Genomic DNA, 57,671 nt, shown 5'->3' with positions numbered 1-57,671 from the left:
GTCGTGCGCGTCCAGCAGGGCGCGCTTGGCGGCCGGGGTCAGCGAGAGCGAGGTCGGCGGGGGCGCGTCGCCCGGGACGTGCTGGACCGGCCCGGACCGCTCGTCGATCTGCGACGCCAGCGCATCTGGATCCGCGCCCGCCCGGCTGAGCAGACTCCGCGTCGGCTCGCTGGCCAGCGCCGCGCGCAGCAGGTGCTCGGTGTCGAGATCGCGGCTGCCGTGCTCGGCGGCGTACTTGGCGGCGCCGCGCACCAGCTCCCGGGCCGGCTGGCTGAGCAGCCGGCCGATATCGATCTGGCGGGGGCGGGGGCCGCCGAAGAAGCGGGCGAGGAATTCTGCGAAGGGGTCCGAGCCGAAGCCTTCGGGGCTGTAGCCGCTGGTCATGGCCTTCCGTTCCCGGCGTCCCGGACGGGGATCCCCTCGCCGCCCGAACTGGCCCGAGCGCTCGGGGGAGGGCCGGGACGCCCTCGCTGATCGACGTGCCGGGGTCGGGTAACCGGGTGGGGGTCGGTCACACCTGGGGCGCATGCTCGTAGACCACCTTGGCACGATCGTCGGCGCAGGGCACCTTCAGGGCGGCTGTGGCCACCGGGACCTCAGCCGTCGCGGAGCAGGGCCGGCTCGGCTCGCGTCTCGCGTCTCGCGCCCTGCGGACGCCGGTCCACAGGGCGCAGCTCGTGGTGGGCGGCGTTCGGCGGGTCGTAGGGGTCAGCGGGTCGTAGGGCTCAGCGGGTCGTAGGGGTCAGTCAGCGGGCCGTCAGGATCCGCGGGCCCGCCTCCGTGATCGCCACCGTGTGCTCCGCGTGGGCCGCGCGTGAGCCGTCGTTCGTGCGCAGGGTCCAGCCGTCCGGGGCCGCGTGGAAGCCGTCCGTGCCGCCGGCGATGAGCATGGGCTCGATCGCCAGGACCATGCCGTGCCGGAGCACAAGCCCCCGGCCTGGCCGTCCCTCGTTCGGCACCGACGGGTCCTCGTGCATGCGGCGGCCGATGCCGTGGCCGCCGAAACCGTCCGGGATGCCGTAGCCCGCCGCGCGGCACACCGAGCCGATCGCGTGGGCGATGTCGCCGATGCGGTTGCCGACGACGGCCGCCTCGATGGCCGCCGCGAGGGCCCGCTCGGCGGTCTCGATCAGGCGCAGGTCCGCCACGCGCGGGGTGCCCACGACGAAGCTGATCGCCGAGTCACCGACCCAGCCGCCCAGTTCGGCGCCGAAGTCGATCGAGACGAGGTCGCCGTCGCGCAGCCGGTACCGGGTGGGGATGCCGTGCACGATCGCGTCGTTGACGGAGGCGCAGATCACGGCCGGGAAGGGGGTGGGCGCGAAGGAGGGCTTGTAGCCGAGGAACGGTGAGGTCGCGCCCGCCTCGCGCAGCACGTCGTGCGCCAGCTCGTCCAGCTCCAGCAGGGAAACCCCCACGTCCGCGGCCTGCCGTACGGCCGTCATGGCCCGGGCGACGACCTGGCCCGCCTCGTACATGGCGTCGATCGATGTGTCCGTCTTCAGCTCCACCATGCCAATTACTATACCGGTATTAGAATGGGTGGCATGGTGCGCACCCCTCTCACCCCGGAAGAGCGCGAACGCGGCGAGCGTCTCGGGCGGCTGCTGCGCGAGGCGCGTGGCGGCCGCAGCATGGCGGAGGTCGCGGCGAGCGCCGGTATCTCCGCCGAGACCCTGCGGAAGATCGAGACCGGGCGGGCCCCGACTCCGGCCTTCTTCACGGTGGCCGCGCTGGTCGGCACGCTCGGGCTGTCGATGGACGAGCTGGCCGGGCGGTGCGCGCTCGCGGGCGTGTGAGGCCGGTGAGGTCACCGTCGCCCTCCCGGTGAACGGAGGCTCCTGCGTCCACTTGGAAAACTCCTTGTAGCCGCGCTGTAACACGACTGGTGTTCGCTACGGACCGGAGTGATCCAATCTGGCGGGAGTTGCGCGATGGCAGTGGATCAGCTCCCGGCCGGCGTCCGGGAGTTCACGAACTACCTGGACGGCCTGCTGGCACGTCTGGACCAGGGCGCCGGCTGGTGCGCGGTGTTCTGGCAGCGCGACGCCGATGGGATGCAGGCCTGTCTCGACGGGCGTGAGGTGCCGCCCTGGGACGTGGTGGAGGCGCTGCTGCAGGATCTCGCCGCGGCGTACGGCCCCGACGTCGCCCGGCCGGAGAAGGAACGGGCCCGCGGCCTGCACGCCGCCGCCCTCGCCGCGTACGACGCCCGGCCCGGCGGCCGGGACGCCCTCGGGGACCGGCTCGACGTCATGCTGCGCGAGCAGAAGTACGCGGCCGAACGGCAGGCGGAACTGGGCCGGTTGCTGGCCTCCGCCACCACCCGTGAGGAGGCCGACGCCCTCCGCCTCGACCTGGCCTGGGCCCGCGACGACCACGAACGCGCGACCGCCCGCTGCGCGGAACTCCGGGCCCGCTTGGCCGACCTGGACCGCCGAGCACACGAAGCACAGCGGATCCGCCGCACACAGCACGAGCCCGGCCCGGTCGGCCCCACCCTGCGGGACGACGGTGGATTCCCGGCGCAGCGTACGCGGCCGGACGCCGGCCGTGGTCCGTACGGAGGGGAGTCGGCGGGGGCGGTGGGGGAGGAATCGCGTGTGTACGGCGGGGAGAGCCCGGAGCGGGGCACGCGCGCGTACGGCGGAGAAACCCCGGTGGGCGGGACGGGGTCGTCGTACGGCGGAGGGTCGGGGGCCGCGGGCGCGCGCTCGCATGGGGGAGAAGGCCCGGCGGGCGGCACGCGCGCGTACGGCGAAGCCGGTCCGGCGGGCGGAGTGGACCCCTACGGCGGGGGAGCCGGGGCGCAGGGCACGCGCGAGTACCGCGGGGAGAGCCCGGCGAACGGCACGCGCGCGTCCCGCGGAGAAACCCCGGCGGGCCGGCCGGGCTCGTACGGGGCAGGCTCCGGGGCGGTGGCCCCGAACTCCTACGGCGGAGACAGCCCGGCGAACGGCACGCGCGCGTACGGCGGAGAAACCCCGGCGCGCGGGTCGTACGGAGCCGGGTCCGGGGCGGCGGCCCCGAACTCCTACGGCGGAGACAAGCCAGCGGACGCCACGCGCGCGTACGGCGACGAGCACGGCTGGTTCGCGGAGCGGTCCGTGCCGGAAGCGGCCTCCACCGGCTCGGCCGACGAGGCCTCCGCTTCCCGGCCCGCCGCCCCTGCCCCGGCCCCGAAGCAGCGCAAACGCCGACGCGGCAGCGCCCGCTTCGCCGGGATGGCGGAGGAGGACGCCGGGCCCGTCGTCGTACCCCCGGCCGCCGTACCCACCCTGCCCGCACCCGCACCCGCCAAAGGACGCACTCCGCGCGGGGCCCGGTTCGCCGGGGCCGCCGAGACGGTGGAGCGGGAGGAGCCGCCGCCGGTCGAGGGGGCCGATGCGGGGGACCGGCGGGAGGTCGTCCAGGCCGTCGAGACGCTCGCGCGGCTGCGCGGCGAGGGGCGCAGCGGGGAGGCGCACGCCCTGCTCGTCGAGGCGGCGTACTGGCCCGCCGCCCGGTTCCCGCTGCTCGCGGCCGAGATGCAGCGCGCCGGACTCGGCGCCGACTGGGTGACTCTGCTGTGGGAGGCCGCCTCGCTGCCCGCCGGCCGGCTGGTCGCCGCGGCCGACGCGCTGGACGCGGCGGGGCGTCCGGCGGACGGGCAGCAGATCCTGCGGCAGGGCGTGGCGCGTCCCGCCCGGGAGATCGGCGAGGCCGTGCTCGGGCTGGTCGCCGAGGGCCGCCGCCGCGAGGTGCGCGCGCTGCTCGACGCGTACGTCCGGGTCCGCACCCCGGAGGAGGCGGCCCGCAGCGCCGAGCCGGATCCGCAGCAGCTGGTGCCGCTGCTGGTGGAGGCCGCGCAGGGAGTGTCGGACGAGCGACACTGGGACCTGGTGCACGCCCTCCGGGTCGCCGGATTCACCGCCTGAGTCACCCGCCCCCATCCTCACCCGCCCCCACGACTCACCCACCGGAGTGTGAAACGCGAACGACTCCGCGGGTTGACGACGATGGTCTTGGCAAGCCCGTCGCGGAGGCTTACGTTCATCCCTCTACGGCCTGCTTCTACGGGCGTAGAGACGCTGACGTCGCGTCGAAGGAGCAGCTCATGGCCAACGTCGTACGTGCCGCTCTGGTCCAGGCCACCTGGACCGGCGACACCGAGTCCATGGTGGCGAAACACGAGGAGCACGCCCGCGAGGCGGCCCGGCGGGGCGCGAGGATCATCGGGTTCCAGGAGGTCTTCAACAGCCCCTACTTCTGTCAGGTCGAGGAGCCGGAGCACTACCGCTGGGCCGAGCATGTGCCCGACGGGCCGACTGTCGATCGTATGCGGGCGCTCGCGCGCGAGACCGGCATGGTGATCGTCGCGCCGGTGTTCGAGGTGGAGCAGCCGGGCTTCTACTACAACACCGCCGCCGTGATCGACGCCGACGGCACCTACCTCGGCAAGTACCGCAAGCACCACATCCCGCAGATCAGGGGCTTCCGCGAGAAGTACTACTTCAAGCCCGGCAACCTCGGCTGGCCCGTCTTCGACACCGCCGCCGGAAAGGTCGGCGTCTACATCTGCTACGACCGCCACTTCCCGGAGGGCTGGCGGCAACTGGGCCTGAACGGCGCCCAGGTGGTCTACAACCCGTCCGCCACCCACCGGGGCCTGTCCTCGCACCTGTGGCGGCTGGAGCAGCCCGCGGCCGCCGTCGCCAACGCCTACTACGTCGCCGCGATCAACCGGGTCGGCGTCGAGGAGTACGGCGACAACGACTTCTACGGGACGAGCTACTTCGTCGACCCGCGTGGGCAGTTCGTGGGTGACGTGGCCAGTGACAGCAAGGAGGAACTCGTGGTCCGGGACCTGGACTTCGACCTCATCGAAGAAGTGCGGCAGACGTGGGCCTTCTACCGCGACCGCCGCCCCGACGCCTACGAAGGGCTGGTGCAGCCGTGACCACCGACCTCCTGGGCCGCCACCGGGCCGTGCTCCCCGACTGGCTCGCCCTGTACTACGAGGAGCCGATCGAGATCACCCACGGCGAGGGCCGCCACGTCTGGGACGCGGAGGGCAACCGGTACCTCGACTTCTTCGGCGGCATCCTCACCACCATGACCGCGCACGCGCTGCCCGAGATCACCAAGGCGGTCAGCGAGCAGGCCGGGCGGATCATCCACTCGTCGACCCTGTACCTCAACCGGCCCATGGTCGAACTCGCCGAGCGCGTCGCCCAGTTGAGCGGTATCCCGGACGCGCGGGTCTTCTTCACGACCTCCGGCACCGAGGCCAACGACACCGCCCTGCTGCTGGCCACCACGTACCGGCGCAGCAACACGATCCTGGCCATGCGCAACAGCTACCACGGCCGCTCCTTCAGCTCGGTCGGCATCACCGGAAACCGCGGCTGGTCCCCGACCTCGCTGTCCCCGCTGCAGACCCTGTACGTCCACGGCGGGGTGCGCACACGCGGCCCGTACGCCTCGCTCAGCGACGAGGACTTCATCGCGGCCTGCGTCGACGACCTGAAGGACCTGCTCGGCCACACCCGCCCGCCGGCCGCGCTGATCGCCGAACCGATCCAGGGCGTCGGCGGTTTCACCTCGCCGCCGGACGGACTGTACGCGGCATTCCGCGAGGTGCTGAAGGAACACGGGATCCTGTGGATCGCCGACGAGGTGCAGACCGGCTGGGGCCGCACCGGCGACCACTTCTGGGGCTGGCAGGCGCACGGCCGCAACGGGCCGCCGGACATCATGACCTTCGCCAAGGGCATCGGCAACGGCATGTCCATCGGCGGCGTCGTCGCCCGCGCCGAGATCATGAACTGCCTCGACGCCAACAGCATCTCCACCTTCGGCGGCACGCAGATCACCATGGCGGCGGGCCTCGCCAACCTCACGTACCTGCTGGAGCACGACCTCCAGGGCAACGCCCGGCGCGTCGGCGGCATGCTCATCGAGCGGGTACGGGCCGCCGCCGCGCAGGTGCCGCACGTCCGGGAGGTGCGCGGGCGCGGGCTGATGATCGGCATCGAGCTGACCAAGCCGGGCACGGACGAGGCCGACCCGCAGGCCGCGGCCGCCGTGCTGGAGGCGGCCCGCGCCGGCGGGCTGCTCATCGGCAAGGGCGGCGGCCACAACACCAGCGCCCTGCGCATCGCCCCGCCGCTGTCCCTCAACGTCGCGGAGGCCGAGGAGGGCGCCGCGATCCTCGAGAGCGCTCTGAGGAGCATCCAGTAAGAACCCGAGCAAGGGAAGACCGCCATGACCACCGCCTTGGATCCCCTCGAGCCCGCGCTGTCGGTCCGCCAGGTGCTCGGCCTGGAACGCGTGCTCGCCGGAGAGCCCGAGGTGGTGGCCGGGGCCGGTCAGCTGGACCGGCCGGTGCGCTGGGTGCATGTCGCCGAGGCCGCCGACGTCGGGGTGATGCTCAGCGGCGGAGAGATGGTCCTCACCACCGGCGTGCTGCTCGCCGGCGACGAGGACAAGCAGGCCGAGTACATCCGTTCCCTGCACCGCGCGGAGGCCGCGGCCGTCGTCCTCGGACTCGGTCGTGCCTTCCCCGCCGCGCCGGACGTGATGCGCCGGGTGGCCGAGCGGTGCGGTCTGCCCATGGTCGTCCTGCACCGGCCGTTCCCATTCGCCCAGCTGACCGAGGAGGTCCAGTCGCGGCTGGTGCGGCGGAAGTTCGCCGCCGTCAGCCTCTCCGAGTCCGTCCGCACCGAACTCACCGCGCTCATCACCGCCGGCGCCCCGCTGCAACGCCTGCTCGACGAGGTCGCCCGGCACAGCGGCTGCCCCGTCGTCGTCACCAACCTCGCCCACCGCGTCCTCGGCACGGCGGGGGAGCGGCCCGCCGTGGACGACGTCCTGCGCGACTGGGAGCGCATCGCACGGCAGGCCGGTGGCAGCGAGGGAGACGGCTGGATCCGCGCCGAGCTCGGCGGGCGCGGGGAGCGGTGGGGCCGGATCGTGCTGTGCGGCTACCGCGGCGACACCGCGACCGGGCGGCTGCTCGCCGCCCGCGCCGCCGAGGCCCTCGTCCTGCACCGCATGCTCGGCGGTGGCACGGCGTGCTCCTGGGAGGAGCAGTCCGCGCAGAGCCTGCTGACCGACCTGGTCTCCGGGGTCGTACCGGCCCGGCAGCTGCTGCCCCGGGCGCGGGCGGCCGGGCTGCCGGTGGGCCGGCGCACCTTCGTGCCCCTGGTCGTCCGCGGCCGGGAAACGGACCGGCTCGATCGCGTCCTGCGTCTGCTGGGGCTGCCGGGCATCGTCGCCGAACTGGCGGACGGGGCCACCGCCGTGCTGCTCAGCCTCGCCCGCGACCAGGACGCCGAGGCGCTCACCGCCCACTTCGCGGCCCGGCTGCGGTCAAAGGGCGCGGCCCGTACGGTCGTCGCCGCCGCGGACGCCCGTACCGCCTGGGAGGACGTCCCCGCCGGGCTGCGCGAGGCCCAGCACGTCGCGGACGCCGTCGCCGACTCCCCGGCCGCGCTGGACCTCCCGGCCGTCGTACGCCTGAAGGACGTACACCTGCGGGGACTGATCAGGCTGCTGCGGGACGACCCGCACGTGCAGTCCTTCGCGGAGCGGGAGCTGGACGGGCTGCTGCGCGCGGCCGACGAGGACCTGCTGTCCGTGCTGCGCACCTATCTCGCGACCGGCCGCAACAAGTCCCGCACCGCCCAGCTCCACCACGTCTCCCGGCCCGCGCTCTACCGCCGCCTGGAGGCCATACAGACCCGGCTCGGGGTGGACCTCGACGACTTCGAGCAGGCCGCCTCGGTGCACATCGCGCTCCTCGCGCACGACGCGCAACAGACCTGAGACATTCGCCGCGCAACAGGAGTGAAACATGGGACCACCTGCGAAAACGGCGGTGAAACATGGGCCCACGCCAGGGTGACACGGTGGCACGCCGCACGCCCGCAGACGTGACACCGTGCCACTCAAACAGGCCTCGCGGACTTCCTAGGCTCGCCGCACACCGAGCGACCGGAGGTCCCGATGAGCAGAGTGATCCGTGCCGCCGTCTTCCAGACCGCCTGGACAGGCGACAAGGAATCGATGATCCAGGTACACGAGCAGGCGGTGCGCGACGCGGCCGCGCAGGGCGCCCAGGTCCTGTGCTTCCAGGAGCTGTTCTACGGACCGTACTTCTGCCAGGTCCAGGACCCCGCCTTCTACGAGTACGCGGAGAAGATCCCCGACGGGCCGATCGTCAAGCGCTTCCAGGCACTGGCGAAGGAGCACGGCATCGTCCTCGTCCTGCCGATGTACGAGGAGGAGCAGCCCGGCGTCCTCTACAACACCGCCGCCGTGATCGACGCGGACGGCTCCTACCTCGGCAAGTACCGCAAGACGCACATCCCGCAGGTCAAGGGCTTCTGGGAGAAGTTCTACTTCCGCCCGGGCAACTCCGGCTGGCCCGTCTTCGACACGGCCGTCGGGAAGATCGGCGTCTACATCTGCTACGACCGGCACTTCCCGGAGGGGTGGCGGGCCCTCGGCCTCGCGGGCGCCGAGCTCGTCTTCAACCCGTCGGCCACCCACCGCGGGCTCTCCTCCTACCTGTGGCAGCTGGAGCAGCCGGCGGCGGCCGTCGCCAACGAGTACTTCGTCGGCGCGATCAACCGGGTCGGCGTGGAGGAGCTGGGCGACAACGACTTCTACGGGACCTCGTACTTCGTGGACCCGGAGGCCAAGTTCGTGGGCGAGGTGGCGAGCGACAAGGAGAGCGAACTCGTCGTGCGGGACCTGGACATGGCCAAGCTGCGCGAGGTCCGCGACCGCTGGCAGTTCTACCGCGACCGCGCGCCGGGCACGTACACGCCGCTGACCGCGCCCTGACCGTCGCCCCGGCGTCCGCCGGACCCGTGGGCGCCGGGCCCGTCCGTACCTCATCAGCACCGACCACGGCAGGAGCAGGAGAGGGAGCATGAGCAGCCGTACCGTCATCCGCGGTGGCCTCGTCATCACCGCGTCCGACGAGATCCACGCCGACGTCCTGATCGAGGACGGCCGCATCGCCGCCCTCGCAGCCTCCGGCACCCCCGCCGCCGAGGCCTTCACCGCCGAGCGGGTCATCGACGCCACCGGCAAGTACGTGATTCCGGGCGGGGTCGACGCCCACACCCACATGGAGCTGCCGTTCGGCGGCACCTCCGCCTCCGACACCTTCGAGACCGGCACCCGGGCCGCCGCCTGGGGCGGTACGACGACGATCATCGATTTCGCGGTGCAGAGCGTCGGGCACGGCCTGCGCGAGGGCCTGGACGCCTGGCACGCCAAAGCCGAGGGCAACTGTGCGATCGACTACGGCTTCCACATGATCGTCTCCGACGTGAACCAGGAGACGCTGAAGGAGATGGACCTCCTCGTCGAGGAGGGGGTGACGTCCTTCAAGCAGTTCATGGCCTACCCAGGGGTCTTCTACTCCGACGACGGCCAGATCCTGCGCGCCATGCAGCGCTCCGCCGAGAACGGCGGCCTGATCATGATGCACGCCGAGAACGGCATCGCCATCGACGTGCTGGTGGAGCAGGCGCTGGCCCGCGGTGAGACCGACCCGCGCTACCACGGGGAGGTCCGCAAGGCGCTGCTGGAGGCCGAGGCCACCCACCGCGCCATCAGGCTCGCCCAGGTCGCGGGCGCTCCCCTGTACGTCGTGCACGTCTCGGCGATGGAGGCAGTCGCCGAGCTGGCCCGGGCGCGCGACGAGGGGCTGAACGTCTTCGGCGAGACCTGCCCGCAGTACCTGTTCCTGTCGACCGACAACCTCGCCGAACCCGACTTCGAGGGCGCCAAGTACGTGTGCTCGACGCCCCTGCGCCCGAAGGAACACCAGGCGCAGCTGTGGAAGGGCCTGCGGACCAACGACCTCCAGGTCGTCTCCACCGACCACTGCCCCTTCTGCTTCAAGGGCCAGAAGGAACTCGGCCGCGGCGACTTCTCCAAGATCCCCAACGGCCTGCCGGGCGTGGAGAACCGCATGGACCTGCTGCACCAGGCCGTCCTCGACGGGCACATCTCCCGCCGCCGCTGGATCGAGATCGCCTGTGCCACCCCGGCCCGCATGTTCGGCCTGTACCCGAAGAAGGGCACGATCGCGCCGGGCGCCGACGCCGACGTCGTCATCTACGACCCGCACGCCGAGCAGGTCATGTCCGCCGAGACGCACCACATGAACGTCGACTACTCGGCGTACGAGGGCAAGCGCGTCACCGGCCGCGTCGAGACCGTGCTCTCGCGCGGCGAGATGGTCATCACCGAGCGGGAGTACACCGGACACAAGGGTCACGGCGTCTACACCCCGCGCTCCACCTGTCAGTACCTCACCTAGGAGCGGCCCCGATGGACTTCGGACTCGTCCTGCAGACCGACCCGCCGGCCTCACGGGTCGTCAGCCTGATGAAGCGCGCCGAGCGCAACGGCTTCACCCACGGCTGGACCTTCGACTCCGCCGTGCTGTGGCAGGAGCCGTTCGTGATCTACAGCCAGATCCTGGCGAACACGACCAAGCTGAAGGTCGGCCCGATGGTGACCAACCCGGGCACCCGCACCTGGGAGGTCACCGCCTCCACCTTCGCCACCCTCAACGACATGTTCGGCAACCGCACGATCTGCGGCATCGGCCGCGGCGACTCCGCGATGCGCGTGGCGGGCCGCAAGCCCAACACGCTCGCCCGCATCAGCGAGGCCATGAAGGTCATCCGGGCGCTCGGGCGGGGGGACGAGGCCGACCTCGGCGGCGGTACGGTCGTGAAGTTCCCGTGGATCAAGCCGGGCGCCGAACTCCCCGTCTGGATGGCGGCGTACGGCCCCAAGGCCCTGAAGATGACCGGTGAGGAGGCCGACGGGTTCATCCTCCAGCTCGCCGACCTGTACCTGACCGAGTACATGGTCAAGGCCGTGAAGGACGCGGCCGTCGCCGCCGGGCGCGACCCGTCCGAGGTGACGATCTGCGTGGCCGCCCCGGCCTACGTCACCGAGGACGACTCGCCCGAGGCTCTCGCCCACGCGCGCGACCAGTGCCGGTGGTTCGGCGGGATGGTCGGCAACCACGTGGCCGACCTCGTCGCCAAGTACGGCGAGCACTCCGGTGCCGTACCGGACGAACTCACCGAATACATCAAGGCGCGAGAGGGCTACGACTACGCCCACCACGGGCGCAGCGGCAACCCCGACACCCAGTTCGTCCCGGACGAGATCGTCGACCGGTTCTGTGTCATCGGGCCGGCCGAGAAGCACGTGGCGAAGCTGAACGCGCTGCGCGAGCTGGGCGTCGACCAGTTCGCCGTCTACGACATGCACGACGCGCAGGAAGCCGTGATCGACGCGTACGGGTCGCAGGTGATCCCGGCCGTCAACGGCTGAGCCACCCTGTGGCTCCTCTGTAGTTCCTCTTTGGTTCCTCCGATCTCCCCCTTCCCGCGGCCCCGGGGAGGGGGCCCAGGACGCTCCCCACAGCGCACCCCCCATCGGCGCCGCCACCCGCACGGCCTTTCCCGTCCCACCTCCCCTGATTGGCCTGCCCATGACCGACACCGCTCCCACGGCGATACCGCCGACCACGCAAGTCACCCGCGCCGACGGCCGGGTGGAGATCGCCCCGGGCGCCCCCTCACCGAGCGGTCCCTACGCCAACGAGGACCTGCTGCCGGTCCCCGTCGAGAAGCGCACCTGGACCACGTACAACTTCTCCGCGCTGTGGGTCGGCATGGCCCACAACACGGCCTCCTGGACCCTGGCCTCCGGTCTCATCGCCGTCGGCATGGACTGGAAGCAGGCGGTGTTCACCATCGCCCTGGCCAACGTGATCGTGCTGGTGCCGATGCTGCTCACCGGGCACGCGGGACCCAAGTACGGCATCCCCTTCCCGGTCTTCGCCCGCGCCTCCTTCGGCATCCGGGGCGCCAACCTGCCAGCCGTCGTCCGGGCGCTGGTGGCGTGCGGCTGGTTCGGCATCCAGACCTGGATCGGCGGTGAGGCCATCTACTTCCTCGCCGGCAAGCTCATCGGCGCCGGCTGGACCGACGCGGCCACGGTCGGCGGCTACGCCTGGACGATGTGGCTGTCGTTCGCGATCTTCTGGGCGATCCAGGTCGCGATCATCTACCGGGGCATGGAGACGCTGCGCCGCTTCGAGAACTGGGCGGCGCCCTTCGTGCTCGTCGGCGCCTTCGTGATGCTGTGGTGGATGAGCGAGAAGGCCGGCGGCTTCGGGCCGCTGCTCGACCAGCCGTCGAAACTCGGCTGGGGCGCGGACTTCTGGACACTGTTCGCCCCGGCTCTCATGGGCATGATCGGTTTCTGGTCCACCCTGTCCCTGAACATCCCCGACTTCACCCGTTACGGCAAGAGCCAGAAGGCGCAGACCTGGGGTCAGGCGCTCGGTCTGCCGACGACCATGACCCTGTTCGCGTTCCTGTCCGTGATGGTCACCTCCGGCTCGCAGGCGGTGTACGGCGAGGCGATCTGGGACCCGGTACAGCTCGCCGCCAAGACGGACAACACCGTGGGGCTGCTCTTCGCCCTGGTCACGGTCCTGGTGGCGACGCTGTCCGTCAACGTCGCGGCCAACCTGGTCTCACCGGCGTTCGACTTTTCCAACATCGCGCCCCGGAAGATCAGTTTCCGGGCGGGGGCGCTCGCCACGTGCGTGCTCGGCGTGCTGATCTTCCCGTGGAAGCTGTATTCCGACCCGCAGGGCTACATCTTCACCTGGCTCGGCCTGGTCGGCGGTCTGCTCGGCACGGTCGCCGGGATCCTCATCGCCGACTACTGGATCCTGCGCCGCGCCCGGCTCGACCTCGTCGACCTGTACCGCACGGGCGGCCGCTACTGGTACGAGAACGGCTGGAACTGGCGGGCCGTCGTCGCCTTCGTGGCCGGCGGCGTCCTCGCCGTCGGCGGCGCCAGCTTCAAACCGCTGATCGACGGCCGCCCCATCCCGGCGCTGGCCGGCCTGGCCGACTACGGCTGGGCGGTGGGCCTGGGCACGTCGATGGTGCTGTACCTCGTGCTGATGCTGGCGCGGGGCCGCGACAGGGCGACTGTCTGACGGGTGAGGGAGGACGGTCAGCCCTGCCGGCCGTCCTCCAGCGCCGCCACCGCCTCCTTGGCGGCCTTGATGGCGCCCTTGTTGATCTCGTCCGTACTGGGCGCCTTCTTCGACTCGAAGTCACTGCCGTTGTACGTGACGACCACCAGCGCGTTGGACACCCGGACGAACACGACGCCTTCGCGGGTCTGCTGCTTGTCCTCGGTGGTGAGGTTCACGACGGAGTACGCCGCGTCACCCAGGCCGGGGACCGCGCCTCCGCCGCTCTTCTCCTCGATGCGCTCCTTGTAGGACTTGCGCGCTTCCTCGTCGGACTCCATGACCTCGAAGGACACGTCGAGCCAGCGGTACTCGTACCCCTTGAGCGCGTTCCAGGAGCAGGTGCGGCGCAGCTTGGAGTCCGTGGACGGTATCTCCTTCCCGGCCGCCTTGGCGCCCGGGACCAGGGACTTGACCGTCTTCTCCGCCAGGCCGGCGCACGGCGCGGGCGCGGCGGCGTACGTCCTGGACACCGCCTGAGTCGCGGGGGCGGACGCGGACCGGGTCCCGGTCTTCTCGGTCGGCTTCTGCTCGGCGGCCTGCGGCGCGGCGAGCGGGCCGGACGACAGCGCCCAGCCCGCCGCGGCGAGCACGGCCACCGGGGACAGGCGCGCGGTCAGAGCGAGCGGCAGGGGAAGATCACGCACGGCGCACTTCTCGTGGGGGACGGACGGTGCGGAGCAGGTCCGCACTGCGGACGGGACGACAGTGTCACACGACTCCCTGTGGGGCGGAAGTGGCAACTCGCTCCGTGCATGTGCGGTGACAGGGGCGGACGGTTGACGGGCCGTGACGTCACGACGGACGGCCCGTTCAGCCGTGTATGTGCCCTTTCCGGCGCCATGTCGTCGTACGGGCGGGGACGCCGGGGGAGAGCGGAGCGGTCATGCCGTTTCGCGCGGGGCGGGCAGGGGCAGGGCGCGCTCGATGCGGTCGACGGCGGCGAACGCGCCGTAGGCGACGAGGTGGACCAGACAGTGATCGGTGTGCGCGGGCGTGCGCCAGGCGGTGACGTCCTCGTCGGTGATCCGGTACGGGGCGAGCGCGGCCAGCAGCGCCAGACGCGCACCCGGCCGTTCCTCCCGGCGCGGGAAACCCTCCCACCCCAGGGGCGGATGTGCAAGGCGCCCGGCTTCCCACCGTCCGTGAGGAGATCCTCGCCTACTACGCCCTCGGCAAGGAGGACGCCCGCCTGAAACAGGGCTCGGGGCGGCTGGAGTTCTGGCGGACCCAGGACGTGCTCCGGCGGCTCCTTCCCGCGCCTCCCGCGCGCGTGCTGGACGTCGGCGGCGGCAGCGGAGTGCACGCGCAGTGGCTCGCGAGCGACGGCCACCGGGTCCAACTCGTCGACCCCGTACCCCTCCACCTGGAACAGGCCGCACGGCTGCCCGGCGTCGAGGTCCGCGCCGGGGACGCCCGCGCGCTGCCCGCCGCCGACGCCGCCCATGACGTGGTGCTGCTGCTCGGCCCGCTGTACCACCTGCCCGAACGGGCCGACAGGATCCGGGCGTTGACCGAGGCGAGGCGGGCGGTGCGGCCCGGGGGACTGGTCGTCGCCGCCACCATCAACCGGCACGCGGCCCTGCACGACCTGCTGCGGGAGGAACGCTACTGCGACCCGGCGCACCGGGCCCGGACCGACGCCGTCACGGAACACGGCAGGCACCCCTCCCAGGCGGAGGGCGGGCTCTTCACCACCGCCTACCTCGCCCGACCGGACGAGCCCGTGCAGGAGTTCACGGAGGCGGGGCTGACCGTGGAGGGCCAGTTCGGCGTCGAGGGCGTCGCCTGGCTCATGGGCGGCGTCGAACGCTGGCTGGACGACCCGGAGCGCCGCGAGGCCGTCCTCTCGGCCACCCGGCGCATCGAGTCGGAGCCGGCGCTGCTCGGCGCGAGCGGGCATCTGCTGACCGCTGGGAGACGGCCGTGGTAGCTGCGTACGATCACAAGATCGGCCGCCGCGCCGTCGTGCGGTCCGCCGCGCCGTCGCCGTGCAGTGAGGAGTCCGCCCGTGTTCACCACCCGCCCCACCCTCCAGGGCACCTTCGGCATGGTGTCCTCCACCCACTGGCTGGCCTCGCAGTCGGCGATGGCCGTCCTGGAGGACGGTGGCAACGCCTACGACGCCGCCGTGGCGGGCGCTTTCGTGCTGCACGTCGTCGAGCCGCACCTCAACGGCCCGGCCGGCGAGGTGCCGATCCTGCTCGCCCCGGCCGGCGGCGAGGTACGGGTCCTGTGCGGGCAGGGCGTCGCGCCCGCCGGGGCGAGCGTCGCCCACTACCGCGGACTCGGCCTGGACCTCGTCCCCGGCACCGGGCCGCTCGCCGCGGCCGTCCCCGGCGCGTTCGACGCCTGGATGGTGCTGCTGCGCGACCACGGCACCAAGCCCCTCGCCGACGTCCTGAAGTACGCCATCGGGTACGCCGAACACGGGCACGCGCCCGTGGAGCGCGTCGGCCAGACCGTGGAGACCGTACGCGAGCTGTTCGAGACCGAGTGGACCTCCTCGGCGGAGATCTACCTGCCCGGCGGGAAGCCGCCGCGCCCCGGTGAGCTCTTCCGCAACCCCGCGCTCGCCGCCACCTGGAAGCGGCTGCTCACCGAGACCGCAGGGGCCGGGGACCGGGAGGCGCAGATCGAAGCCGCGCGGGAGGTGTGGCGCACCGGCTTCATCGCCGAGGCGCTGGTCCGGCAGGCCGGGCGCCCGACCATGGACACCAGCGGCGAGCGCCACACCGGCACGCTGACGGCCGCCGACCTCGCCGCCTGGTCCGCGACGTACGAGGCCCCGGTGACGTACGACTGGAACGGCTGGACCGTGTGCAAGGCCGGCCCCTGGAGCCAGGGCCCGGTCCTCCTGCAGCAGCTCGCGCTGCTCCCGCCCGAACTGCCCCGCCACGGCTCCGCCGACTACGTCCACCTGCTGATCGAGGGCTGCAAGCTCGCCATGGCCGACCGGGAGGCCTGGTACGGGGACGCGGCCGAGGTGCCGCTCGACGACCTGCTGTCCGAGGAGTACAACACGGCCCGGCGCGCCCTCGTCGGCGACCAGGCCTCCCACGAGCTGCGGCCCGGCAGCCCCGGCGGACGCGTCCCGCGCCTGCCCGCCCACGCGCGCGTGGCGGCCACCGCCGGGCCGGGCTTCGACGCCCTGGGCGTCGGCGAGCCGACCGTGGCCAAGAGCCCCACGTCCCCCGTGCCCGGCGAACCCGACGTCACCGCCGACGGCGGCACCCGCGGCGACACCTGCCACCTCGACGTCGTCGACCGCTGGGGCAACATGGTCGCGGCCACGCCCAGCGGCGGCTGGCTCCAGTCCAACCCCGTCGTGCCCGAACTGGGCTTCCCGCTCGGCACGCGGCTCCAGATGACCTGGCTGGAGGAGGGCCTGCCGAATGCGCTGACGCCCGGCCGCCGCCCCCGTACGACGCTCACGCCGTCCATCGCCCTGCGCGAAGGGCGGCCCGTCCTGGCGTTCGGCACGCCCGGCGGGGACCAGCAGGACCAGTGGCAGCTGCACTTCTTCCTGGCGGTCGCCCTGCGGGCCCCGGTGCGCGGCGGCCTCGACCTCCAGGGCGCGATCGACGCCCCGAACTGGCACAACGACAGCTTCCCCGGCTCCTTCTACCCGCGCGGCATGCGGCCGGGAAGTGTCACCGTGGAGTCCCGCACGTCCCCGGCCGTCGTCGAGGAGCTGCGGCGGCGCGGCCACGACGTGACCGTCGGCGACCCGTGGTCGGAGGGACGGCTGTGCGCGGTGGCGCGGGACCCGGAGACGGGTGTCCTTTCGGCGGCGGCCAATCCGCGGGGGATGCAGGGGTATGCGGTGGGGCGCTGACCTGGGTCGGGGGACGGGGTGTGGCGAGTCGCTGAGCCCTGTGCTAAGGGGACACGCGCACGGCCCTTGACCCCAGGCGCACGGGGCCGCGGTCGGCCCTCGGCCCCGGCCGCACGCCGGTGTTCATGGCGATTCCATCCGGAGTGCACCGGCCGGGTGGGGATTGTCAGTGGCGCGTGTTGTGATGGAGGGGTGATCGACAGCAACGAAACCATCGAAGAGTTTCTCGCGCAGCACGCCTCCGACGTCGAGGAGGCGATCCGCAAGGCGGCCGCCACCGAGATCATGCCGCGCTGGCGCCAGCTCGCCGCGCACGAGGTCGACCAGAAGGCCGGCCCGCACGACCTGGTGACGGACGCCGACCGCAAGGCCGAGCTGTACCTCACCGGGGCACTCACCGCCCTTCTGCCCGGCTCGGTCGTCGTCGGCGAGGAGGCGGTGCACGACAACCCGGTGTCGTACGAGGCGATACGGGGCGCCGCGCCGGTGTGGATCGTCGACCCCGTCGACGGGACACGGCAGTTCGTGCACGGCGACTCCGGGTTCTGCACGCTGGTCGCCCTCGCGCAGGGCGGCGTCCTGCTGGCCTCCTGGACCTACGCACCCGCCCGCGACCAACTCGCCACGGCCGTACGGGGCCAGGGCGCCTTCCTCGACGGCCGGCGCCTGTACGCGGGCGCCCCGGAGCCCGGCCGGGACCTGCGCGTGGCCATGTCCCACCCGGACTACACGACGGACGAACAAAAGCGCGCCCTGCTCGGCCTGCGGACGCCGGGCGTGGCTCCCCGCTCCTGCGGATCGGCCGGCCTGGAGTACCTCGCCGTGGCCCGCGGCGAGGTGGACGCCACCGCCTTCTCCTGGGAAGCCGCCTGGGATCACGCGGCAGGCCTGCTGCTGGTCGAGGAGGCCGGCGGCACCCACCTGACCCGCACGGGGCAGCCCTTCCGCATCACCGGGGGCAACGCCCTGCCGTTCACCACGGCCCGCGACGCTGCCACGGCCCGCCGGGTGGCCGGACTCCTGGCGGCCTCCGCACAGGACGGCGACTGACCGAACACGCTGCGTGAGCGCGCCCCTGGGCCGCCGGAAGCCCCCTCGGCCACCCACGGACCAACCAGACATCCGGCCGGACCTCCAGGCACCCGGCCGGACTGCCAGACATCCGGCCGGACCAACCAGGCACCCGGCCGGACTGCCGGACCTCCGGCAGGACCTCCAGGCACCGGCGGGCCCTCCGCAGGCACCGGCGGGCCCTCCCCAGGCACCGGCAGGACTGGCGCACCACCAGCAGGACCAGAGGCCCTCGGTAGGAGCTCCAGGTCTCGGCAGGACCTTGGGGCCCCGATCGGACCTCGCGACCCCCGCCAGATCCTCCGCACCCCGCCAGGACCTCCGACCCCCGCCAGGCCTGTCGTACCCCCGGCATATCCTGATCCTCAGTGGCCATCGGCTGACGAAGGGGTCCGAAGGTGCCGTCGATGCTCGATGCTGTCGTGGTGGGTGCGGGACCGAACGGACTGACCGCTGCCGTGGAGCTGGCCCGCCGCGGCTTCTCCGTGGCGGTCTTCGAGGCCCGCGACACCGTGGGCGGCGGAGCCCGCACCGAAGAGCTCACCCTGCCCGGCTTCCGCCACGATCCGTGCTCGGCGGCGCACCCGCTGGGCATCAACTCACCGGCGTTCCGCGCCCTGCCCCTGGAGCGCTACGGCCTGGAGTGGCTGCACGCCGACCTGCCCATGGCCCACCCCTTCCCGGACGGCACGGCGGCCGTGCTGTCCCGGTCGGTCGGCGAGACGGCCGCGTCCTTCGGCCCGCGCGACGCGGGCACGTACCGCAGGCTCGTCGCGCCCTTCCTGTCCAAGTGGGACACGCTGGCCCGGGACTTCATGTCCCTGCCGCTCACCACGCTGCCCCGCGACCCGGTCACCCTCGCCCGTTTCGGCCTCGTCGGCCTGCCCCCGTCGACCTGGCTGATGCGCCGCTTCCGCGACGAGAAGGCCAAGACCCTGTTCGCCGGTCTCGTCGCCCACGTCATGGCCCCGCTCGGCGGCTTCGCCACCGGCGCCATCGGCCTGGTCTTCGCGCTCGCCGCGCACGCCCGCGGCTGGCCCGTCGCCCGCGGCGGCTCCCAGGCCATCTCGGACGCCCTGGCCGCCTACCTGAAGGACCTCGGCGGCAGCGTCCACACCGACTACGAGGTCAAGCGCCTGGACGACCTGCCGCCCGCGCGCGCGTACGTCTTCGACACCTCACCCACCGCCCTGGCCCGCATCGCGGGCTTCGGCAGCCACTACGACGGCTACCGCTACGGCCCCGGCGCCTTCAAGATCGACTACGCGCTGGACGGCCCCGTGCCGTGGACCGCGCAGGAGGCCCGCGTCGCCGGCACCGTACAGATCGGCGCGAGCAGCGCGGAGATCGGCACGGCCCTGCGCGCGGCCTCCCGGGAAGGCAGGGCCCCTGACAAGCCCTTCATGATCACGGTCCAGCCGAGCGTCGTCGACCCCACCCGCGCCCCGGACGGCAAGCACGTCTTCTGGGCCTACGGCCACGTCCCCAACGGCTGGACCGGTGACCTCACCGACGCCATGGAGCGCCAACTGGAGCGCTTCGCCCCGGGCTTCCGCGACCGCGTCCTGGCCCGCGCCACCGCCGGCCCGCCCGAACTCGCCACCCGCAACGCCAACTACGTCGGCGGCGACATCGCCTCCGGAGCGGTGGCCGGACTCCAGCTCCTGCTGCGGCCCAGACTGTCCCTGTTCCCGTACGCCACCCCGCACCCGGCCGTCTTCATCTGCTCGTCGGCCACCCCGCCGGGCCCCGGCGTCCACGGCATGTCAGGACACAACGCTGCGAAGGCCGTCTGGAGGAAGCTGAGGCAGACATGACCACGGCCAGGATCACGCTCGTCCAGGGCGACATCACCCGGCAGTCCGTCGACGCCATCGTGAACGCGGCCAACTCCTCGCTGCTGGGCGGCGGAGGCGTCGACGGCGCCATCCACCGCCGGGGCGGCCCCGCGATCCTCGAGGAGTGCCGCAAGCTGCGCGCCTCCCTCCCCCAAACTCTCGACTCCGCTGAAGCAGGGGGGACCCCCATCGGCAAGGGCCTGCCCACCGGCCGGGCCGTCGCCACGACCGCCGGCGACCTGGACGCCCGCTGGGTGATCCACACCGTCGGCCCGATCTGGTCGGACACCGAGGACCGCTCGGACCTGCTCGCGTCCTGCTACCGCGAGTCGCTGCGGGTCGCCGACGAACTCGGCGCACGAACGGTCGCCTTCCCGGCCATCTCCACGGGTGTCTACGGCTGGCCGATCGACGACGGCGCGCGCATCGCCGTGCAGACGGCACGGGAGACGGACACGGCGGTCGAGGAGGTCCGGTTCGTCCTCTTCGACGAGCGGGCGTACGAGGCGTTCGCCGCGCAACCGCGCTGACACCGCCAGGACTTGTCCCACGCGTCGCCCCCGACGCGATCCCGGTCCCGCGGATACGCATGGTCTCCGGTGATCGCACGATTCCCGTGTACGCCGTCCGAACGCGGGCAGGTGCCCCGCGAGTGCGCGCGAGAGGAAGAGAGGACACGGCCATGGGGGACTGGCAGTTGCGGAAGAGCCTGCCCACCGCGTCGGGGACCGTCCGATGGGACCAACTCGGCGACCCGGAGGCCGAGCCGGTCGTCCTGCTGCACGGCACGCCCTTCTCGTCGTACGTGTGGCACGAGGTCGCCCCCGCTCTCGCCGCCGCCGGCCACCGCGTCCTCGTCTGGGACATGCCCGGCTACGGCACGTCCGACATGTACCCGGACCAGGACGTCTCGCTGGGAGCCCAGGGCGAGGTGTTCACCGAGCTGCTGACGCACTGGGGCCTTGCGGAACCGAACGTGGTCGCGCACGACTTCGGCGGCTGCGTGGCACTGCGCGCCCACCTGCTGCACGGGGCCCGCTATCGGCGGCTCGCGCTGGTCGACCCCGTGGCGCTGAAACCCTGGGGCTCCCCCTTCTTCCGGCTGGTCGCCGAGCACAGCCACGTCTTCGAGCAGCTGCCGGGACCGCTGCACCGGGCGCTGGTACGCGAGTACGTCACGTCCGCGAGCCACACCGGTCTGCGCCCCGGCACCCTGGACGCGCTCGTCCGCCCGTGGACCGGACCGGCGGGGCAGGGCGCGTTCTACCGCCAGATCGCGCAGGCCGACCAGCGCCACACCGACGAGATCCAGCCCCTGTACCCGTCCATCGACCTGCCGGTCACCGTGTGCTGGGGCACCGAGGACACCTGGATCCCCTTCGCCAAGGGACAGGAACTCGCCGCCATGATCCCCGGCGCCCGGCTCATGCCCGTCCCCGAGGCCGGTCACCTCGTCCCGCTGGACGCCCCCGCCCAGCTCACGAGCGCGCTGCTCACCTTCCTCGCGACGCACTGAGGCACGTCCCTCCCACGGACTCAGGAAAGCCGGCCGACGACGAACGGGCGTATACGGCGTTCGCGGGGCAACACAGCCGAAGTCGGCTCCGAAAGCCTGCCGAGACCTGCCGAAGACCCGTCGAACCACCAGGACCGCACAAAGTCCGACGGGGTCATTGCTTCGGTTGTGTTCGAGTCCTAGGGTGTGCCTGGCTCAGCAGTTGCCTGCGTCACCACCAGTTGTGCCCCGTACCGACAGCAACCTCCGTGCCGCGACGGTCTGTTGAGGACCGGATCTGACGTGCTCTCAGCCCGTGCGGCGCCCTGTCGAACCGAGGAAGGCCACGGTCATGCCGCACCCGCACGTGTCACCCGCCGACCGGCCCGCCCGCCCCGAACGGCCGGTCGTCAGCCGCCGCCGTCTGCTGGAGGGCTCGGCCGCCGTTCTCGGCGCGCTGGCCCTGTCCGCCTCGCCCGCCGCGGCGCACGCGGCCGGCCGGCGCCCGGCGGCGGACGGCTCCCCGGAGTGGAACGACTTCGGCGTCTTCCGCGTCGGCGCCGAGCCGCCGCACACGACCCTCATGCCGTACGCGGACGTCAGACAGGCCCTGGCCGCCGACCGCGCCCGCTCGCCGTACCGGCTGAGCCTCGACGGCAAGTGGAAGTTCGCCTACGCCGACCGCCCCGACGACCGGGACGCCGACTTCCACCGCACCGACGTCGACGACAGCACCTGGGACACCATCCCGGTCCCCTCCTGCTGGCAGCTGCACGGCTACGACTTCCCGATCTACGTCAACATCACATACCCGTGGTGGGGCCCCAACGGCCTGGGCGAGGAGGCGCAGCCGCCGGCCGCCCCGACCCGCTACAACCCCGTGGGCCAGTACCGGCGCACCTTCACGGTCCCCCGCGACTGGACGGGGCGGCGCACGTTCTTGCACTTCGAGGGCGTCAAGTCCGCCCACTACGTGTGGATCAACGGCGAGCTGGTGGGCTACAGCGAGGACTCCTACACGCCCGCCGAGTACGACATCACCGAGCATCTGAAGCCCGGCACCAACCAGATCGCCGTGGAGGTCTACCGCTACGCCGACGGCGACTGGCTGGAGGACCAGGACATGATCCGGCTGAGCGGCATCTTCCGCTCGGTCTATCTGTACTCCACCCCGGCCGTGCATCTGCGCGACTTCAAGCTGGACACCCCGCTCAGCGACGACTACACGGCCGCCGAGCTCAAGGTCACCGCGAGCGTCCGCGACTACGACGGCGGCAACGGTGGACGGTATACCGTCGACACCATGCTGTACGACGCCGACGGTCACCCCGTCTGGCCCCGGCCCCTGCAGCAGCCCGCCGACGTCCCGGCCGGCGCGGAGACGACCGTACAGGCGTCCAGAGCCGTCCCCGCGCCGAAGCTCTGGTCGGCCGAACACCCGAATCTGTACACCGCCGTCCTACGGCTGCGCGACCCCGCCGGAAAGGTGATCGAGACCCTCTCGCACCGGGTCGGCTTCCGCGAGTTCGCGCTCAAGGACGGGCTGATGCGCATCAACGGCAAGCCCGTCTCCTTCCGCGGCACCAACCGGCACGAGATGCACCCCGACCGCGGCATGGCGCTCACCCGCGCCGACATGGTCGAGGACATCAGGATCATCAAGCGGATGAACATCAACTCCGTCCGCACCTCGCACTACCCGAACAACCCGCTGTGGTACGAACTCGCCGACGAGTACGGCCTGTACCTCGTCGACGAGACCAACCTCGAGACGCACGGGATCCGGAACGAATACCCGGGCGACCACCCCGAGTGGACCAAGGCGTGCGTGGCCCGCGCGCAGAACATGGTCCACCGCGACAAGAACCACGCCTCGGTGGTCATCTGGTCGCTCGGCAACGAGGCGGGCGGCGGCAGCACCTTCAACGCCATGTACGACTGGATCCGCTCCTACGACCCGACCCGCGTCATCCAGTACGAGGGCGACGACCGCCCGGGCATCAGCGACATCCGCTCCGAGATGTACGAGAGCCCGCAGCGCGTCGAGGCCCGCGCGAAGGACGCCGGCGACACGCGGCCGTACGTGATGATCGAGTACTCGCACGCGATGGGGAACTCCAACGGCAACTTCAAGAAGTACTGGGACGTCATCCGCCGCCACGATGTCCTGCAGGGCGGCTGGATCTGGGACTTCGCCGACCAGTCCCTGAGCTGGCCCACGCCGACCCGTAAACAGTTCACCGAGTCGGGGCCCGGCAGGCTGCGCGGCGAGATCCTGGCGCCCAGCGGCACGTTCTCCCGTGCCAAGGGCCTGACCGGCGGCACCGTCTTCGCCCGCGACGCGCGCCTGGACCTGACCGGCTCCCTGACACTGGAAGCCTGGGTCACCCCGCACGTGACGGGCTATCACCAGCCCATCCTCGCCAAGGGCGACACCCAGTACGCCCTGAAACAGACCAACGAGAACCTGGAGTTCTTCATCCACGGCGGCGGCCAGTGGGTCACCGCGAGCTGGGCGCTGCCGGACGACTGGACCGGCCGCGAGCACCACATCGCGGGCGTCTTCGACGCGGACGCCGGCACGCTGACCCTGTACGTCGACGGCGCCGTGAAGACCACCCGGACCACCACCCGGCGGCCCGGCAGCAACACCGCCTCCCTCGCGCTCGCCACCGACGCCGACAACTGGACCCGCGAGTTCAGCGGCACCATCCGCCGGGCCCGCGTCTACGCCCGCGCCCTGACCGCCGCCGAACTCGCCTCCGACAAACGCGGCCCCGGCGACGACGGCGTACGGTTCTGGTTCGACGCGGCCACCGTCGACTTCACCGAGAAGCGGCCCAGGCAGCGGACCTTCTTCGCGTACGGCGGCGACTGGGGCGACAACCCCAACGACGGCAACTTCGTCGCGGACGGCATCGTCACCGCCGACCGCGGCCACACCGGCAAGGCCGCGGAGGTGAAGCGGATCTACCAGGCGATCAACGCGGCGCCGGGCCCCGGCGGCCCGGGCGCGGTCACCCTCACCAACGAGTATCTGTTCACCAACCTCCGCGAACTCGACGGGAGTTGGTCCCTGGTCGCCGACGGCAAGGTGGTCCAGCGGGGCAGGCTCACCCGCGACCAGCTGAACGTCGCGCCGCTGACCAGCAAGGACATCACCGTGCCCGTGAAGCTGCCGGACAACCCGGCGCCCGGCACGGAGTACTTCCTGAACCTGTCCTTCACCACCAGGGAACCCGCGCAGTGGGCGAAGCCCGGCTTCGAGGTGGCCAGGCAGCAACTCCCGCTCGACGCGGGCAGCCCGGATGTGACACCCGTACCGCTGGAGAGCGTCCCGGCGCTGCGTTGCGACGACCGCGACACGGCCGTCACCGTCACGGGCCGGGGCTTCTCCGTCACCGTCGACAAGAGCAGCGGCACCATCACCTCGTACGAGGCCGCGGGAACCCGACTGATCACCGCCGGGCCGGTGCCCAACTTCTGGCGGGCGCCCACCGACAACGACAAGGGCAACGGCCAGCACACCCGCAACCAGACCTGGCGCGACGCGGGGCCCCGGCGCAAGGTCACCGACGTCCGCGTGAGCCCCCTGGCCGACCGGGCCGTCCAGATCAAGGTCGCCTACACGCTGCCCACCACCGTCGAGTCCGCATACACCACCACGTACACGGTCTTCGGCAACGGCGAGATCAAGGTCGACACCACCCTGCACCCGGGCGCGTCGAACCTGCCGTACATCCCGGAGGTCGGCGCCCTGCTGTTCCTGCCGCGCCGCCTGGACCGGCTGCACTACTACGGCCGCGGCCCCGAGGAGAACCACTGGGACCGCAACAACGGCACCGACGTCGGCCTGTACTCCGGGAGCGTCGCCGACCAGTGGACCCCCTACATCCGCCCCCAGGAGAACGGCAACAAGACCGACGTCCGCTGGGCCGCCCTGACCGGCCGCGACGGCACCGGCCTGCTCGTCTCCGGAGAACCCCTGCTGGAGATCAACGCCTCCTACTTCACCCCGGAGGACCTGTCGTCCGGAGTCCGCCACGACTACCAGCTCACCCCGCGCGACGAGGTCGTCCTGCGCGTGAACCACCGGCAGATGGGCGTGGGCGGCGACAACAGCTGGGGCGCCCACACCCACGACGAGTACAAGCTCTTCGCGAACCGCGACTACTCCTACACGTATCGGTTGCGTCCCTTGACGGACGTCCGCGAGGCGACGGCGTCCTCACGGCGGCCGACCGCCGCGCACTAGGCAGGACGGCACCGATGCGTACGGCCGGGAAGCGGGCCCCGCTTCCCGGTCGTCGCCGCGCGGGCGGTCAGGTGCGGGCCGTCATGCGCGGACGGCGCCCCGCCGCCGGACGCTCGCCGCCACCGGACGCTCACCGCCACCGCCGGTCCGGCGGCGAGCAGCATCGCCGGCGCCCCGTACCCGTACGTCAGCGGCGGTCGGCCCGGCTGCCGGGGTCGCCTCACTCGGTGGTGTCACTGATCCCCAGGCGCAGGTGCTCCACGTGGTAGACGGCCTGGTCGAGCAGTTCGGCGACATGGTGGTCGTGCAGCGCGTACACCACCGACCGGCCGCGTCGCTCGCCCACCACGAGCCCGAGGTTGCGCAGCAGCCGCAGCTGGTGCGAGCACGCCGACTGCTCCATGCCCACCTCGGCGGCCAGCTCCGTGGCCGGCAGCGGGCCTTCGCGCAGCCGCGCCAGGATCAGCAGACGGGAGGGGGTGGACAGGGCCTGAAGCGTGGTGGCGACCTTCGCGACGTTGTCCGCGTCCAGGCGTACGCGCTCGGTTGCGTCCTGCGCGGGAATGACGGCTCCATGACCCATAGCCACATCCTACCGGTCACATATGAACGCATGAATTGCTCTTCATGTGTTCCTGTATGGTGGTCGAGTGTCTGTGACTCTCGCTCCCCCCTCCGTCCCCTCCCGCGAGGTGTCGGCGCCGCGCCGCCGCACCCGCGTCCTCGCCCTGCCCGAGGCCCGCTGGGCGCTCGCGTCGCTCGTGGCGTTCCTGCTGGCTCTGGCTCTGGACCTCGGCGGTGCACCGTATTGGGTGTCCGGAATCCCGTATGTGATCGCCTACGTCGCCGGCGGCTGGGAGCCGGCCCTCGAAGGGCTCCGGGCGCTGCGCGAGAAGACCCTCGACGTCGACCTGCTGATGATCGTCGCGGCGCTGGGCGCGGCCTCGATCGGGCAGGTCCTGGACGGCGCGCTGCTGATCGTCATCTTCGCCACCTCGGGCGCCCTGGAGGCCCTGGCCACCGCACGCACCGCCGACTCCGTACGCGGCCTGCTCGACCTCGCCCCCACCACCGCCACCCGCCTGACCGAGGGCGGCGAGGAGACGGTGCCGACCGCCGAACTGGCCGTGGGGGATGTGCTGTTGATCCGGCCCGGCGAGCGCATCGGCGCCGACGGAACCGTCCTCGACGGCGTCAGCGAGGCCGACCAGGCCACCATCACCGGAGAGTCCCTGCCGGTGGTCAAGCGCCCCGGCGACGAGGTCTTCGCGGGCACCCTCAACGGCACCGGCGCCCTGCGGGTGCGCGTCGGGCGCGACCCGGCCGACTCGGTGATCGCCCGGATCGTGGCCCTGGTGGAGGAGGCCTCGCGCACCAAGGCGCCGACGCAGATGTTCATCGAGAAGATCGAACAGCGGTACTCCGTCGGCGTGGTGGCCGCCACCCTCGCCGTGTTCGGTATCCCGCTGGCCTTCGGCGAGGACCTCACTGAGGCGCTGCTGCGGGCGATGACCTTCATGATCGTCGCCTCGCCCTGCGCGGTCGTCCTCGCCACCATGCCGCCGCTGCTGTCCGCCATCGCCAACGCCGGCCGGCACGGCGTGCTGGTCAAGTCGGCCGTCGCGATGGAACGCCTCGGCGAGATCGACACCACCGCCCTGGACAAGACCGGCACCCTCACCGAGGGCGAGCCCGAGGTGACGGCCGTACGGCCGCTGCCGGACTCCGGCCTGGACGAGGACGCACTGCTCGCCCTGGCCGCGTCCGCCGAGCACCCCAGCGAACACCCGCTGGCCCGCGCCATCGTCGCCGCCGCCCGCGCCCGGGACCTGTCCCTCGCCCCCGCCGAGGACTTCACGGCCGCGCCCGGCCGCGGCGTCACCGCCACCGTCGGCGGGCGGGTGGTGACCGTCGGCCGCGCGGAGGCCACCGAGCCCGGCGAGGCCACCGGCGGCGAGACCGTCGTCCGCGTCACCCGGGACGGCGTCCCCGTCGGCACCCTCGCCCTCACCGACCGCCTCCGCCCCGACGCGGCGGCGGCCACCGCCGCCCTCACGGCCCTCACCGGCAGCGCCCCCGTGCTGCTCACCGGCGACACCGCACCCGCCGCCGCGCGCGTGGCCACCGCCACCGGCATCACCGACGTCCGCGCGGACCTGCTGCCCGAGGACAAGGTGAAGGCCGTATGCGATATCCAGCAGACGGGACGCAAAATCCTGTTCGTCGGCGACGGCGTCAACGACGCCCCCGCCCTCGCCGCCGCCCACTCCGGCATCGCCATGGGCCGCGCGGGCTCCGACCTGGCGCTGGAGACGGCGGACGCCGTGATCGTCCGGGACGAGCTGGCGACCGTACCCGCGGTCGTACGCCTCTCCCGCGCGGCTCGCCGGCTGGTGGTGCAGAACCTCGTCATCGCGGGGGTGTTCATCACCGGGCTCGTCCTGTGGGACCTGATCGGCCACCTGCCCCTGCCGCTCGGCGTCGCCGGACACGAGGGCTCGACCGTGCTCGTCGGCCTCAACGGCCTGCGGCTGCTGCGCGAGTCGGCCTGGCGATCCGGGCAGCCGCAGGAGGCCGGGTGATCAGCAAGGCCCCGGGGACGCCGGTTGATCAGCAAGCCCCGCGAGGCCGGCTGATCAACAAGCCACCGAAGGCCGTGTGATCGGCAAGCCACAGCACGCGCGGTGACAAGCCACAGCACGCGCGGTGATCCGGGCCGCCCCAGCCTGCGCGAGGTCCATGTCGGATTCTCGCCAGACCTCGCGCGGCCCGTCCCCGATGCTGGACGCATGCAGATGGGGATGCACACCGACACCGAGCGCTGCGTGCGCGCCGTCCAGTCCAAGGACGCGCGGTTCGACGGGTGGTTCTACACGGCCGTCCTGACGACCCGCATCTACTGCCGGCCCAGCTGCCCGGTGGTCCCGCCCAAGCCCGAGAACATGGTGTTCCACCCGAGCGCGGCGGCCTGCCAGCAGGCCGGGTTCCGGGCCTGCAAACGCTGCCGCCCGGACACCAGCCCCGGCTCCCCGGAGTGGAACCAGCGCGCCGACCTCGTGGCCCGCGCCATGCGGCTGATCGCCGACGGCGTCGTGGACCGCGAGGGGGTGCCGGGCCTCGCCGCCCGGCTCGGCTACAGCACCCGGCAGATCGAACGGCAGCTGCTCGCCGAGCTGGGCGCGGGCCCCCTCGCGCTCGCCCGCGCCCAGCGCGCCCAGACCGCGCGGCTGCTCATCGAGACGACGACCCTGCCGATGGCGCGGATCGCCTTCGCCGCCGGTTTCTCCTCGATCCGCACCTTCAACGACACCGTCCGCGAGGTCTTCGCCCTCGCCCCGGGCGAGCTGCGCGCCCGTGCGCCGCAGAGGAACGCGGGAGCCACCCCGGGCGCCCTGACCCTCCGCCTCCCCTTCCGCGCCCCGCTCAACCCCGACAACCTCTTCGGCCACCTCGCCGCCACCGCCGTACCCGGCGTGGAGGAGTGGCGGGACGGCGCGTACAGGCGCACGCTCCGGCTGCCGTACGGACACGGCATCGTGGCGCTGACCCCGCGGCCCGACCACATCGCCTGCCGCCTCACCCTCAGCGACCTGCGCGACCTGCCCGTCGCCATCAGCCGCTGCCGCCGCCTGCTCGACCTGGACGCCGACCCGGTCGCGGTGGACGACCAGTTGCGCACGGACCCCCTCCTCGCCCCGCTGGTCGACAAGGCGCCCGGCCGGCGCGTCCCGCGCACGGTCGACGAGGCGGAGTTCGCGATCCGGGCCGTGCTCGGCCAGCAGGTCTCCACGGCCGCCGCCCGCACCCACGCGGCCCGTCTGGTCACCGCGCACGGGGAACCGGTCGACGACCCCGAGGGCGGCCTCACCCACCTCTTCCCGTCACCCGAGGCGCTCGCGTCGGCCGACCCCGAGCAACTGGCGATGCCCCGCACCCGCCGCACGACCTTCACCACGCTGGTGCGCCAACTCACCGACGGCTCCCTCCACCTGGGGGTGGAGAGCGACTGGCCGGAGACCCGCGCCAGACTCCTCGCCCTGCCCGGCTTCGGTCCCTGGACGGCCGACGTCATCGCGATGCGCGCCCTCGGCGACCCCGACGCCTTCCTCCCCACCGACCTCGGCATCCGCCGCGCCGCCCAGGAACTGGGCCTGCCGTCCACCCCCGCCGCCCTCACCGCCCGCGCCGCGGCCTGGCGGCCCTGGCGGGCGTACGCGGTCCAGTACCTGTGGGCGACGGACAGTCACCCGATCAACTTCCTTCCCGTATAAGCCCGTCCAAGGATGATTCCGTGAAGCAGCACACCGTGACCGACAGCCCCTACGGCCCTCTCACCCTCGTCGCCGACGACGGCGCTCTGTGCGGCCTCTACATGCGGGCCCAGCGCCACCGGCCACCCGAGGAGACCTTCGGCGTACGCGACGACACGCCCTTCGCCGAGACGGAGGAGCAACTCAGGGCGTACTTCGCGGACGAGTTGAAGGAGTTCACCGTCGAACTGCGCCTGACGGGAACCCCGTTCCAGCGCGCCGTCTGGGAACAGCTGAGGAGCATCCCGTACGGCGAGACCCGCACGTACGGCGAACTCGCCGACGCGCTCGGCAACCCCGGCGCCTCCCGCGCGGTCGGCCTCGCCAACGGCCGCAACCCGGTCGGCATCATCGTCCCCTGCCACCGCGTCGTCGGCGCCGACGGCAGCCTCACCGGATACGGCGGAGGCCTGGACCGCAAGCGGCGGCTGCTGGACTTCGAACGTGGAGCCGTGCCCGCCCTTCCGGCCGCGCTCTTCTGAACAAGCCCACTCCCACTCTAGTCAACTTTGACTAGAGTGGGGGATGGCCGAGAAGACCATCCCGATCCTGCCGTGCCGGACCCTCCAGCCCGTTCTCGACTTCGTACGCGGCGTACCCGGACGCAGTTGCCGCCCGGATCGGTCATGAGGAACTGCCGCACGCCGTACGACATGCAGCACTACGAGCCGGCCGACTCGGTGAGCACGTGCTACGTCCTGACCGACGACGTCGACGGGCTGGGGGCAGCAGACGAGCGAGGACATGCGCCGCCGCCCCGCGCCCGGAGAGACCTTCGCGCGGGCCCTGCACCACGCCGCGCTCCTCGCGACTCGAAGGAGGACCCGGCAGCCGCCGCGAAGGTCGTCGACCGTGTCCTGAACCTCGAGGAGGAGAAGCCGACGCGCGTACAACTGCTCCAGCCGCTCGTGCTGCGCGCGGACATCGCCGGGCGCCTCGGCGACGAGGAGACGGCGGCGTCCGCGCTCACCCGGGCGGCAGCGGTCCGTCTCACCGCCGACGAGCGGGACCGGGCCCGGGACGCCCTGGTACGCCTGGCGGACCTGCGGGCCGGAGCCCGGTCGTGACCTAGGCGGCTGTCTCCCGCAGGCGGCGCAGCAGTTCGGGCAGGGCCGTGCCGATGGGTTCGCGGATGATCTCGTCGGCGCGGTCGTCGTACGGCGTGGGCTCGGCGTTGACGATGACGAGGCGGGCGCCGTGGTCGGCGGCCACACCGGCGAGGCCGGCGGCGGGCTGGACTTTGAGGCTGGTGCCCACGGCGATGAAGATCTGACACGCCTTGCTGATGGCGACCGCATCGCCGAGGACCACCGGGTCGAGCCGTTCGCCGAACATCACCGTCGCCGACTTCAGGATCCCGCCGCACTCCAGACACGGCGGATCCTCCTCACCGGCCTCCACCCGAGCGAGCGCGTCCTCCATCGGGCCGCGGGCATGGCACTGCGTGCACACCACACTCCGTGCGGTGCCGTGCAGTTCGAGCACCTTGCGGGCCGGCATCCCGGCGAGCTGGTGCAGCCCGTCCACGTTCTGCGTGATCACCCGCACCGGCACCCCGGACCGCTCCAGCTCGGCCACCGCCCGGTGCGCCCCGTTGGGCTGCGCCTGAAGCGTCCGGTTCTTGCGCCGCATCTGCCACGAGCGCCGGCGGATCTTCGGATCGCCCATGTAGTACTCGTACGTCACGAGCTTCTCGGCTTCCGGATCGCGCCGCCACAGCCCGTTCGGACCGCGGTAGTCCGGGATGCCGGAGTCCGTGCTGATGCCGGCTCCGCTGAGGAGGGCGACGAGGGGCTTGCTCATGGCATCGAGGGTAGGCCGGGCCGTCGTCGAGCGGCGAACGGCTATCGCGGTCGCCCGCCCGGTGTTAGGGTCCGCGCATGGCCAAGGTCACCGTCTCGCTCGATGCCGAACTCGTCGTGGAAGCCATGGTGCTGGCGGGGGTGGGCACCCCCCAGGACGCCGTCGAGCTCGTCGTCCGCGACTACATCGAGCGCGGCCACCGCACCGAGGCACGCGTGGCCGCACGCGACGAGGCGCTGCGTGAGGTGGACGTCGAACCCCGCGACACGCAGGGCTGAACCGGCGCCGGTCAGGCCACCCGGTGGCCGTTCTCCAGCTCCGCCGTCCCGGAGCCGTCCGCCAGCACGTCGAGGGCGGCCAGGACCCGGCGGCCGAGAGCGCCCCGCAGGTAGTCCGTGAGTTGCTCGCGCGCGACGAGCCGCCAGGACAGCAGCTCCTCCTCCTGCAGGCGGATCGCCTTGAAGTCGTCCTCGCCGAGGACCCCGCCGTCGTACAGGTACGCCACCAGCGGTGGCCGGCCCGTGCCGTGCACCCAGTCCACCGCGAGGAGCCGGCCGAGCTCGCGGTCCAGACCGATCTCCTCGGCCGTCTCGCGCCGCGCGCCCTGCCGCGGGGTCTCGCCGTCGTCGGACTCGATCGTGCCGCCCGGCAGCGCCCAGCCCTCCCGGTAGTTGGGCTCCACGAGCAGCACCCGTCCCTCGGCGTCCCGGAACAGGGCGGCGGCACCGGCGAGGACCCGGGGCAGCCCGGCGATGTAGGCGGCGAAGTCGTCAGTGGTGGTCATTCAGGCAGGGTAACGGCGGGCGCGGCGGCGTTGCCGGGGGCCGGGTCCCCTCCGGCGGGTGCACCAGGGCGTACGCGTGTGGCCGGGACGCCCGCCGAGCGGGCGCACAAGGGTGTACGCGTCCCTTCGACGCCCGCCGAGCGGGCGCACGCGCCGCTGCTTCCCGCCGGGCCGCTCAGGCCTCCGCCTGTGCCTGAGCCAACCGCAGCGTCCGCCGCGCCAGCTCGCTGATCCGTACGCCGTCGAAGCCGAAGACCGCGCTGCGCACGGTGTCCTCAAGGGGGTCCTTCCACTGGCCGGGGATCGCCGACGCGCCGGTGAGGACCCCTGCCACCGAGCCCGCGGTCGCGCCATTGGAGTCGGTGTCCAGACCGCCGCGGACGGTCAGGGTGATGGTGCGGGTGAAGTCGCCGTCGCCGTACAGCAGCCCGGCGGTGAGCACGGCGGCGTTCGGAACGGTGTGGATCCAGCCCGTCCCGGCGGTCTCCTCGGCGACCGTGGTGAGTGTGTCCTCCCAGGTCATGCGGGTGTCGTGCAGGGAGACGACCCGGCGTACGGTGCGGGCGAGGCGGCTGCTCGCCGGGATCACGGTCAGCGCCGTGTCCAGGGCGTGCCGGACGGTGGGGGCCGTGAACGCCGCCGAGATCAGCGCCGCCGCCCACATCGCCCCGTACACTCCGTTGCCGGTGTGGGACAGCACCGCGTCCCGGCGGGCCAGCGCGGCGGCGCGGCGCGGGACGCCGGGGCAGGTCCAGCCGTAGATGTCGGCGCGGATCAGGGCGCCGATCCACTCCTGGTAGGGGTTGTCGTAGGTGGCGGTGAGCGGCGGTTTCAGGCCGTTGGCGAGGTTCCGGTACGCGGCCCGCTCCGCCGTGAACGTCTGCAGGTACGGCATCCGCAGCAGCCACAGGTCGCCGACCTGCTCGGTGCTGAAGCCGAAGCCGTGGGTCTCCAGGAGGTCCAGGCCGAGGATGGCGTAGTCGATGTCGTCGTCGCGGCAGCTGCCGTGGATGCGGCCGCGGACGCACGCGCGCCACTCGGGGCGCAGCTCCAGGGCGTCGTGCTCGCCGGGCGGCTCGGGGAGGTAGTCGGTGAGGGGGAGGGCGGCGGCCCGGCGCAGGTAGTGGTCGATGCGTGCGCGGGTCCACACCTCGCCCTGCTCGACGGGTTTGCCGAGCATGTTGCCCGCGATCCGGCCCAGCCAGCCCCCGAGGATACGGTCGGCGAGTTCTGGATCGGTGGCCACAGGGGTCATGGTTCCGGTCTACCCGATGACGGGGGTGGCCGCGCGGGGTTCGGTACCCGTGCGGGTGGCATCCGGTGGTTCCCGCGCGGGTGACGAGGGTGCGCGGCCGGGTCCACGGGCTGGGCAGGGGAATGACGGCGGGTACGTCCTCCGGTTAAGGTCGCAGCGGCGCGACTGGCCTTGACATGCGCGAGGCCCGGAGAGCGAGGGGAACACAAGTGGCGGACGCTGACGTGAGCGACACCCGGACGGCACAGAGAGCACAGCCGGCGCGGCCGGCGCAGCGGGTGCTCGTCGCCGCGGACAAGTTCAAGGGGTCGCTGACGGCCGTGCAGGTCGCCGAGCGGGTGACGGCCGGGCTGCGCCGCATCCTGCCGGACCTCGAGGTGGAGACGATGCCCGTGGCCGACGGCGGCGACGGGACCGTGGCGGCGGCGGTCGCGGCCGGGTTCGAGCGGCGTGAGGTACGGGTCGCCGGGCCCCTCGGCGACGAGGTGACGGCGGCGTTCGCGCTGCGCGACGGCACCGCGGTCGTGGAGATGGCCGAGGCGAGCGGGCTGCAGCGGCTGCCTGCCGGGGTCTTCGCACCGCTGACGGCGTCCACGTACGGCTCCGGGGAGCTGCTGCGCGCCGCGCTGGACGCGGGGGCGCGCACGATCGTGTTCGGGGTCGGCGGGAGCGCGACCACGGACGGCGGCGCCGGGATGCTGGCCGCGCTGGGCGCGCGGTTCCTGACGGCGGACGGGGCGCCGGTGACGCCGGGCGGCGGAGGCCTCGCCGAGCTGGCCTCGGCAGACCTGTCGGGCCTGGACCCGCGCCTGGCCTCGGTCGAACTGGTCCTCGCGAGCGACGTCGACAACCCGCTGACCGGGCCGAAGGGCGCACCGGCGGTGTACGGCCCGCAGAAGGGCGCCTCACCGGACGACGTGGCGACGCTGGACGCGGCGCTGGCGCACTACGCGAAGGTGCTGGAGGACGCCGTCGGGCCCAAGGCGGCCGAGTACGCCGCCTCGCCCGGCGCGGGCGCGGCGGGAGGCATCGGCTACGGCGCCCTGCTGATCGGCGCCCGGTTCCGCCCCGGCATCGAGGTCATGCTCGACGTACTGGGCTTCGCGCGAGCCCTGGAGCGGACCGACCTCGTGATCACCGGGGAGGGCTCCCTCGACGAGCAGACCCTGCACGGCAAGGCCCCGGCGGGCGTCGCGGCCGCGGCGCGCGCGGCGGACAAGGAGGTCGTCGCGGTGTGCGGGCGCCTCGCACTGCCGCCTCAGACACTGGGCCGGGCCGGGATCCGCCGGGCGTATCCGCTGACGGACGTCGAGCCGGACGTGGCCACGTGCATCGCGGAGGCCGGGCCGATTCTGGAGCGGGTGGCGGAGCGGATCGCGCGGGACTTCCTGACCTGAGGCGGGGTTCTCCCGCCCCCGAGCGGGAGGTCTGGGGCGGGGCCCCGGGAGGCCCGGAGCGACCGACGCCGGGTGCCGGCACAACGAAGGGCCCCGAACCAGCCTGGTCCGGGGCCCGCTCAGCGGAGCGCTACGGCAGCTGCGCCGCCCGCGCCTCCCGTCGGTTGTCGCGGAAGTTGTTCACCCGGCGGGCCGTGGCGAACAGGGGGATCACCGCGCCCATCACCAGCTGGAGCGCGCAGCCGGTCTGCAGGAGCAGCTGGCCGCTGGGGGCGTCGAAGGCCCAGGCGGCCAGCAGGCCCATGGACAGCACGATCCAGGACAGCATCGCGACCGCGAGGCGGCCCCGCGGCTTGGGGTACTCCACCCGGCTCACCATCAACCAGGCGGTGCCCAGGATCGCCAGCAGGGTCGCCACGAAGGGCAGCTCCAGCAGCACGATCGAGACGACCGTCAGAGCGCCGAACGGGGACGGCATGCCCTGGAACGTGCCGTCCTTCACCGTGACGCACGAGAATCTCGCGAGCCTGAGCACCACGGCCAGCAGAACCACGATCGCGCCGACCGCCGCCACCCGCTGGTGTGCGTCGTCGGCGACCATGCCGTAGACCAGGACGAAGTACGCCGGGGCCAGACCGAAACTGATCAGGTCGGAGAGGTTGTCCAGCTCCGCGCCCATGGGGGAGGAGCGCAGCTTGCGCGCCACCAGGCCGTCGAACAGGTCGAAGACCGCCGCGCACAGCATCAGGATGACAGCCGTCGCCGCACTGTGGCGGGCCATGCCGGTCTCCTGGCTGCCCGTGAGGTGCGGGATCAGGATGCCGGTGGTGGTGAAGTACACCGCCATGAAGCCGCACGTGGCGTTGCCGAGGGTGAGGGTGTCCGCTATCGACAGGCGCAGCGACAGCGGCATCTCCTCCTCTTCGTCCACCTCGTCGGCCTCCGGCACCCAGCCGGCCTTGGTATCCGGATCAATCACGGTCAATGCGAGTCACCCCAGCCACGGTCTTCTGACCGACCTCGACCGCGACCTCCACGCCCTCGGGCAGGTAGAGGTCGACCCGCGAGCCGAAGCGGATCAGACCGATCCGCTCGCCCTGCTCGACCTTGGTGCCCTGGGGCACGTACGGGACGATGCGCCGGGCCACCGCGCCGGCGATCTGGATCATCTCGATGTCACCGAGCTCGGTGTCGAAGTGCCAGACGACCCGCTCGTTGTTCTCGCTCTCCTTGTTGAAAGCGGGAACGAAGCCGCCGGGGATGTGCTCGACCGACGTGACCGTGCCGGCCAGCGGCGCCCGGTTGACGTGTACGTTGAGCGGGCTCATGAAGATCGCGACGCGGGTCCGCCCGTCCTTCCACGGCATGATGCTCTGCACCACACCGTCGGCGGGCGAGATGACCCGGCCCTGGGTGATCTCGCGCTCGGGGTCGCGGAAGAACCACAGCATCCCCGCCGCGAGCGCGGTGGCGGGGACGGCGACGGCCTTGGCAGCGCCGGAGCGGCGTGCGCGGGCCAGGCTGAGGGCTGCGGTGGCGACGGTCGGGAGGAGCCACGGCGACGCTCCGCGCGCGAGGCTGACCCGACCGCGTGGTGCAGAGGATTGGCTGTGGGGCATGGATGACCTTCGTAGCGGATGATGCCGCGCTCTGACGGGGGACGGCGGCTTTCCGGCGATCGTAGCGGCTCGGGGCCGTAACTGGGTAAGCCAGGAAGCCGAGTCGGCGGCTGAAGAGTGCTGACGGGGTGTGATCTTGTTCTCCAAGAAAACACCCCGTATCCGGACATCTAGCCCTGGAATCGATACTCTTCGAGCAGTCTCCGGCCGATGATCATTTTCTGGATCTCGGCGGTACCTTCACCGATCAGCAGCATCGGAGCCTCACGGTAGAGGCGCTCGATCTCGTACTCCTTGGAGAAGCCGTAGCCGCCGTGGATCCGGAAGGCGTCCTCCACGACCTCCTTGCAGTACTCGGAGGCGAGATACTTCGCCATCCCAGCCTCAAGGTCGTTTCGTTCCCCGGAGTCCTTTTTGCGCGCTGCGTTGACCATCATCGCATGAGCGGCCTCGACCTTGGTAGCCATCTCCGCGAGCTTGAACTGAATGGCCTGGTGCTGGGCGATCGGTTTCCCGAACGTGTGACGCTGCTGCGCGTACTGGACGCCGAGTTCGAACGCACGCTGGGCGACGCCACAGCCGCGCGCCGCCACGTTGACGCGGCCGACCTCCACGCCGTCCATCATCTGGTAGAAGCCCCGCCCGGTGACCCCGCCGAGCACCCGGTCGGCGGGAATCCGCAGGCCATCCATGATGAGCTCGGTCGTGTCGACGCCCTTGTAGCCCATCTTCTCGATCTTGCCCGGGATGGTGAGGCCGGGGCGGACCTCGCCGAAGCCGGGCTCCTTCTCGACGAGGAAGGTCGTCATCGACTTGTGGGGCGGGGCGCCTTCCGGGTGACCTTCGTCACTGCGCACCAGGACGGCGACCAGGGAGGACGTGCCGCCGTTCGTCAGCCACATCTTCTGGCCGGTCAGGACGTACTCGTCGCCGTCCCTGACCGCCTTCGACGTGATGGCCGACACGTCGGAGCCCAGGCCCGGCTCCGACATCGAGAACGCGCCACGGATGTCGCCGGCGGCCATCTTCGGCAGGAAGTGGTCCTTCTGCTCCTGCGTGCCGTGCTGCTTGAGCATGTACGCCACGATGAAGTGGGTGTTGATGATGCCGGACACCGACATCCAGCCCCGGGCGATCTCCTCGACGCACAGCGCGTACGTCAGGAGCGACTCGCCCAGACCCCCGTACTCCTCGGGGATCATCAGGCCGAACAGACCCAGCTCCTTCAGGCCGTCCACGATCTGCTGCGGGTACTCGTCGCGGTGCTCCAGCTCGGTCGCGACCGGGAGGATCTCCTTGTCGACAAAGTCCCGGACGGTGGAGAGGATCTCCTGCTGGACGTCGGTCAGACCGGCGGTCTGGGCGAGTCGTGCCATGGCTACTTCTCCTGCTCCTTGAGCTGGGGGCGGCCGGGCTGCTCGCCGCCGCGCTCCTTGATGTACGTCTCGGTCGGCACCATCACCTTGCGGCGGAACACGCACACCAGGGTGCCGTCCTGCTTGTAGCCCTTGGTCTCGACGTGCACGATGCCGCGGTCGTTCTTCGACTTCGACGGCCACTTGTCGAGCACGGTCGTCTCGCCGTAGATCGTGTCGCCGTGGAAGGTCGGCGCCACGTGCCTGAGCGACTCGATCTCCAGGTTGGCGATGGCCTTGCCGGAGATGTCCGGGACCGACATGCCGAGCAGGAGGGAGTAGATGTAGTTCCCGACCACCACGTTCTTGCCGAAGTCCGTCGTGTTCTCGGCGTAGTGGGAGTCCATGTGGAGCGGGTGGTGGTTCATGGTGAGGAGACAGAACAGGTGGTCGTCGTACTCCGTGACCGTCTTGCCCGGCCAGTGCTTGTACGTCGCCCCGACCTCGAACTCCTCGTAGGTGCGTCCGAACTGCATGGCGCTCACGCCTCCGGGATCTCGAACGTGCTGGTGCGCTGCATGCCGGCGGCGCGGCCCTTGCCCGCGATGACCAGGGCCATCTTGCGGCTGGCCTCGTCGATCATCTCGTCGCCGAGCATCGCGGAGCCCTTCTTGCCGCCCGCCTCGGACGTGTAGTACTCGTACGCGTCCAGGATGAGCTCGGCGTGGTCGTAGTCCTCCTGGGAGGGGGAGAAGACCTCGTTGGCGGCGTCCACCTGGCCGGGGTGCAGCACCCACTTGCCGTCGAAGCCGAGCGCGGCGGCGCGGCCGGCGACCTCGCGGAAGCCGTCGACGTTGCGGATCTGCAGGTAGGGGCCGTCGATCGCCTGGAGGTTGTTGGCGCGGGCGGCCATCAGGATCTTCATCAGGATGTAGTGGTAGGCGTCCGCCGGGTAGCCGGGCGGCTGCTCGCCCACGACCAGCGACTTCATGTTGATCGACGCCATGAAGTCGGCCGGGCCGAAGATGATCGTCTCGATGCGCGGGGAGGCCTGCGCGATCGCGTTGACGTTGTTCAGGCCCTGGGCGTTCTCGATCTGCGCCTCGATGCCGATGCGGCCGACCTCGAAGCCCATGGTCTTCTCGATCTGGCTCAGCAGGAGGTCGAGCGCGACGATCTGCTCGGCGTTCTGGACCTTCGGCAGCATGATGCAGTCCAGGTTCGGGCCCGCGCCCTCGACGACCGTGACGACATCGCGGTACGTCCACTCGGTCGTCCAGTCGTTGACGCGCACGACCCGGGTCTTGCCCGTCCAGTCGCCCTCGTTGAGGAACTTGACGATGGTGTGCCGCGCCTCGGGCTTGGCGAGCGGCGCGCACGCGTCCTCCAGGTCGAGGAAGACCTGGTCCGCCGGGAGGCCCTGCGCCTTCTCCAGGAAGCGCGGGTTCGAGCCCGGTACGGCCAGGCAGGAACGCCGGGGACGAAGGCGGTTGACGGTCGTCATGCGGGGACCTCCAGGGGGTCGAGCTTGTTCGCTTTCCGGATCTCGTCGACGATGCGGCCGATGATTCCGGTGATGTCGAAGTCCTTCGGGGTGAAGACCGCGGCCACTCCGGCGGCGCGCAGCTGTTCGGCGTCACCGTTCGGGATGATGCCACCCGCGATCACCGGGATATCTGTGGCACCGGCCACACGCAGCCGATCCAGCACGTCCGGGACCAGCTGGGCGTGCGAGCCGGAGAGGATGGACAGGCCCACCGCGTGGACGTCCTCGGCGATGGCCGCGTCCACGATCTGCTCGGGCGTGAGGCGTATGCCCTGGTAGACCACCTCGAAGCCCGCGTCACGCGCGCGTACGGCGATCTGCTCGGCTCCGTTGGAGTGCCCGTCCAGGCCCGGCTTGCCGACCAAGAAACGCAGCTTGCCCACCCCGAGGTCCTTCGCGGTGAGCTCCACCGTGCGGCGCACCTGGGCCAGCTTGGAGCCCTCCTCCGCGGGGATGGCCACCGGCGCCGACGACACGCCCGTCGGCGCGCGGAACTCGCCGAACACCTCGCGCAGCGCCCCGGCCCACTCGCCGGTCGTGACCCCGGCGCGGGCGCACTCCAGGGTGGCCTCCATGAGGTTGTCCGTTCCCCGCGCGGCCTCCTTCAGCTTCTCCAGCGCCTTGCAGGGGCGCGGGTGGTTGAAGGGCGGCTGGTAGCGGGTGTCGCGCCACTGCTGGAGCGACTCGATCACCCGGGCCTCGACCGCCGGGTCGACCGTCTGGATCGCGGTGTCCAGGTCGGCTGTCAGCGGGTTCGGCTCGGTGCCCTCGTAGATGTTGACGCCGACGATCTTCTCCTGACCGGACTCGATCCGGGCCCGGCGTTCGGCGTGCGAGGCGACCAGCTGTGACTTGAGGTAGCCGGACTCGACGGCGGCCATCGCGCCGCCCATCTCCTGGATGTGGTCGATCTCGGCGAACGCCGCCTCGACCAGTTCCGCCACCTTCGCCTCGATCACCTTCGAGCCCTCGAAGATGTCCTCGTACTCCAGCAGGTCGCTCTCGTACGCCAGCACCTGCTGGATGCGCAGCGACCACTGCTGGTCCCAGGGGCGGGGCAGGCCGAGGGCCTCGTTCCAGGCGGGGAGCTGCACGGCACGCGCGCGTGCGTCCTTGGAGAGGGTGACCGCCAGCATCTCCAGGACGATCCGCTGGACGTTGTTCTCCGGCTGCGCCTCGGTCAGGCCGAGCGAGTTGACCTGGACGCCGTAGCGGAAGCGGCGGTGCTTGGGGTTGTCGATGCCGTACCGCTCACGCGTGATCCTGTCCCAGATGCGGCCGAAGGCGCGCATCTTGCACATCTCCTCGATGAAGCGGACGCCCGCGTTCACGAAGAAGGAGATCCGGCCGACGACGTCGCCCATGCGCTCCTGCGGCACCTGGCCGGAGTCGCGCACGGCGTCGAGGACGGCGATGGCGGTGGACATCGCGTACGCGATCTCCTGGACCGGCGTGGCGCCCGCCTCCTGCAGGTGGTAGCTGCAGATGTTGATCGGGTTCCACTTCGGCATGTGGGAGACCGTGTACGCGATCATGTCCGTCGTGAGGCGGAGCGACGGCCCCGGAGGGAAGACATGGGTCCCCCGGGACAGGTACTCCTTCACGATGTCGTTCTGGGTCGTGCCCTGGAGCTTGGTGATGTCCGCGCCCTGCTCCTCCGCGACCACCTGGTAGAGCGCCAGCAGCCACATCGCCGTGGCGTTGATGGTCATCGAGGTGTTCATCTGCTCCAGGGGGATGTCCTGGAACAGCCGGCGCATGTCACCGACGTGCGCGATCGGCACCCCGACCCGGCCGACCTCGCCGCGGGCGAGGGTGTGGTCCGGGTCGTAGCCGGTCTGCGTCGGCAGGTCGAACGCCACCGACAGACCTGTCTGGCCCTTGGCGAGGTTGCGCCGGTACAGCTCGTTGGACGCCTCGGCCGTGGAGTGACCGGCGTAGGTCCGCATGAGCCACGGCCGGTCCTTCTGACGCTCACTCATGTAACGACCTCAGATGTTCCGGAAGCGGTTGATGGCGTCGATGTGCTTGGCGCGCATCTCCTCGTCGCGCACACCCAGGCCCTCCTCGGGGGCCAGGCACAGGACGCCGACCTTGCCCTGGTGGAGGTTGCGGTGGACGTCGTACGCCGCCTGGCCGGTGTCCTCCAGGGAGTAGACCTTCGACAGGGTCGGGTGGATCTTGCCCTTGGCGATGAGGCGGTTGGCCTCGTAGGCCTCGCGGTAGTTGGCGAAGTGCGAGCCGATGATCCGCTTCAGGGACATCCACAGGTAGCGGTTGTCGTACTGGTGCATGTAGCCGGACGTCGACGCGCAGGTGACGATGGTGCCGCCCTTGCGGGTGACGTACACCGAGGCGCCGAAGGTCTCGCGGCCCGGGTGCTCGAAGACGATGTCCACGTCCTCGCCGCCGGTGAGTTCGCGGATGCGCTTGCCGAAGCGCTTCCACTCCTTGGGGTCCTGGGTGTGCTCGTCCTTCCAGAACTTGTAGTCCTCGGCGTTGCGGTCGATGATCAGCTCGGCGCCCATCTTCCGGCAGATCTCGGCCTTCTGCTCACTGGAGACGACACAGATGGGGGTGGCGCCGCCGGCGAGGGCGAACTGGGTGGCGTAACTGCCGAGTCCACCGCTCGCGCCCCAGATCAGCACGTTGTCGCCCTGCTTCATCTGGGCGCCGTTGCGGGAGACCAGCTGCCGGTAGGCGGTGGAGTTGACCAGGCCGGGGGCGGCGGCCTCCTCCCAGCTGAGGTGCTTGGGCTTCGGCATCAGCTGGTTGGTCTTCACCAGCGCGATCTCCGCGAGGCCGCCGAAGTTGGTCTCGAAGCCCCAGATGCGCTGCTCGGGGTCGAGCATGGTGTCGTCGTGGCCGTCGGGGGACTCCAGCTCGACGGACAGGCAGTGCGCGACGACCTCGTCACCGGGCTGCCAGGCGTTGACGCCGGGGCCGGTGCGCAGGACGACGCCGGCCAGGTCGGAGCCGATGATGTGGTACGGCAGGTCGTGCCGCTTGGTCAGCGGGGAGAGCTTGCCGTAGCGCTCCAGGAAGGCGAACGTCGACACCGGCTCGAAGATCGAGGTCCACACCGAGTTGTAGTTGACCGAGGAGGCCATGACGGCCACCAGGGCCTCGCCCGGGCCGAGTTCGGGCACCGGGACCTCGTCCAGGTGGATCGACTTGCGGGGGTCCTTGTCGCGGGTCTCGAGGCCCGCGAACATCTCCGTCTCGTCCTTGTGCACGGTGATCGCGCGGTACGACTCGGGGAGCGGCAGGTTGGCGAAGTCGGCCGGCGTGGAGTCGGGCGACTGGATCGCGTCCAGGATGTCCTTCACGGTCACGGTGTTGCCTCCGGCGATGCGGCGCCCTGAGGGAGGGGCGCTGAGGGTTACGTCGGTGCTGCTGAGGGTTGAGGGTGTGCCGTCGGTTCGGCGGTGGTGCTGTTCGGCAGCGCTTTGTGGCGCGGGAGGGTGCCTGTGACGCAGGCGTCCGGGACGCGCAGGCGGTGGGCTTGCTGGGACAGCAGCCCGGACTCCTTCAACGTATGACACCCCGTGTCAGCTGGCAAGGCACTGAGTGCCAGAACTTGCTCTCAGATGAAATCTTTACGTAACAAATGAGCGATGATCGATCGAACGGGCTCGCCGAGCGGGGTGAAAAGGGCCCCTGACATGGCAAAACGGCCACCCCGTGGGGTGGCCGTCGTCACAGCGGAAGGTGCGCTCAGCGCTCCTTGAGTGCCTGCTCGATGGTCCGCATGACCTCGTCCAGGGGGGCGTCGGTGCGGGCGACGGTCACCAGCACCTCGCCCTGCGCGGAGGCCGAGGCGGCGGGCGGCTTCGGGGGCGCGGTGCGGCCGGCCATGATCCCCGAGCCGAAGGTCTTGCGGACGATGGCGAAGGCGTGGTCGAGCTGGGCCTCGACGTCGCCCTGGCCGCCGGCCCGCAGCCAGCGCCGCAGGACGTGGTTGTGGGCGGTGACGACGGCGGAGGCGGCGACCTCGGCCAGCAGCGGGTCGTCGTTGGCGTCGTCGTCGTGCGCGTGCTCGTCGAAGTGGCCGAGCAGGTAGCGGGTGAACAGGCGCTCGTAGCGGGCCACCGACGCGATCTCGGCCTCGCGCAGGGTGGGGACCTCGCGCGTCAGCTTGTAGCGGGCCACCGAGATCTCCGGCCGGGCCGCGTACATCTTCATGACTTCCTTGATGCCGCGGCACACCGTGTCGAGCGGATGCTCGTGCGCGGGCGCGGCCTTGAGGACCGCCTCGGCACGGATCAGCGTGTCGTCGTGGTCCGGGAAGATCGCCTCTTCCTTGGAGCGGAAGTGGCGGAAGAACGTGCGGCGCGCCACCCCGGCCGCGGCCGCGATCTCGTCGACGGTCGTCGCCTCGTACCCCTTGGTCGCGAACAGTTCCATCGCGGCGGCCGCCAGTTCCCGGCGCATCTTGAGCCGCTGGGCGGCGGCGCGACTGCCGGCGGCGCTTTCCGGCGCGTCGGTCGTAGCTGGTGTACGTGAGGACTTGGCGGGCTGGGACATGACCCGAACGTACTGCATGTGCGCAGCTCGATGCGCATGCACCGGGTCTCCGCCGCCCGAGGAGGGCGGGGGAGACCCGGCGGGGTCGAGCAGTCCGCCCCAGTCCTCGCCGGCGCGGAACCAGTCGCCGGGGCGCTCAGCGCTTGGCATATTCGCGGAAGCCGCGGCCGGTCTTGCGGCCGAGGCAGCCCGCGGCCACCAGATGCTCCAGGAGCGGCGCCGGGGCGAGCCCCGGGTCGCGGAACTCGCGGTGCAGGACCTTCTCGATGGCCAGCGAGACGTCGAGCCCGACGACGTCCAGCAACTCGAAGGGGCCCATCGGGTAGCCGCCGCCCAGCTTCATCGCCGCGTCGATCTCGTCGAGCGACGCGTAGTGCTCCTGCACCATCTTGATCGCGTTGTTGAGGTACGGGAACAGCAGCGCGTTCACGATGAAGCCCGCACGGTCACCGCAGTCGACCGCGTGCTTCTTGATCCTGCCGCAGACCTCGCGGACCGTGGCGTGGACGTCGTCGGCCGTCAGCACCGTGCGGACGACCTCGACCAGCTTCATCGCCGGTGCCGGGTTGAAGAAGTGCATGCCGATCACGTCCTGCGGGCGCGAGGTGGCGCGGGCGCAGGCGACGACCGGGAGGGAGGAGGTGGTGGTGGCCAGGACCGCGCCGGGCTTGCAGACCTTGTCGAGCGTGCCGAACAGCTGCCGCTTGACCTCCAGGTCCTCGGCGACGGCCTCCACGGCCAGGTCGACGTCGGCGAAGTCGTCGTACGTCCCCGTCGGCGTGATCCGGTCCAGGGTCTGCGCGGCGGTCTCGGCGGTCATCCGGCCCTTGTCGACCGAGCGGGCCAGGGACTTGCCGATGCGGGCCTTGGCGGCCTGCGCCTTCTCCTGGCTGCGGGCGGCGAGGACGACCTCGTACCCGGCCTTGGCGAAGACCTCGGCGATACCGGAGGCCATGGTGCCCGAGCCCGCGACACCGACCGAGCGGACGGGGCGGCCCGGGGCCGGGTTGCCGCCGTCCAGCGGGGTCAGGGCGTCCCGCACGACGGTCCCGCTGCCGGGCGCCTCGTACGTGTAGAAGCCGCGCCCGGCCTTGCGGCCCGTCAGGCCCGCCTCGCTGAGCTGCTTGAGGATGGGGGCCGGGGCGTGCAGCCGGTCGCGCGAGGCGGCGTACATCGCCTCGAGGACCGTACGGGCGGTGTCGATGCCGATCAGGTCGAGCAGGGCGAGCGGACCCATGGGCAGCCCGCAGCCCAGCCGCATCGCGGCGTCGATGTCCTCGCGGGAGGCGTACTTCGCCTCGTACATCGCGGCGGCCTGGTTGAGGTAGCCGAACAGCAGTCCGTCGGCGACGAATCCGGGCCGGTCGCCGACCGCGACGGGCTCCTTGCCGAGGTCGAGGGCGAGGTTCGTGACCGCGCTGACGGCCGTGGGCGCGGTGAGCACGGACGAGACGATCTCGACCAGCTTCATCGCCGGGGCCGGGTTGAAGAAGTGCATGCCCAGCACGCGCTCGGGGCGGGCCGAGTCGGCGGCGAGGCGGGTGACGGACAGGGCGTTGGTGCCGGTCGCCAGGATCGTCTCCGGGCGGACGATCCCGTCCAGTTCCCGGAAGATCTGCTGCTTCACCTCGTACGACTCCGGCGCCACCTCGATGACCAGGTCGGCGTCGGCTGCGGCACGCAGGTCGGTGGAGGTGCTCACGCGGGCGAGGACGTCCGTGCGTTCCTGCTCGGTCAGGCGGCCGCGCTCCACGGCGCGGGCGGTGGAGGACTTTAGGGCGGCGACGCACTTCGCGGCCTGGGCCTCACTGATGTCGATGCCGACGACCGCGCGGCCGGCCTTGGCCAGGACCTCGGCGATGCCGGTGCCCATCGTGCCGAGGCCGACGACGGCGATGGTCCGCAGCGGGGACAGGGATGTGTCGGAGAGGGGAGAGGCCATCGCGGGACTCCAGGGATGAGGGTGACGACGGGAAACGCGCCCGGGTGCGCCGAAGGGCGCACCGGGTGCGTGCGTGAGTGCGGGTGTTGTCCGGGCTGCGAGCGCACACGCCCGGTGCCGTCGACGGGGTCCCCCGCCCGAGCACGGGCCGAGGCCGGGGGAGGGCGTGCACACGCCCGGAGAACGGCTGTTTTCCGACCGGCCCTGTCCCGAGGCCGAGTCGTACTGCGGTACGTGCCGTACCGAACCGACTGCTACTCGCGACGGCCGCGTCACCAAACCACCGCGAGGAGGGTGCGAGTGGGTAACTCGCTCGTCTGAGCTTAACTGGTGGGTAACGAGCGCGCCAGCCCCCGTGTTTGTGAGGTACGTCCCGGTCGGCCGACGACGCCCCTAATCTCTTCAGTCATGGACGAAGAGTTGCGATCACTCACGGAGCGCTTACGGGCCGAGTCGGGGGGACCGGCGGCGTTCGAGCGCCTGGTGGCGACCGACGACCTCGACACGCTGGCGGCGGTGCTCACCGAGCCCGGACAGCCGCTGTGGGCCCGGGAGCTGGCCGCGTTCCGGCTGGGCCTGGCGGGGGACCGGCGGGCCTTCGAGTCCCTGGTGCTGCTGCTGAACCACCGTGATCCGCCGCGCTGCGCCTCCGCCGCGTACGCCCTGGCCCGCCTCGGGGACCCGCGCACCGCCCGTGCGGCCGCCGCCCTCGCCACCAACGAACTCCGCGTCGCCTACGCCCTGCACCCGGTGCGGCTGCTGGCCGAGCTGCGCGCCCCCGAGGCCGTGCCCGCGCTGATCACCACCCTGCGGCGGCGGCTGCGCCCGCACGATCCGTACCGGCGCGTGGCCCTCGCCTGTGTGGAGGGGCTCGGCACGCTCGGCGACGCCCGGGCCAGACCCGTACTGGAGGAGGCCCTCGCGCATCCGGCGCTCGCCGAGGCGGCGGTGCGGGCGCTGGCGCGGATTCCACAACAGCGGTGAGCCGCTGCGCCGCGGCGTCGGCCGGGTTCAGCCGGGGAGCCTCTTCACGTACCGGGCCTCGGGACCGCGACCCCGTCCACGTCGAAGGGCTCCTCCGTGCCGTCCGTGTGGAAGCCCGCCCGTTCGTGGAAACGGCGGGCGCGGGCGTTGCCCTTGAGGACCCCCAGGTACATCCGCGGGTGCCCGGCCGCCGTGCACCGCCGTACCGACTCCTGGAGCAGGGCCTGCCCGACGCCGCCGTACCGCCCCGGGGCGACGTAGAGCGCGTACAACTCGGCGTCCGCGGTGTGCGCTTCGCCGTCCCGGTAACGGGCCGTGGCAGGCCCAGCTGGCCAACTCGCCGTCGGTGTCCTCGGCGACCAGGTTCACCACGCTGCCGTCGCCCTGGAGGAAACGGGCGCGGTGCCGCTCGGCGTCCGCCGCCACGTCGAGGCCGTCGAGGTGCGCCTGCGGGACCAGGCCCCGGTACGCGTGCTGCCAGCCCCGGATGCGGATCTCGGCCACGCGGTCGCAGTCGGCCAGGGCCATCGCGCGGATCTTCAGGTCCATGGCCGCACCCTGGGCGTGGTCCCGCCGTGCCGTCCGCCGATTATTCGGGCACCACCGCGAACGCCTCGATCTCCATCAGGAACTCCGGCCGCACCAGCCCGGCGACCTGCACCGCCGAGGCGGCCGGCAGCCGGTCGTCGGGTATGTGCTCGGCGCGGGCCGCCCGGATCGCGGGCATATGGCCTATGTCCGTGACGAAATAGGTGAGTTTGACGACGTCGTCGAAGCCGGCGCCGGCGGCGGCCAGGCAGCGGCGCAGGTTCTCGAAGACCTGGCGGGCCTGGGCCGCCGGGTCGCCCTCGCCGACCAGCCCGCCGTCCTCGTCCAGGGCGAGCTGGCCGGAGACGGCGACGAAGCGGCCGGTGCCCAGGACGACGTGCGCGTACTGGGCGGCGGGGGCGACCCCGTCTGGGGCGGGAATCCTGGTCAGCTCACTCATGCCTCCATGATGGACCATGGGTCTGACAACGCCGGCTCAACGTCCGTCCCCCGACGGTCTGTTCGCACGCTCAGGGGCTCAGCCGCGGAAGCCGAGCATCCCGTGCAGCACCGCGCCACGCGCGGACGCCGACGCCGTCTTCGCGGTCAGCGGCTTCGGGCCGGGCGGCGCCGGGCACACCGCGTCGGCCTCGCCCCCGCCGCGCGGCACCGTGCCGTCGGCCAGGTAGGCCGCCAGGTGCTTGTCGAGGCAGGTGTTCCCGCTCAGCGTGATGCCGTGGTTGCCGCCGCCCTCCTCGACCACGAGGCTGGAGCGTGCCAGCAGGTGGTGCATCGTGACGCCGCCCTCGTACGGGGTGGCCGCGTCGTCCGTCGCCTGCAGCAGCAGCGCCGGCGGCAGCCGGCCGTTGGCGACGTGCACCGGCTTGAGCGACTTCGTGGGCCAGAACGCGCACGGCGCGTTGTACCAGGCGTTGTTCCACGCCATGAACGGTGCCTTCTCGTGCACCTCCCAGTTGTCCTTGCGCCACTGCCGCCAGTCGCGCGGCCAGGCGGCGTCCCGGCACTCCACCGCGGTGTAGACGCTGTAGCCGTTGTCGCCCGAGGAGTCGACCGCGCCGAAGTTCTCGTACGCCTCGACCAGCGGGTCGGCGTCCCTGTCGTTCACGTACGCCGCGAACGCCTCCGCGAGGTAGGGCCAGTAGCCGTTGTAGTAGCCGCCGGGCAGGAAGGTGTCCTCCAGTTCGGAGGCGCCGACCTTGCCGCCGGCCGGCTTCTTCGCGAGCGCCGCCCGCATCGCGTACCACTCGGCCTCGATCCGCTCCGGATCGGTGCCGAGCCGGTATGTGCCGTTGTACTTGGCGACCCAGGCCATGAAGGCGCGGTGCCGGTCGTCGAAGGCGTAGTCCTGGTTGAGGTTGGTGTCGTACCACACCTCGGTGGGGTCGACGATCGAGTCCAGCGCCAGGCGCCGCACCCGCTCCGGGAACAGCTTGGCGTAGACCGCGCCCAGGTAGGTGCCGTACGAGTAGCCGAAGTAGTTGAGCTTCCTGGCGCCCAGGGCCTGCCGGATCACGTCCATGTCCCGGGCGGAGCTGACCGTGTCGATGTACGGCAGTACGTCCGCGTACTTCCTGCCGCAGGCGGCGGCGAAGGACTTGGCCCGGGCGAGGTTGTCCTTCTCCCCTGCGGGCGTGACCGGCAGGGAGTCGGGGCGGACCGGGTCGAAGTAGCCCGGTGCGCAGGTGAGTGCGGGCCTGCTCGCGCCCACCCCGCGCGGGTCGAAGCCGATGACGTCGTACTGGGCCGCGACCTCCTTGGGCAGCGAGGAGGCGACGAAACCGGCGAGGGTCACACCGCTGCCGCCGGGGCCGCCGGGGTTGACCAGCAGTGGGCCCTGGTACGTCTTCGCGGTGTGCGGGACGCGGGACAGCGCGAGGGTGATCTGCCGCCCGTGCGGCCTCGCGTGGTCGAGCGGCACCTTCAGGGACGCGCACTGGAGCGTCGGGTAGTCCTCGGTGCCGCACGCCTTCCAGGCGGGTTTCGCTGCCGGCGCGGTGCCCGCGGTGCGCGGTGCGCTCGCCTCGGCGGGGACGGCGGTGAGGGTCCCGGCCACGACGGCGGCGGCGCCGCACAGCACGGCTGCGCGAGTTCTCATGGGGTTCCTCCCAGGACGGAGGTCTGCGGACCGCGAGGCTCACGGTCCTCGCCGCATCGTCCCGGAAAGCGTCCCCGAAAGAACGCGTTCTGCCGAAGCTTGACCCGATTGGGCCGCCGGATGCGCTCGAAGGCTCCTAAATGAGCGAGAGTTGCGTCGGTTCGGTCATCCGGTCCTCAACCGGCTCGCGTGCCGGGTTCCGCCGCGGCATGCCCGCGCGGGTGGGGCCGATGCCGTACTCCTGCGCCAGGTCGTGCACCTGACGGGTGATCCGGCGCTGGTACCACTTCGGGGCGTAGGCGCCCTCCGCGTACAGCCGCTCGTAGCGGGGCACCAGGTGCGGATGGTGCTGCCCGAGCCAGGCCATGAACCACTCACGCGCACCGGGCCGCAGGTGCAGTACCAGCGGGGTGACGGAGGTGGCGCCACAAGCGGCGATCGCCCGCACGGTCGCCCGCAGTTGGGCCGGCTGGTCGCTCAGGAACGGGATCACCGGCGCCATCAGGACGCCGCAACCGATGCCGTGCTCGGCGAAGGTCCGCACGACCTCCAGGCGGCGCTCCGGCGCGGGCGTGCCCGGCTCCACGGTGCGCCACAGTTCGGCGTCGGTGAAGCCGACCGACACGGAGATGCCGACGTCGGTCACCTCGGCGGCCTGCGTGATCAGGTGCAGGTCGCGCAGGATCAGCGTCCCCTTGGTCAGGATCGAGAAGGGGTTCGCGTGGTCGCGCAGGGCGGAGAGGATGCCCGGCATCAGCCGGTACCGGCCCTCCGCGCGCTGGTAGCAGTCGACGTTGGTGCCCATCGCGATGTGCTCGCCCTGCCAGCGGGGTGAGGCGAGCTGGCGGCGCAGCAGCTCGGGCGCGTTCACCTTGACCACGATCTGGGTGTCGAAGCCGAGACCCGTGTCGAGGTCCAGATAGCTGTGCGTCTTGCGCGCGAAGCAGTACACGCACGCGTGCGTGCAGCCCCGGTAGGGGTTGACCGTCCACTCGAAGGGCATGCGCGAGGCGCCCGGGACCCGGTTGATGATCGAGCGGGCCCGCACCTCGTGAAAGGTGACGCCGCGGAACTCGGGCGTGTCGAAGGTGCGGGTGATCACCGCGTCCGCGCCGAACAGCGCGGCGTCGGCCCGGCTGTGGTCGGAGTCGAGTGTGAGGTTCTCCCAGCGCATGACGCCTCCTCGGTAGCACTGAGCCCCAGAATAGAACACATGTTCCCTTGATCGTGCGAGCACGTTTCCGATCGTGTTCGGCCACCCCGATTTGGGGGGCCGGGCGCCGGGGTGGTTGGCTTGCCCCGACCCCCGAGAACCCATGTCCTGGAGGAACCCGATGGCGCAGGTCGAGGCCACTACGGAGCGGATCGTCGCGGCGGACGCGGAGACGGTGTTCGACGCCCTCGCCGACTACAGCGGCACGCGCGCGAAGCTGTTGCCCGAGCACTTCAGCGAGTACGAGGTCCGCGAGGGCGGCGACGGCGAGGGCACTCTCGTTCACTGGAAGCTCCAGGCCACCAGCAAGCGCGTGCGCGACTGCCTCCTGGAGGTCACTGAGCCCACCGACGGCGAGCTCGTCGAGAAGGACCGCAACTCCTCGATGGTCACCACCTGGCGGGTCACCCCGGCCGGCGAGGGCAGGTCCCGGGTCGTCGTGACCACCACCTGGCAGGGTGCCGGCGGCATCGGCGGCTTCTTCGAGAAGGCCTTCGCGCCCAAGGGTCTCGGCCGGATCTACGACGCGGTGCTCGCCAAGCTCGCCGCCGAGGTCGAGAAGTAGACCTCAAGGGGCGTTTTCCCAGGGGCCGTTGGCCCCTTCACCGGTTCGGGTGATGTTCGTGCGGCTCCACGCTGTGCCGTAACTCGTCGCGCTTGCTCGTAGTTGTCGATTTTCGCAGGGTTTCGGCGTAAATCGTGCGGCAGCGCGACGAGGGGAGCGGTACGTGGGCGGGATCACTCCGGTGCACGACGAACCGGCCGAAGCGCCCCCTCAGGACCCCGCCCCGGCGTCGGCCCCCGCCGCCGAACCGAGCCCGCGCCGTGTGCGGTTGGTCTTCCTCGGGCTGCTGCCGGCGCTGCTGCTCGCCGCCCTGGAGCAGATGATCGTCGCCACCGCGCTCCCGAAGATCGTCGGCGAGCTGCACGGCCTGGACAGGATGTCCTGGGCGATCACCGCCTACCTGCTCACCGCCACCGTCGGACTGCCGGTCTACGGCAAGCTCGGCGACCTGCTCGGCCGCAAGGGCGTCTTCCAGTTCGCGATCGTCGTCTTCGTCGCCGGCTCCGCACTCGCCGGCCGGGCGCAGACCATGGACCAGCTGATCGCCTTCCGCGCCCTGCAGGGCGTCGGCGCGGGCGGGCTCCTGATCGGCGTCCAGGCGATCATCGCGGACATCGTGCCGCCCCGGCGGCGGGGCCGCTACATGGGCCTGTTCGGCGCCGCCTTCGGGGTCGCGTCCGTGGCCGGGCCGCTGCTCGGCGGCTACTTTCATCCCGCTGCGGCTGTTCAGGGACGTGCACGGCGAGGTGGTCGCCACCACCCGCAGCGGCCGGGAGGGCGGCTACGTCATCACCGAGCTGGTGGCCGGCGAGTACACCCTCGCCGCCGGCGCGCCCGCCTTCCGCCCGGCGGCCCTGCCCGTCACCGTCCAGGCCGCCCGCGAAACCCGCCAGGACATCGAGCTCGCCGGCGGGGCCCTGCTGCGCGGCACCGTACGGACCGGCGGCGGGCGGCCCGTCGAGGACGCGCGCGTGACCCTGCTGGACGTGGCGGGCAACGTCGTCGACACCCTCACCACCGGCCCCGACGGAACATTCCGGTTCGTCGACCTGGCCAACGGCGAGTACACCGTCATCGCCGCGGGTTACCCGCCGGTCGCCACCGTGCTCCAGCTGGCCGGCGGCGGGCGCGCCGAGCGGGACCTGCAGCTGGGCCACGACGACTGAGACGGCCCCGCGCGCGGGTCGCGCGCCGGTGCGGTTCCGCGTCGGCAATTCCCGCGTTGCCGCACATCGCGTCCGACGCCGGTCGTACGGTGGTGACGGCGGCACAGATCTTGCGGAGCCGTGGGGAGAGGGCCGAACGCCATGGATCGTGGCACCGAGCGGGACACACCTCCCAGCCGCTCAGCTGGGAACGGCGCGGTGACGGCACACGCCACCGCGGGCCGCATCCCCCTGGCCGTGGTCGTGGTGGACCGTGAAGGCCTCGTGTCCCACTGGAGCAGCGGCGCTCGACGCCTGTTCGGCGTCCCCAAGGAGCGGGCGATCGGCCGGGCGGCCCTCGACCTGCTGCCCGTCTGCGGGGTCCTGCCCGAAGAGCGGGACGCAGACCCGTACGGGACGTACGCGGTGGACGACGGGCTGGGGCCCGACCTCGAGTCCTCCCTCGACGGAGGTCTGTCCTACCCGGCCGCGGGCCGCGCCCGGCTCACCACCGCCGGGCGGGACCGCGTCGACGTGCTGTGGTGGGCCTACCCGCTGGTGGGGCCCGGCCCGGAGCGGCTGGTCGTGCTCGCCGCCGACGCCGGTGCCCTGCACGGCGACCAGGACGTGGTGTTCGAACGGATCGCGCCCGGCTTCACCCCGCACACCGACTTCCCCGGGCCCGAGGAGCTCGCGCGGCGGCTGCCCGAGATCCTGCCCAACATGAGTGTCGAGGAGAGCGCCCGCATCGTCGCGCAGATCCTCGAACTGGGCTATCCCGTTCTGGAGTTCAGCCAGAACGACCGGGTGCCCGTCACGCCCGACTGGGGCGTGCCCCGGCGCGCCGAGCGCAGGGCGCGCCGCGAGCGGGCCGCACGGGCGCCGGCGGCGGGCGAGCCGCTGCCGGAGGACCTGCGGGACGAGGGCGAGGACCTCGAGTACGCCGCCGTCCGTGAGCGCCTGGAGTTCCTCAACGAGGTCAGCTCGAAGATCGGCACCTCGCTCGACCTGGCGCAGACCGTCATCGAGGTCAGCCGGGCCGTCGTCCCGCGCTTCACCGACGTCGCCGGGACCTATCTGCGCGAACAGGTCGTCGCGGGGGAGGGGTTCCCCGAGGGTGTGCCGGACACCACCACCATGTGGCACCGGGTGGCCGTCGAGCACACCGACGAACCCGGCCGCTGGGACGATGTCGTACCGGTCGGCGAGGCCATGCCGTTCCCGGCGCACACCCCGTTCTTCCAGTGCATGACCACCGGCGAACCCGTCCTGGTGCCGCGCATCAGTGAGGAGATGGGCCATGCCATCGCCTCGCAGTTCGACAAGCGCGACATCCGGCCGCTCATCACGGGCCGTTCCATGCTGGTCGTGCCGCTGAAGGCACGCAACGTCGTCCTCGGGTTCATGATCCTGCTGCGCCACCCCGAGCGGCCCGTCTTCAACGACATGGACCGGGTCACCGGCGCCGAACTCGCCGCCCGCGCGGGCCTCGTGCTCGACAACGCGCGCATGTACACCTACCAGGAGAACGTCGCCGAGACGCTCCAGGACAGCATGCTGCCGCACATCCCGGCGCGCATGGCGGGCTGCGACATCGCCACCCGCTATCTGCCGGGCACGCTGATGGGCCGCGTCGGCGGCGACTGGTTCGACTCGGTGAAGCTGCCCGGCGCCCGCACCGCCTTCGTCGTCGGCGACGTCATGGGCCACGGCCTCAACTCGGCCGCCACGATGGGCCAGTTGCGCACCGCCGTACAGACCATGGCAGCACTCGACCTGCCGCCCGCGCAGCTGCTGCGCAACCTCGACGACCTCGCCCAGCGGCTGGGCGACACCTACCTCGCGACCTGCCTGTACGCCGTCTACGACCCCATCGCGGGCGAGGTGCACCTCGCCAACGCCGGGCACATCCCGCCCGTCCTGGTGCGCGCCGAGGACGGCCGCAGCGAGCTGCTGGACCTGCCCACGGGCGCGCCCATCGGCGTCGGCGGCGTGCCCTTCGAGGCGGTACGCGTGCGTGTGCGGCCTGGCGACCGGCTCGTGATGTGCACCGACGGGCTGGTGGAGGTGCGTGGCGAGGACATCGGCGTCGGCCTCGCGACCCTCTGCGAGTCCGCGGCGCACCCGGCCGCGTCCATGGACGACGCATGCGACACGATCATCCGCGCCCTGGCTGAGACGTTCTCGAAAGCGGGGCGCGGCGGCCGCAAGGACGACGTGGCGCTGCTGATGGCCCGCCTGGGCGGCATCGCACCGGACGACGTCGCCGAGTGGCGGCTCGGCCTCAGCCCCGCCGAGGTCGGCCGGGCCCGCGCGGTGCTCCGCGAGCGACTGCACGACTGGGGGCTGGCCGAGCTGGTGGGCACGACCGAGCTGATGGTCAGCGAGCTCGTGACCAACGCCGTACGGCACTCCCACAGCCGCCCCGTCGTACTGCGGCTGGTGCGCGGCGACGCGCTGCTGTGCGAGGTGGACGACGACGATCACGAGCTGCCGACGCTACTGAGCGCGGGCCCGGGCGACGAAGCCGGGCGCGGGCTGCGCGTGGTCAGCACCCTGGCCCGGGAGTGGGGAGCCAGCCGGACGAAGACGGGCAAGAGCGTCTGGTTCGAACTGACGCTGCCGCGTTGCTGAGCCGGACCGGGGCGCACCACCGCGTACCCGCGTCGCACGGCCCGTGAAGGAACACGCCAGGCGCTTGTCGCCGTGACCAGGGCGCGGTAAACCGTACTGGCCCGTCACTGACGACGGATCGGCGGCGCACCCCGGGGGAGTTGGGCATGAGCGTGACGAGTCGGTACCGGCAGGCCTGGGAGGGGTTCTGGCGCGAGGCGCCCGGCGAACCGGGAGCCGTGATCTGGGACGCGGAGCCGGAACTGACCGTCGCCCGCCACCTGGCCCTGTTCGAGCCGCACCTGGCCGACCCCGCGCTGCCGATGGTGGATCTCGGCTGCGGCAACGGCACCCAGACCCGCTTCCTCGCCGACCGCTTCCCGCGGGTCGTCGGCGCCGACCTGTCCGCCGCGGCCCTCGACCACGCCCGGCACGCCGATCCCGCCGGGCAGGCGACGTACAGGCAGCTCGACGCGGCCGAGAAGAGCGAGACGCAGATGCTGCACGCCGAACTCGGCGACGTCAACGTCTACATGCGGGGTGTGCTGCACCAGTGCGAGCCGGACGACCGGCAGCCGCTGGTGGACGGGATCGCGACCCTGGTCGGCGACCGTGGCCGCGTCTTCCTCGTCGAGCTCGCGGAGGCCGCCGGAGCCGCCCTGAAAGGCCTGGCTACCGGCCCCGACGGCCCGCCGCCCAAGCTCGCGCCGGTCTTCCGGCACGGCATCGCACCCGCGGAGGTGGCCGACGCGGCGGTCCCCGAGTTCCTGCGCGCGGCCGGTCTCGACGTCCTGGCCGGCGGGGAACTGCCGCTCACCACCACGGAGTACACGCCCGACGGCACCCGGATCGAGCTGCCGTCGACGTGGTACGCGGCGGGACGGAGGGCCTGAGGGGTCCCTCCGTGTCCCCCAGGGGGTACGCGGACCGACGACTCCGTCATCCTCACCCCCTCGGCGGATGCGGGCGGCGTACCCGCAGAACATGCACGGGACCCTCAACTCCTCGCGCGTCGCGATCACTTGACGCTCCGTCTGCGGGCCGCATACTTGCTGGGCATCGGGTCGCCGGGGCCGCCGTTTGTTCGCAGTCTCGAACATCGTACGAAGTGCCGCTCAACGTCTCGGGCGCCCCGACGGACTGACCAGGCCGTCATCCCCCCATGCGACGGCCCCACCCCCCACAGGAGGATCCCGGAATGACTCCACGACGGTCGCCGGAGCCCGCTCGGCGCATCACCAAGCCCTGGCGCGCCAAGGCGCTCACAGCCGCACTCGCCGCCGCGGTGCTGGCCGGGCCCGGTATCGCGCAGGCCGCCCCGCAGTCCGCGCCCGTGACCCGCGAACAGGCGGCAGCGGCGAGCATCACCTGGCACCTGGAGCGGGCGAGCAACCCCACCGAGGACCAGCGGGTGGCCTACGACCTCATCACCAAGGCCATGAACGCCGCGGTGGCCCGGTACAACAACCTCAGCGACCTGGGCAAGTCCATCACCGTCCGCTACGACCCGGGCGTGCCCACCGCCGACGGCAACCTCAACGGGACCATCCGCTTCGGCAACCGCGGCTACATGACCGAGCGCACCGCTCTGCACGAGATCGCCCACACCATCGGCGTGGGGACCAGCTCGGGCTGGTCCTCCCTCGCCGCCGGCGGCACCTGGCGCGGCGCCCAGGCCACGGCGCTCGTCAAGCGGCTCGACGGTGCGGGCGCCACACTGTCCACCGGCGGTGGGCACTTCTGGCCCTACGGCCTGAACTACGAGAACGAGTTCTCCGGCACGGCCGGTGATCGCCATGTCCAGATCGTCGCGGCCATGGTCCGGGACGGGCTGTAGCGGCAGACGCCGGTGCCCGGGAGCGGTGGCAGTCACGCCCCCGGGCACGGCGTCAGGCAGGACGTGGCACGGCGCGGCCGTCGTCCGCGGTGGTGCGGGGCCGCGAGCGGAAGACGCGGCGGGAGGTGCCCGGGGGCACGCCGGCGGTGCGGTCGACGTGCCGGCGCAGCGTCGCGGCGGTGCCCATGCCGGTGGCTGCCGCGATCACTTCGACGCTGTTCGCCGGTGGTCTCCAGCAGCTCCTGGGCGCGGCGGATCCGCTGGGGCAGCAGCCACCGCCCCGTTCGGCTCTGTGCGGTCGCGGCCGTCCGTCGCCAGGGACACCCTGGAGGCAGCCCGCCACCTCGGGCGATGCCCTCGGCCGGCGCGGTCGAACCGCACCCCACCCGGAGGACCTCGTGACCGACGCCATGCCCCACATCGACGACACCGGCGAGAGCGACGACGTCGTGACCCTGCTGATGCGGCAGCACAGCCACATCCGTGACCTCTTCGCCAGGGTCGAGAACGCCACCGCCGACGACCGGCCGGAGGCCTTCCACAGACTGGTC

General features: G+C 71.9%; 46 protein-coding genes and 4 pseudogenes (1 of these 50 running past the window's edge). 28 read left to right on the top strand and 22 right to left on the bottom strand.

Features of this window, described 5'->3' with window-relative positions; translation table 11 throughout:
• Both ACYVMZ_RS33115 and map read right to left on the bottom strand, forming a co-directional pair.
• A protein-coding gene (locus ACYVMZ_RS33115; protein ID WP_461086329.1) for an ATP-dependent Clp protease ATP-binding subunit crosses the window boundary here: on the bottom strand, positions 1-384 show its 5' portion. Its footprint begins 2,154 nt before the window's first position; 384 of the gene's 2,538 nt are visible here — the first part of the coding sequence; its start codon is at positions 382-384; its stop codon lies off the left edge, out of view.
• Positions 385-746: 362 nt separating this feature from the next.
• Positions 747-1,514: a type I methionyl aminopeptidase gene (gene map / locus ACYVMZ_RS33110; protein ID WP_461086327.1), complete on the bottom strand. Its 768-nt coding sequence runs from the start codon at positions 1,512-1,514 to the stop codon at positions 747-749.
• A gap of 33 nt (positions 1,515-1,547) precedes the next feature.
• Here map and ACYVMZ_RS33105 point away from each other — a divergent pair, with 33 nt between their 5' ends.
• From ACYVMZ_RS33105 to ACYVMZ_RS33065, 9 genes are all read left to right on the top strand, one after another.
• Positions 1,548-1,799, top strand: coding sequence for a helix-turn-helix domain-containing protein (locus ACYVMZ_RS33105; RefSeq protein ID WP_461086325.1), 252 nt, complete (start codon positions 1,548-1,550; stop codon positions 1,797-1,799).
• 135 nt (positions 1,800-1,934) lie between these two features.
• Positions 1,935-3,917 (top strand): hypothetical protein, encoded by a 1,983-nt coding sequence (locus tag ACYVMZ_RS33100; protein WP_461086323.1) that lies wholly within the window; start codon positions 1,935-1,937, stop codon positions 3,915-3,917.
• Positions 3,918-4,096: 179 nt separating this feature from the next.
• Positions 4,097-4,939, top strand: coding sequence for a nitrilase-related carbon-nitrogen hydrolase (locus ACYVMZ_RS33095; RefSeq protein ID WP_461086321.1), 843 nt, complete (start codon positions 4,097-4,099; stop codon positions 4,937-4,939).
• Complete coding sequence (locus ACYVMZ_RS33090) at positions 4,936-6,222, top strand: aspartate aminotransferase family protein (protein WP_461086320.1); 1,287 nt, start codon at positions 4,936-4,938, stop codon at positions 6,220-6,222. The genes ACYVMZ_RS33095 and ACYVMZ_RS33090 overlap by 4 nt, the downstream gene beginning before the upstream one ends.
• Positions 6,223-6,246: 24 nt before the next feature.
• Complete coding sequence (locus tag ACYVMZ_RS33085) at positions 6,247-7,809, top strand: PucR family transcriptional regulator (protein ID WP_461086318.1); 1,563 nt, start codon at positions 6,247-6,249, stop codon at positions 7,807-7,809.
• Positions 7,810-7,989: 180 nt separating this feature from the next.
• Positions 7,990-8,832, top strand: coding sequence for a nitrilase-related carbon-nitrogen hydrolase (locus ACYVMZ_RS33080; protein ID WP_461086316.1), 843 nt, complete (start codon positions 7,990-7,992; stop codon positions 8,830-8,832).
• 88 nt (positions 8,833-8,920) lie between these two features.
• On the top strand, positions 8,921-10,324 hold the full coding sequence (hydA, locus tag ACYVMZ_RS33075; RefSeq protein WP_461086314.1) for a dihydropyrimidinase: 1,404 nt from the start codon (positions 8,921-8,923) through the stop codon (positions 10,322-10,324).
• Between the two features lie 11 nt (positions 10,325-10,335).
• The gene (locus ACYVMZ_RS33070; RefSeq protein ID WP_461086312.1) at positions 10,336-11,358 is read left to right on the top strand and encodes a TIGR03842 family LLM class F420-dependent oxidoreductase; all 1,023 of its coding nucleotides are present in this window, start codon (positions 10,336-10,338) and stop codon (positions 11,356-11,358) included.
• Between the two features lie 160 nt (positions 11,359-11,518).
• Positions 11,519-13,045: an NCS1 family nucleobase:cation symporter-1 gene (locus tag ACYVMZ_RS33065; protein WP_461086310.1), complete on the top strand. Its 1,527-nt coding sequence runs from the start codon at positions 11,519-11,521 to the stop codon at positions 13,043-13,045.
• A gap of 17 nt (positions 13,046-13,062) precedes the next feature.
• Here ACYVMZ_RS33065 and ACYVMZ_RS33060 read toward each other — a convergent pair whose 3' ends face one another.
• Positions 13,063-13,731, bottom strand: coding sequence for a hypothetical protein (locus ACYVMZ_RS33060; RefSeq protein ID WP_461086308.1), 669 nt, complete (start codon positions 13,729-13,731; stop codon positions 13,063-13,065).
• A gap of 237 nt (positions 13,732-13,968) precedes the next feature.
• Positions 13,969-14,205, bottom strand: a pseudogene (locus ACYVMZ_RS33055) (carboxymuconolactone decarboxylase family protein); the annotation flags it as partial.
• Between ACYVMZ_RS33055 and ACYVMZ_RS33050 the strand changes: the two are divergent.
• The 7 genes from ACYVMZ_RS33050 (at position 14,202) to ACYVMZ_RS33020 (ending at position 25,581) form a co-directional block, all read left to right on the top strand.
• Positions 14,202-15,017, top strand: a complete 816-nt coding sequence (locus ACYVMZ_RS33050; RefSeq protein WP_461086306.1) for a class I SAM-dependent methyltransferase — start codon at positions 14,202-14,204, stop codon at positions 15,015-15,017. The pseudogene ACYVMZ_RS33055 and the gene ACYVMZ_RS33050 overlap by 4 nt on opposite strands.
• A gap of 78 nt (positions 15,018-15,095) precedes the next feature.
• A complete protein-coding gene (locus ACYVMZ_RS33045; RefSeq protein WP_461086304.1) occupies positions 15,096-16,922 on the top strand; it encodes a gamma-glutamyltransferase family protein in 1,827 nt (608 codons plus the stop codon).
• Positions 16,923-17,114: 192 nt separating this feature from the next.
• On the top strand, positions 17,115-17,972 hold the full coding sequence (locus tag ACYVMZ_RS33040; protein ID WP_461086302.1) for an inositol monophosphatase family protein: 858 nt from the start codon (positions 17,115-17,117) through the stop codon (positions 17,970-17,972).
• A 428-nt stretch (positions 17,973-18,400) separates the two neighbouring features.
• Positions 18,401-19,810: a phytoene desaturase family protein gene (locus tag ACYVMZ_RS33035; protein ID WP_461086300.1), complete on the top strand. Its 1,410-nt coding sequence runs from the start codon at positions 18,401-18,403 to the stop codon at positions 19,808-19,810.
• Positions 19,807-20,361 carry an O-acetyl-ADP-ribose deacetylase gene (locus ACYVMZ_RS33030; RefSeq protein WP_461086298.1) on the top strand — a complete coding sequence of 185 codons (555 nt, stop codon included), beginning with the start codon at positions 19,807-19,809 and terminating at the stop codon, positions 20,359-20,361. The genes ACYVMZ_RS33035 and ACYVMZ_RS33030 overlap by 4 nt, the downstream gene beginning before the upstream one ends.
• A gap of 152 nt (positions 20,362-20,513) precedes the next feature.
• Complete coding sequence (locus ACYVMZ_RS33025) at positions 20,514-21,347, top strand: alpha/beta fold hydrolase (protein ID WP_461086296.1); 834 nt, start codon at positions 20,514-20,516, stop codon at positions 21,345-21,347.
• A gap of 331 nt (positions 21,348-21,678) precedes the next feature.
• Positions 21,679-25,581, top strand: a complete 3,903-nt coding sequence (locus ACYVMZ_RS33020) for a glycoside hydrolase family 2 TIM barrel-domain containing protein (protein ID WP_461086294.1) — start codon at positions 21,679-21,681, stop codon at positions 25,579-25,581.
• 220 nt (positions 25,582-25,801) lie between these two features.
• On the opposite strand, the gene ACYVMZ_RS33015 is transcribed toward ACYVMZ_RS33020, so the two are convergent.
• Complete coding sequence (locus tag ACYVMZ_RS33015) at positions 25,802-26,164, bottom strand: ArsR/SmtB family transcription factor (protein ID WP_461086292.1); 363 nt, start codon at positions 26,162-26,164, stop codon at positions 25,802-25,804.
• A gap of 67 nt (positions 26,165-26,231) precedes the next feature.
• Here ACYVMZ_RS33015 and ACYVMZ_RS33010 point away from each other — a divergent pair, with 67 nt between their 5' ends.
• From ACYVMZ_RS33010 to ACYVMZ_RS32995, 4 genes are all read left to right on the top strand, one after another.
• Positions 26,232-28,163 carry a heavy metal translocating P-type ATPase gene (locus ACYVMZ_RS33010; protein ID WP_461086290.1) on the top strand — a complete coding sequence of 644 codons (1,932 nt, stop codon included), beginning with the start codon at positions 26,232-26,234 and terminating at the stop codon, positions 28,161-28,163.
• A gap of 207 nt (positions 28,164-28,370) precedes the next feature.
• Positions 28,371-29,852 (top strand): AlkA N-terminal domain-containing protein, encoded by a 1,482-nt coding sequence (locus tag ACYVMZ_RS33005; protein WP_461086288.1) that lies wholly within the window; start codon positions 28,371-28,373, stop codon positions 29,850-29,852.
• A 20-nt stretch (positions 29,853-29,872) separates the two neighbouring features.
• On the top strand, positions 29,873-30,373 hold the full coding sequence (locus ACYVMZ_RS33000; protein ID WP_461086286.1) for a methylated-DNA--[protein]-cysteine S-methyltransferase: 501 nt from the start codon (positions 29,873-29,875) through the stop codon (positions 30,371-30,373).
• A gap of 144 nt (positions 30,374-30,517) precedes the next feature.
• Positions 30,518-30,958 (top strand): hypothetical protein, encoded by a 441-nt coding sequence (locus tag ACYVMZ_RS32995; RefSeq protein WP_461086284.1) that lies wholly within the window; start codon positions 30,518-30,520, stop codon positions 30,956-30,958.
• Between the two features lies 1 nt (position 30,959).
• Here ACYVMZ_RS32995 and ACYVMZ_RS32990 read toward each other — a convergent pair whose 3' ends face one another.
• Positions 30,960-31,694 (bottom strand): SIR2 family NAD-dependent protein deacylase, encoded by a 735-nt coding sequence (locus ACYVMZ_RS32990; RefSeq protein ID WP_461086282.1) that lies wholly within the window; start codon positions 31,692-31,694, stop codon positions 30,960-30,962.
• A gap of 77 nt (positions 31,695-31,771) precedes the next feature.
• Between ACYVMZ_RS32990 and ACYVMZ_RS32985 the strand changes: the two genes are divergently transcribed.
• Positions 31,772-31,972, top strand: a complete 201-nt coding sequence (locus ACYVMZ_RS32985) for a type II toxin-antitoxin system VapB family antitoxin (RefSeq protein WP_461086280.1) — start codon at positions 31,772-31,774, stop codon at positions 31,970-31,972.
• A gap of 11 nt (positions 31,973-31,983) precedes the next feature.
• Here ACYVMZ_RS32985 and ACYVMZ_RS32980 read toward each other — a convergent pair whose 3' ends face one another.
• A complete protein-coding gene (locus ACYVMZ_RS32980) occupies positions 31,984-32,478 on the bottom strand; it encodes an NUDIX domain-containing protein (protein ID WP_461086278.1) in 495 nt (164 codons plus the stop codon).
• A 175-nt stretch (positions 32,479-32,653) separates the two neighbouring features.
• On the bottom strand, positions 32,654-33,733 hold the full coding sequence (locus ACYVMZ_RS32975; protein ID WP_461086276.1) for an ADP-ribosylglycohydrolase family protein: 1,080 nt from the start codon (positions 33,731-33,733) through the stop codon (positions 32,654-32,656).
• A 278-nt stretch (positions 33,734-34,011) separates the two neighbouring features.
• Between ACYVMZ_RS32975 and ACYVMZ_RS32970 the strand changes: the two genes are divergently transcribed.
• Entirely contained in the window at positions 34,012-35,130 is a 1,119-nt protein-coding gene (locus ACYVMZ_RS32970) for a glycerate kinase (RefSeq protein ID WP_461086371.1), read from the top strand.
• A 130-nt stretch (positions 35,131-35,260) separates the two neighbouring features.
• Here the strand turns inward: ACYVMZ_RS32970 and pssA are convergent, their stop codons facing one another.
• From pssA to ACYVMZ_RS32925, 9 genes are all read right to left on the bottom strand, one after another.
• A complete protein-coding gene (gene pssA / locus ACYVMZ_RS32965; protein WP_461086369.1) occupies positions 35,261-36,079 on the bottom strand; it encodes a CDP-diacylglycerol--serine O-phosphatidyltransferase in 819 nt (272 codons plus the stop codon).
• Between the two features lie 22 nt (positions 36,080-36,101).
• Entirely contained in the window at positions 36,102-36,749 is a 648-nt protein-coding gene (locus tag ACYVMZ_RS32960; protein WP_461086274.1) for a phosphatidylserine decarboxylase, read from the bottom strand.
• Between the two features lie 170 nt (positions 36,750-36,919).
• Positions 36,920-38,125: an acyl-CoA dehydrogenase family protein gene (locus tag ACYVMZ_RS32955; RefSeq protein WP_461086272.1), complete on the bottom strand. Its 1,206-nt coding sequence runs from the start codon at positions 38,123-38,125 to the stop codon at positions 36,920-36,922.
• A 2-nt stretch (positions 38,126-38,127) separates the two neighbouring features.
• Complete coding sequence (locus ACYVMZ_RS32950; RefSeq protein WP_461086270.1) at positions 38,128-38,640, bottom strand: MaoC family dehydratase; 513 nt, start codon at positions 38,638-38,640, stop codon at positions 38,128-38,130.
• A gap of 5 nt (positions 38,641-38,645) precedes the next feature.
• Positions 38,646-39,608, bottom strand: a complete 963-nt coding sequence (locus ACYVMZ_RS32945) for an HpcH/HpaI aldolase/citrate lyase family protein (protein WP_461086268.1) — start codon at positions 39,606-39,608, stop codon at positions 38,646-38,648.
• Positions 39,605-41,632: a protein meaA gene (locus tag ACYVMZ_RS32940; protein WP_461086266.1), complete on the bottom strand. Its 2,028-nt coding sequence runs from the start codon at positions 41,630-41,632 to the stop codon at positions 39,605-39,607. The genes ACYVMZ_RS32945 and ACYVMZ_RS32940 overlap by 4 nt, the downstream gene beginning before the upstream one ends.
• 9 nt (positions 41,633-41,641) lie before the next feature.
• Positions 41,642-42,979, bottom strand: coding sequence for a crotonyl-CoA carboxylase/reductase (gene ccrA, locus ACYVMZ_RS32935; RefSeq protein ID WP_461086367.1), 1,338 nt, complete (start codon positions 42,977-42,979; stop codon positions 41,642-41,644).
• A 388-nt stretch (positions 42,980-43,367) separates the two neighbouring features.
• Positions 43,368-44,177, bottom strand: a complete 810-nt coding sequence (locus ACYVMZ_RS32930) for a TetR family transcriptional regulator (RefSeq protein WP_461086264.1) — start codon at positions 44,175-44,177, stop codon at positions 43,368-43,370.
• A 136-nt stretch (positions 44,178-44,313) separates the two neighbouring features.
• Positions 44,314-46,119, bottom strand: coding sequence for a 3-hydroxyacyl-CoA dehydrogenase family protein (locus tag ACYVMZ_RS32925; RefSeq protein WP_461086262.1), 1,806 nt, complete (start codon positions 46,117-46,119; stop codon positions 44,314-44,316).
• 408 nt (positions 46,120-46,527) lie between these two features.
• Here ACYVMZ_RS32925 and ACYVMZ_RS32920 point away from each other — a divergent pair, with 408 nt between their 5' ends.
• On the top strand, positions 46,528-47,103 hold the full coding sequence (locus tag ACYVMZ_RS32920; protein WP_461086260.1) for an adenylosuccinate lyase: 576 nt from the start codon (positions 46,528-46,530) through the stop codon (positions 47,101-47,103).
• Positions 47,104-47,130: 27 nt separating this feature from the next.
• Here ACYVMZ_RS32920 and ACYVMZ_RS32915 read toward each other — a convergent pair.
• From ACYVMZ_RS32915 to ACYVMZ_RS32900, 4 genes and pseudogenes are all read right to left on the bottom strand, one after another.
• Positions 47,131-47,631: pseudogene (locus ACYVMZ_RS32915) on the bottom strand (GNAT family N-acetyltransferase).
• A gap of 61 nt (positions 47,632-47,692) precedes the next feature.
• Positions 47,693-48,091, bottom strand: coding sequence for a RidA family protein (locus ACYVMZ_RS32910; protein ID WP_461086258.1), 399 nt, complete (start codon positions 48,089-48,091; stop codon positions 47,693-47,695).
• Between the two features lie 78 nt (positions 48,092-48,169).
• Complete coding sequence (locus ACYVMZ_RS32905; RefSeq protein ID WP_461086256.1) at positions 48,170-49,747, bottom strand: alpha/beta hydrolase; 1,578 nt, start codon at positions 49,745-49,747, stop codon at positions 48,170-48,172.
• Between the two features lie 136 nt (positions 49,748-49,883).
• A complete protein-coding gene (locus ACYVMZ_RS32900) occupies positions 49,884-50,921 on the bottom strand; it encodes an Rv2578c family radical SAM protein (RefSeq protein ID WP_461086254.1) in 1,038 nt (345 codons plus the stop codon).
• A 160-nt stretch (positions 50,922-51,081) separates the two neighbouring features.
• Here ACYVMZ_RS32900 and ACYVMZ_RS32895 point away from each other — a divergent pair, with 160 nt between their 5' ends.
• The 5 genes and pseudogenes from ACYVMZ_RS32895 (at position 51,082) to ACYVMZ_RS32875 (ending at position 57,120) form a co-directional block, all read left to right on the top strand.
• On the top strand, positions 51,082-51,525 hold the full coding sequence (locus tag ACYVMZ_RS32895) for an SRPBCC family protein (RefSeq protein WP_461086252.1): 444 nt from the start codon (positions 51,082-51,084) through the stop codon (positions 51,523-51,525).
• A 163-nt stretch (positions 51,526-51,688) separates the two neighbouring features.
• A pseudogene (locus ACYVMZ_RS32890) lies at positions 51,689-52,691 on the top strand (MFS transporter).
• A 141-nt stretch (positions 52,692-52,832) separates the two neighbouring features.
• Positions 52,833-55,304, top strand: a complete 2,472-nt coding sequence (locus tag ACYVMZ_RS32885; RefSeq protein WP_461086250.1) for an ATP-binding SpoIIE family protein phosphatase — start codon at positions 52,833-52,835, stop codon at positions 55,302-55,304.
• Positions 55,305-55,450: 146 nt separating this feature from the next.
• Positions 55,451-56,176 (top strand): class I SAM-dependent methyltransferase, encoded by a 726-nt coding sequence (locus tag ACYVMZ_RS32880; protein WP_461086248.1) that lies wholly within the window; start codon positions 55,451-55,453, stop codon positions 56,174-56,176.
• A 305-nt stretch (positions 56,177-56,481) separates the two neighbouring features.
• Complete coding sequence (locus ACYVMZ_RS32875) at positions 56,482-57,120, top strand: hypothetical protein (RefSeq protein WP_461086246.1); 639 nt, start codon at positions 56,482-56,484, stop codon at positions 57,118-57,120.
• A gap of 52 nt (positions 57,121-57,172) precedes the next feature.
• Here ACYVMZ_RS32875 and ACYVMZ_RS32870 read toward each other — a convergent pair.
• Positions 57,173-57,398 (bottom strand): annotated as a pseudogene (locus tag ACYVMZ_RS32870) (AraC family transcriptional regulator); the annotation flags it as partial.
• Positions 57,399-57,671 lie beyond the last annotated feature (273 nt).

Source organism: Streptomyces deserti, assembly GCF_054782695.1.
This window is presented reverse-complemented; position numbering and strand designations above follow the sequence as displayed.

Excerpts from the sequence above, each read along its gene's own strand:
- ACYVMZ_RS32930 (WP_461086264.1), bottom strand. The coding sequence starts at position 44,177 with ATGTCCCAGCCCGCCAAGTCCTCACGTACACCAGCTACGACCGACGCG.
- ACYVMZ_RS32910 (WP_461086258.1), bottom strand. The coding sequence starts at position 48,091 with ATGAGTGAGCTGACCAGGATTCCCGCCCCAGACGGGGTCGCCCCCGCC.
- ACYVMZ_RS32960 (WP_461086274.1), bottom strand. The coding sequence starts at position 36,749 with ATGCCCCACAGCCAATCCTCTGCACCACGCGGTCGGGTCAGCCTCGCG.
- ACYVMZ_RS32885 (WP_461086250.1), top strand. The coding sequence starts at position 52,833 with ATGGATCGTGGCACCGAGCGGGACACACCTCCCAGCCGCTCAGCTGGG.
- ACYVMZ_RS32895 (WP_461086252.1), top strand. The coding sequence starts at position 51,082 with ATGGCGCAGGTCGAGGCCACTACGGAGCGGATCGTCGCGGCGGACGCG.
- ACYVMZ_RS32905 (WP_461086256.1), bottom strand. The coding sequence starts at position 49,747 with ATGAGAACTCGCGCAGCCGTGCTGTGCGGCGCCGCCGCCGTCGTGGCC.
- ACYVMZ_RS33030 (WP_461086298.1), top strand. The coding sequence starts at position 19,807 with ATGACCACGGCCAGGATCACGCTCGTCCAGGGCGACATCACCCGGCAG.
- ACYVMZ_RS32900 (WP_461086254.1), bottom strand. The coding sequence starts at position 50,921 with ATGCGCTGGGAGAACCTCACACTCGACTCCGACCACAGCCGGGCCGAC.
- ACYVMZ_RS33025 (WP_461086296.1), top strand. The coding sequence starts at position 20,514 with ATGGGGGACTGGCAGTTGCGGAAGAGCCTGCCCACCGCGTCGGGGACC.
- ACYVMZ_RS33005 (WP_461086288.1), top strand. The coding sequence starts at position 28,371 with ATGCAGATGGGGATGCACACCGACACCGAGCGCTGCGTGCGCGCCGTC.
- ACYVMZ_RS32875 (WP_461086246.1), top strand. The coding sequence starts at position 56,482 with ATGACTCCACGACGGTCGCCGGAGCCCGCTCGGCGCATCACCAAGCCC.
- ACYVMZ_RS33100 (WP_461086323.1), top strand. The coding sequence starts at position 1,935 with ATGGCAGTGGATCAGCTCCCGGCCGGCGTCCGGGAGTTCACGAACTAC.
- ACYVMZ_RS33070 (WP_461086312.1), top strand. The coding sequence starts at position 10,336 with ATGGACTTCGGACTCGTCCTGCAGACCGACCCGCCGGCCTCACGGGTC.
- ACYVMZ_RS33020 (WP_461086294.1), top strand. The coding sequence starts at position 21,679 with ATGCCGCACCCGCACGTGTCACCCGCCGACCGGCCCGCCCGCCCCGAA.
- hydA (WP_461086314.1), top strand. The coding sequence starts at position 8,921 with ATGAGCAGCCGTACCGTCATCCGCGGTGGCCTCGTCATCACCGCGTCC.
- ACYVMZ_RS33065 (WP_461086310.1), top strand. The coding sequence starts at position 11,519 with ATGACCGACACCGCTCCCACGGCGATACCGCCGACCACGCAAGTCACC.
- ACYVMZ_RS32980 (WP_461086278.1), bottom strand. The coding sequence starts at position 32,478 with ATGACCACCACTGACGACTTCGCCGCCTACATCGCCGGGCTGCCCCGG.
- ACYVMZ_RS32985 (WP_461086280.1), top strand. The coding sequence starts at position 31,772 with ATGGCCAAGGTCACCGTCTCGCTCGATGCCGAACTCGTCGTGGAAGCC.
- ACYVMZ_RS33085 (WP_461086318.1), top strand. The coding sequence starts at position 6,247 with ATGACCACCGCCTTGGATCCCCTCGAGCCCGCGCTGTCGGTCCGCCAG.
- ACYVMZ_RS32950 (WP_461086270.1), bottom strand. The coding sequence starts at position 38,640 with ATGCAGTTCGGACGCACCTACGAGGAGTTCGAGGTCGGGGCGACGTAC.
- ACYVMZ_RS32945 (WP_461086268.1), bottom strand. The coding sequence starts at position 39,608 with ATGACGACCGTCAACCGCCTTCGTCCCCGGCGTTCCTGCCTGGCCGTA.
- ACYVMZ_RS33035 (WP_461086300.1), top strand. The coding sequence starts at position 18,401 with ATGCTCGATGCTGTCGTGGTGGGTGCGGGACCGAACGGACTGACCGCT.
- ACYVMZ_RS33015 (WP_461086292.1), bottom strand. The coding sequence starts at position 26,164 with ATGGGTCATGGAGCCGTCATTCCCGCGCAGGACGCAACCGAGCGCGTA.
- map (WP_461086327.1), bottom strand. The coding sequence starts at position 1,514 with ATGGTGGAGCTGAAGACGGACACATCGATCGACGCCATGTACGAGGCG.
- ACYVMZ_RS33080 (WP_461086316.1), top strand. The coding sequence starts at position 7,990 with ATGAGCAGAGTGATCCGTGCCGCCGTCTTCCAGACCGCCTGGACAGGC.
- ACYVMZ_RS32955 (WP_461086272.1), bottom strand. The coding sequence starts at position 38,125 with ATGGCACGACTCGCCCAGACCGCCGGTCTGACCGACGTCCAGCAGGAG.
- ACYVMZ_RS32990 (WP_461086282.1), bottom strand. The coding sequence starts at position 31,694 with ATGAGCAAGCCCCTCGTCGCCCTCCTCAGCGGAGCCGGCATCAGCACG.
- ACYVMZ_RS32995 (WP_461086284.1), top strand. The coding sequence starts at position 30,518 with ATGAGGAACTGCCGCACGCCGTACGACATGCAGCACTACGAGCCGGCC.
- ACYVMZ_RS33105 (WP_461086325.1), top strand. The coding sequence starts at position 1,548 with ATGGTGCGCACCCCTCTCACCCCGGAAGAGCGCGAACGCGGCGAGCGT.
- ACYVMZ_RS32975 (WP_461086276.1), bottom strand. The coding sequence starts at position 33,733 with ATGACCCCTGTGGCCACCGATCCAGAACTCGCCGACCGTATCCTCGGG.
- ACYVMZ_RS32940 (WP_461086266.1), bottom strand. The coding sequence starts at position 41,632 with ATGAGTGAGCGTCAGAAGGACCGGCCGTGGCTCATGCGGACCTACGCC.
- ACYVMZ_RS32925 (WP_461086262.1), bottom strand. The coding sequence starts at position 46,119 with ATGGCCTCTCCCCTCTCCGACACATCCCTGTCCCCGCTGCGGACCATC.
- ACYVMZ_RS33095 (WP_461086321.1), top strand. The coding sequence starts at position 4,097 with ATGGCCAACGTCGTACGTGCCGCTCTGGTCCAGGCCACCTGGACCGGC.
- ACYVMZ_RS32920 (WP_461086260.1), top strand. The coding sequence starts at position 46,528 with ATGGACGAAGAGTTGCGATCACTCACGGAGCGCTTACGGGCCGAGTCG.
- ACYVMZ_RS32880 (WP_461086248.1), top strand. The coding sequence starts at position 55,451 with ATGAGCGTGACGAGTCGGTACCGGCAGGCCTGGGAGGGGTTCTGGCGC.